Consider the following 57,671-nt stretch of genomic DNA (forward strand, 5'->3'; position numbering starts at 1 on the left):
TGGACGCCCGGCGCAGCCGCGCTCGACTTCCATCCCTGTCCCGATGCGGCCCTCCCCGGCCTGCGCGGCAGCCTGTGCGCCCGCGTGGCCGTCCCCGCCCGCCATGACGCCGGTGCGGCCGGCGCGGCCGGCGTGGCGGAGGACATGCTGACGCTGTTCGTCCGCAAGTTCCCCGCCGCCGGGCCGCGCCGGGGCAGCGTCTGGGCCATCGCCGGCGGTCCCGGCGAATCGGGCGCCTCGCTGTATCCCTTCGTCGACGTGCTGCGGCGCGCCTTCCCCGGCGTCGACGTGATCGTTCCCGACCACCGCGGCACCGGGCTGTCGAGCCGGCTCTGCCCGGCCGAAGAGGCGCCGGACAGCCCCGGCGGCACGGCGCTGGCCGGCGCCGAATGGGGCAGCTGCCTGGGCGCGCTGGCCGCGCATCCCGAGCGCGCGCTGCCCTTTACGGTCACGAACGCGGCGCACGACCTGGCGGCGCTGCTGGCGCAGGACGACGACGGCGGTCCGGTCTACCTGTACGGCGTGTCGTATGGCACCCAGCTGGTGCTGCGCACGCTGCGGGTCGGCCGGCCCCGCGTCGCCGGCGTCGTGCTGGACTCGCTGGTGCCGCCCGAGACCGATGCGCGCTGGGACCTGAGCCGGCGCTCGCACGTCGTCGACGACGTCGGCCGCCAGGTGCTGGCGCGCTGCGATGCGGCGCCGGACTGCGCCGCCATGCTGGGCGCGCCGGGCGCCGCCGTCCTGCGCCGCGTGCTGGACGGCATCGACCCCGCCCTGCTCGCCCGCGTGCCGGGCAAGGACCTGCGCCAGTTCCTCGGCGCCCTGCTCGACGTGCCGCCGCTGCGCGCGCGCATTCCCGCCCTGCTGGCCGACCTGGCACGCGGCGGCGACGCGCAACTGCAAGCCGTGCTGGCCGCCCTGCCCGGCATCCAGGCGCAGCTGGGCGACTATCCGCAGACGCCGCCGTCGATCCCGCTGACCGGGATCGTCAGCCTCTCCGAGAACGACCTGCGGCCCGGACGCACCCCGGCCCAGGTGCGCGCGGACGAGGCGCCGCTGCTGCTGCGCAGCCCGCTGCCGGCGCTGCTGGCCGGGTCGACGCTGCCGCGCTATCCCCGCGACGGCGACGTCGGCGCCCTGCCGGACCGGCTGCCGCCCACGCTGGTGCTGCACGGCACGCTCGACCCGAAGACCCACCACGACGGCGCCCTGGCCCACCTGGCGCTGCTGCGCGAACGCGGGCCGGCCGCGCTGGTGGACGTGGTCGACGCCCCGCATTTCATCCTGTGGACCGCCCCCGACTGCTTCGTGCGCCACGTGCGGCCCTTCGTGGACGGCGCCGCGCCGGCCGCCGGCCGCTGCGCGCCCGCCGCGCAGGAGATTGCAATTATTGCAAAATAAACAGTTTTATCTCGACGTCCGCCCGCGCCCGGCATATCGTAGCGGCGCGGCGGACATTTTTTTTCATGGCCGGTGTCGAAACCGGGGAAGGCCGCTCGTCGTCGTGATAGCAGCACCCACTTCCATCACCACAACAGGAGATCCGCCATGACCGATGCCGTCAACCCCATTCCCGAAGGATTCCGCACCGTCACCCCGCACCTCGTGTGCGAGGGCGCGGCCGAGGCGCTGGCGTTCTATGCCCGCGCCTTCGGCGCCGTCGAGCTCGGCCGCATGCCGGGCCCGGACGGCAAGATCATGCACGCCGAAATGCGCATCGGCGACTCGCGCATCATGCTGGCCGACGATTTCCCCGAGTACGGCAGCCGCGGCCCCAAGGCCCTCGGCGGCTCGACGGTCGCCATCCACCTCTACGTGCCCGACGCCGACGCCGCCTGGGCGCAGGCGCTGGCAGCCGGCGCCACCCCGGTGATGCCGCTCGAGGACGCCTTCTGGGGCGACCGCTACGGCCAGGTCGTCGACCCGTTCGGCCACCGCTGGTCGATCGCGACGCACCGGCGCGACCTGACGATGGAACAGATCCAGCAAGGCATGCAGGACATGATGCAGGGAGGCCAGCCATGAAATTCATCGTCTTCGTCAAGGCCAGCGCGGCCACCGAGGCGGGCAGGATGCCCAGCGACACGCTGATGGCCGACATGGGCCGGTTCAACGAAGAACTCGCGCTGGCCGGCGTGCTGCTGGCCGCCGACGGCCTGCATCCCAGCGCCAGGGGCGCGCGCATCGTCTACGACGGCGCCGAGCGCACCGTCGTCGACGGCCCGTTCACCGCAACCACGGAACTGGTGGCCGGCTACTGGATCATCGAGGTCGGCTCGCTGCAGGAAGCCATCGAATGGATGAAGAAGGCGCCGTCGCCGCAGGAAGACGGCCCCGGCGAAGTCGAGATCCGCCAGGTCTTCGGCGCGGAAGACTTCGGCGCCGCCATGACGCAGCAGTTGCGCGCGCAGGAAGAGCGCGTGCGCGCCACACTGGCCGCACGTTGAGGAGACGCCGATGCAATTCATGATCATCCGCCGCGCCGATGCGGCGACCGAGGCCGACATCCCCCCGTCCGCCCCCCTGATCGCGGAAATGGAGGCCTACTTCCGGAGCCTGGCGGACGCCGGCGCCCTGGTCATGGTCCAGGGCCTGGCGCCGAGCCGCGAGGCGCTGCGCCTGCACCTGGGTCCGGGCGGCAGCGACGTCGCCGCCGGCCCCTTCGACCTGCGCGAACTGGCGGCCGGCTTCCTCGTCGTGGAGGCCGACGCGAAGGAGGATGCCGTCGCCTGGGCGCGCCGCTGGCCGGCCGCCGAGGCCGCCGCCAATGGCGGCCTGACGCTCGAAGTGCGCGAGGCCGGCTGCGTGGGCGGCTGCGTCGAGGTGCCGCTGGCGGACGGCGCAGGAGGAAAGCGCTACGTCATCCTGCTGCGCTCGGACGCCGACTGCGAACGCGACGCGGTGCCGGAACAGGCCCGCCTGGACGCGCTGGACGCCTTCAATGCCGCGCAGGCGGCGGCCGGCGTCCTGCTGGCCGGGGACGGGCTGATGTCCAGCAGCCGCGGCGCGCGCGTGCACATCGACGCGCGCGGCGCCAGCACCGTCGTCGACGGGCCGTTCGCGGAAGCCAAGGAGCTGATCGCCGGCTTCTGGATGATCCGCGCCGACTCGATGGCGGCGGCGCTGGCCTGGGCGCGCACCGTGCCCTACCCGACCGGTCCCGGGGTCGTGGTCGAGATCCGCGCGCAGCACGCCGACGGCGAACCCGCCACGGCAGCGGCGCTGTCGCCCGAGGAGGCACGCGCGGACGCCAGCCTGCGCGCGGGACTGCTCGACGATGCCCTGCGCGACGAGCTGGCGCCGCGGCTGGCGTGAGCGGGCATCCGGGCGCCGAGGTGGCCGCGACCGACGTCGGCCGGACCGTGGAGGCGGTCTGGCGCATGGAGGCGGCGCGCATCGTCGGCGCGCTCGCGCGCATGCTGCGCGGCGACGTCGGCCTGGCCGAGGAACTGGCCCAGGACGCCATGCTGCAGGCGCTGGAATCGTGGCCGGCGGACGGCATCCCGGACCGTCCCGGCGCCTGGCTGATGCAGGTGGCCAAGCACCGCGCGCTCGACCGGCTGCGCCATGCCGCCATGCATGCGGGCAAGGAAGGCCAGCTGTCGTGGGAGTACGACGAGCAACTGCGCGACAGCCAGCCCGGCCCCGAGCACCTGGCCGAACTGGCCCAGGAAGACCTCGGCGACGACGTGCTGCGCCTCATGTTCGCGTGCTGCCATCCGCTGCTGCCGCCCGAGGGCCGTACCGCGCTGGCCCTCAAGCTGCTCGGCGGCCTGTCCACCGCCGAGATCGCGCGCGCCTTCCTGGTGCCCGACGCCACCATGGCCCAGCGCATCGTGCGCGCCAAGCGCACGCTGGCCGCGGCCCGGGTGCCGTTCGAGGTGCCGCGCGGCGCCGCGCTCGGGCCGCGCCTCGCCTCGGTGCTGCAGGTGATCTACCTGGTCTTCAACGAGGGCTATGCGGCCAGCGCCGGCACCGACTGGCTGCGTCCCGCGCTGTGCCGCGAGGCGCTGCGCCTGGGCCGCGTGCTGGCCGGCCTGATGCCGGACGAGGGCGAGGTGCACGGCCTGGTGGCGCTGATGGAGATCCAGTCCTCGCGCGAACGCGCACGCACGGGGCCGGACGGCGCCCCGGTGCTGCTGCTGGACCAGGACCGCAGCCGCTGGGACTGGCTCCTGATCGGGCGCGGGCTGGCGGCGCTGGAACAGGCCGCGCGTTGCGGCGCCTACGGTCCCTACGCCCTGCAGGCCGCGATCGCCGCCTGCCACGCGCGCGCGCCGCGCCCCGAGGCCACCGACTGGGTACGCATCGCCGCCCTCTACGACGCGCTGGCCGCGCTGCACCCCTCCCCGGTGGTGGAACTGAACCGCGCGGTGGCGCTGGCGATGGCCTACGGCCCGGCCGAGGGGCTGGCGCTGGTCGACGCGCTGGCCGACGTGCCGGCGCTGCGCGGCTACCACCTGCTGCCCAGCGTGCGCGGCGACCTGCTGGCCAGGCTGGGGCGCCATGCCGAGGCGCGCGTGGAGTTCGAGCGGGCGGCGGCGCTGACGCGCAACGCGCGCGAGCGGACGCTGTTGCTGGCGCGCGGCCGGGCTTGCGGCGTCTGACGGGGGCGGCAAACGGCTGGTGGGCACGGGGTGCCCACCCTACCGCTTTCGGCATCCGCATTCGGAAAATCGTCGGGTGGGCATGTGAGGCCGGGGGCCTCGAATGAGACGTGCCCACCATGCGCCGCTACACACGCTGACGGCGGAAAATCGCACAAAACGTTCCGGGTTTCCGCATTCGACATGATGCAGAAATTTTTGATGCATCGCAATAACTGAATCGAATCAGCAACTTGCGTAGTAATACCCGGTTGGCACGGAAGCTGCTAACTACCGGGTAACGATAACCCACACGGAGACAACGCATGAAACGCTTCCCGCACATCCTCTCGATCACCCTGGCCATCGGCGCCGCCTTCGCCGGCACCCATGCCAACGCCCAGGAAGTGGTCCGCCTCGGCAACCTGAAATTCGCCCACTACGGCGCCGTCTCGTACATCAAGGAAATCGCACCGAAGTGCGGCATCAAGGTCGAGGAACACGTGTTCGCCAAGGGCCCGGACGTGATGCAGGCAATCCTGGCGGGCGAGCTGGACGTCGGCGCCACCGCGTCGGAGGCGGCGATCCAGGGCCGCGCCAACGGCGCCCCGATCTACGTCGTCGCCGGCTTCGCCAAGGGCGGCGCGCGCCTGGTCGCGCGGCCGGACGCGAACATCAAGTCGGTCAAGGACCTCAAGGGCAAGAAGGTCGGCGTGACCCGCGGCGGCATCCACGAGGTGCTGCTGGCCGCCGAGCTGTCCAAGGCCGGCCTGACCTGGTCCGAGCAGCCGGGCAAGGACGTGCAGCTGGTGCTGCTGGCCTTCGCCGACCTGAACCAGGCGCTGCTGGGCAAGAACCTGGACGCGATCATGCAGTCGGAACCGCAATCCTCGCAGGCCATCAACAAGGGCTACGGCGTCGAGGTCATCAAGCCGTACGACACCCCGATCGGCGAGCCGGTGCGCACCATGGTCATGAGCGAGAAGTTCTACAAGGAGAAGCGCGCCACCGCGGCCAAGTTCATGAACTGCTTCGTGCAGGCGACCAAGACCTTCATCGACAACAAGCCGGTGGCCGAGAAGTACGTGCGCGAGTCGGTCTTCAAGAACCAGATCACGGCGGACGACTTCAACGACGCGATCAGCAACTCGCCGTACACCTACGACGTCACCGCCGAGCACATCCAGATCACGACCGACGTGATGAACAAGACCGGCATCGGCAAGATGCGCAAGCCGCCGGTGGCGACCGAGTGGGTCAAGACCGACCTGCTGGACGAAGCCAAGAAGAACCTGGGCATCAAGTAAGCCGGCAACCGAGCGAGACCCGATATGAGTAAAACCAACTGGCGGGAAACCGCCGTGGGCGCCATCGTGCCCATCGTCGTGATCGCGCTGTGGCAGGCTTCGGCCACGCTCGGCTGGATCAATCCGCAGGTGCTGCCCTCGCCGCTGGCGGTGGCGGAGAAGTTCGTCGAGTACGCGCTGCCGCTGCAGGAGCGCGCGCCCGGCGAATCCTGGCTGGCCTGGGCCGTGTCGGGCGAGCTGTGGCTCGACACCCTGGGCAGCATGTACCGCGTGCTGGTCGGCTTCGCCGTCGGCGCCGGCCTGGCGCTGCCGCTGGGCCTCCTGATGGGCGCCAGCCGCCGCGCCTATGCCTGGTTCAACCCGCTGATGCAGGTGCTGCGCCCGATCCCGCCGATCGCCTACATCCCGCTGTCGATCCTGTGGTTCGGCCTGGGCAACGCGCCGGCCGTGTTCCTGATCGCGCTGGGCGCCTTCTTCCCGGTGCTGATGAACACCATCGCCGGCGTGCGCCAGGTCGACGGCATCTACATCCGCGCCGCCCGCAACCTGGGCGTGTCGCAGACGACGATGTTCGTGCGCGTGATGCTGCCGGCCGCGGTCCCGTATATCCTGTCGGGCGTGCGCATCGGCATCGGTACCGCCTTCATCGTGGTCATCGTGTCCGAGATGATCGCCGTGAACAACGGCCTGGGCTTCCGCATCCTCGAGGCGCGCGAGTACTTCTGGTCCGACAAGATCATCGCCGGCATGATCAGCATCGGCATCCTGGGCCTCCTGATCGACATCGGCATGAACCGCCTGAACAACCACCTGCTGCGCTGGCACCGCGGCCTGGAGAACTGACATGACCACGCACATCGCCACGCACATCGACATCAAGGGCGTGAACAAGGTGTTCAAGACCGACGAGCGCGAAGTCGTCGCCCTGAAGGACATCAACCTGGAGATCCCGCAAGGCCAGTTCGTCTGCCTGCTGGGCCCTTCGGGTTGCGGCAAGTCGACGCTGCTCAACGCCATCGCCGGCTTCTCGCTGCCCTCGTCCGGCACGCTGGTCGCCGACGGCAAGCCGGTCACCGGCCCCGGCCCGGAGCGCGGCATGGTATTCCAGGAATACGCGCTGTTCCCGTGGATGACGGTCGAGAAGAACGTCGCCTTCGGCCTGGAGATCAAGGGGCAGTCCCGCGCGCAGATCGACGCCACGGTGGACAAGCTGCTGCACATGCTGTCGCTGCACGACTTCCGCACGCGCTATCCGAAGGACCTGTCGGGCGGCATGCGCCAGCGCGTGGCGATCGCCCGGGTGCTGGCGCTGGACTCGCCGATCATGCTGATGGACGAGCCGTTCGGCGCGCTCGACGCCCTCACCCGGCGCAACCTGCAGGACGAGCTGCTGCGCATCTGGGCCGAGCTGAAGAAGACCATCATCTTCGTCACCCACAGCATCGAGGAAGCGATCTACCTGGCCGACCGCATCGTCGTGATGACTTACCGCCCGGGCACGGTCAAGCGCGACATCCTGGTCGACCTGCCGCGCCTGCGCGACCCGTCGGCGCCCGAGTTCAACGCCCTCAAGCGCGAGCTCGGCATGCTGGTGATGGAAGAGCAGCAGCGCCATCACGATGCGGAAATGAAGATGGCGGCGGTGGACTGAGCCGCCCCTCGACGACGGCGCCCCGGCGCAGGCCCCACCGTCGCCCCGGCGCAGGCCGGGGCCCAATTTCTTGGCCACGCCCGCCACATTGGATCCCGGCCTGCGCCGGGATGACGTTGTCTTGCTCCGTCGTTCTTTCCATATCGCGCCACAGTACAATCCCGCATGCGCGCCAAAAAGCTCCTGACCCTGTTCCTCTACGCCGCCGCCTGCGCGCTCGTGGTGGCCGGCGCGTTCTTCCTCGGCGCGCGCCGCGCCCACGACGACCTGATGGAACAGGGCCACCGCCAGCTGCAGCTGATGGCGCCCGACCTGCAGTCGCTGCTGGAGCGCTTCGAGACGCTGCCCTTCGTGCTGGGCCAGCAGCGCGAGCTGGCCAACGCCCTCGCCCACGCCGACGACCCGGATACCGTCGCGCGCATGAACGCGACGCTGCAGGCGATCCAGCGCCAGGCCCAGGTCGGCGCGCTGTACCTGATGGACCGCGACGGCCTGACCATCGCCGCCAGCAACTGGGACCAGCCGCTCGGCTTCGTCGGCAAGAATTTTTCCTACCGCCCGTACTTCAGCGAAGCGCTGGCGGGACGCGCCGGCCGCTTCTACGGCATCGGCACCAATACCGGCGAGGCCGGCTACTTCATCGCCCAGCCGGTGTACCGCAACGGCAGCGCCGGCGGGCCGGTCGACGGGGTCATCGCCGTCAAGATCACGCTGGACGAATTCGAACGCACCTGGGCCAGCAGCGAGGACCCGATCCTGCTGGCCGACCGCCACGGCGTGATCTTCCGCACCAACCGTCCGGCCTGGCGCTACCACAGCCTGCATCCCCTGAGCGCCGCCACGCGCGCCGAGCTGGCGCGCACGCAGCAGTACATGGGCCAGGCGCTCGCACCGGTCGGCGAGCCGGCCGGCCCCTACGTCACGCGCGCCGTCGGGCGCCTGGGCTGGCAGCTGATGCTGTTCCCGGGCCGCGGCCGCGAACTGCGCGCCGGCGCCCAGTGGGCGCTGGCCGCCGCCCTGCTGCTGGCCTGCGCCGGTGTGTCCGGCTGGGCGCTGCACCAGCGCCGCCGGCGCCTGCAGGAACGCACGGAGTCGCGCGCCGCGCTGCAGCGCGCCGCCCACGACCTCGAACGGCGCATCCTCGACCGCACCGAGGAACTGTCTCAGACCAACCGCCACCTGGAACAGAAGTACGCCAAGCTGCAGGAAGCCGAGCGCCTGCTGCGCAGCACCCGCGACGAATTCGTCCAGGCCGGCAAGCTGGCCATGCTGGGCCAGATGGCGGCCGGCATGACGCACGAGCTGAACCAGCCGCTGGCGGCGATCCGCGCCTTCGCCGACAATGGCCGCACCTTCCTGGCGCGCGGCATGGTCGAGCAGGCCGCCGGCAACCTGGGCCACATCGGCGACGCCGCCGCGCGCATGGGCGCCATCATCGCCCAGCTGAAGGGCTTCGCGCGCAAGGACGAGGCGATCGCCAGCGTCGACCTGGCGCGCTCCGTGCAGGCCTCGGCCTTCCTGCTCGAGAGCGACTTCCGGCGCCACGGCGCGGCGCTCTCGATCGATACCGGCGCGGCGCCGCTGCACGTGACCGGCAACGCCGTGCGCATCGAGCAGGTGCTGATCAACCTGCTGCGCAACGCCCTCGACGCCGTCGGCGACGCGCCGCGCAAGCAGGTAGACGTAACGATGGCGCGCGAGGACGGCTGGGCCGTCGTGCGCATCCGCGACACCGGCCCCGGCATCAGCGCGGAAGTCGCGGCCCACCTGTTCGAACCCTTCTTCACGACCAAGCCGTCCGGCCAGGGACTCGGCCTGGGCCTGGCGATCTCGTCCTCGATCGTGCAGGCCATGAACGGCCGCCTGGCCGCCCACAACCACGACGGCGGCGGCGCCCAGTTCGAACTGCGCCTGCCGCTGCCAAGCAACGAAGAGAGCACCCCATGAACACGCTGCAGGCCATCCTCGTGGAAGACGAGGCCGTACTGCGCCTGGCCACCGCCCAGACGCTGGAACTCGAAGGCTTCCAGGTGGCCGCCTGCGCCAGCGCCGAGGAAGCGCAGGCGCTGCTGCGCGCCGATCATCCGGGCGTGATCGTCACCGACGTGCGCCTGCCCGGGCGCTCCGGCCTGGAGCTGCTGGCGCAGGTGAAAGCCATGGATGCCGAGCTGCCGGTGATCGTCGTCACCGGCCACGGCGACGTGGCGATGGCGGTGGAAGCCATGCGCAGCGGCGCCTACGACTTCATCGAAAAGCCCTTTGCGGCGGAACGCCTGGCCGACGCCGTGCGCCGCGCCCAGGAGCGCCGCCGGCTGGTGCTGGAAAACCGCGAACTGCGCGCGGCGCGCGTGCTGCATCCGGACACGCCCGACCTGGTGGGCCAGTCGAGCGCCATCGAACACCTGCGCATGGTGGTGCGCAACGTCGCGCCGACCGGCGTCGACATCCTGGTCAACGGCCAGACCGGCACCGGCAAGGAAGTGGTGGCGCGCCTGATCCATGCCGCCAGCGGCCGCAAGGGCAATTTCGTCGCCATCAATTGCGGCGCCCTGCCCGAGTCGGTGTTCGAAAGCGAGATCTTCGGCCACGAGGCGGGCGCCTTCACCGGCGCGCAGAAGCGGCGCATCGGAAAGCTCGAGTATGCCAACGGCGGCACCGTGTTCCTCGACGAGATCGAGAGCATGCCGCTGAACCTGCAGGTCAAGCTGCTGCGCGTGCTGCAGGAGCGCCAGCTGGAGCGCCTGGGCGCCAACGACGCGGTGGCGCTGGATTGCCGCGTGATCGCCGCCAGCAAGGCCGACCTGCTGCAGCTGGCCGCCGAGGGGCGGTTCCGCGAAGACCTGGTGTACCGGCTGAACGTCGTCACGGTCGACCTGCCGCGCCTGCGCGAGCGGCGCGAGGACATTCCGCTGCTGCTGGCGCACTTCGTCAAGGAGGCGGCGCTGCGCCACCAGCGCCCGCTGCCCGCCTGGACCGCGCAACAGATGGAAGCCTGGCAGGCGCTCGACTGGCCGGGGAACGTGCGCGAACTGCGCAATTTCGCCGAGCGCCTGGTGCTGGGCCTGGCGCCGGCCGTGCCCGCGCCGGCCGCGGTGCCGGTGGCCGCCGCCGTGCCGGTCCATCCCGCGGACGCCGGCGCCTCGCTGCCGCAGCAGGTCGATGCGTTCGAGCGCGACCTGATCGTGCGCGCGCTGGCCGCGGCCGACCACAACGTGGCGCTGGCGGCGGACGAGTTGTCGATTCCGCGCAAGACGCTGTACGACAAGCTCAAGAAGTACCAGATCGGCACAGGCAAGAGGTAAATACTTGTCGAGATGATTGACAGCAGATTGGCGGCGATACGACCGTCGCGGTGGGATCGCGGGGAAACCGGCGCCATCCGCTGTCGGTTTTTTTACAGTGACATTCCGCAAACATTGATACCAAAAAATAACTAATTGTTTGCGAAGAATATTTTCTCTATGGCATGGAAAGTGCTTATTGGAAAGCGTCCATAACAAGGGAGAAAAACAATGAATGTCGCAAAGACCATCGCCGCCGTCGCGCTCGCCACCGCCTCGCTGGCTGCCCAGGCAACGCCGCTGACTTCCCAGTCCGTCGTTGACCCGAACCCGAACCTGACGCTGACGAGCTGGAACGTCAAGGCCAACTCGACCAGCTTCACCTTCGATCTCGGCACGGGATACGACAAGACCAAGTACGACATCGCGAGCGCCAAGATCGTCTTCGACTTCGGCGACGTCGCATGGGGCGAGAGCTTCCGGCTGTCGGTGAGTACGTGGTCGGACATCATCGCGTCGTCCGACCTCACGGCGTCGAGCCTCACGCTCAACCTGGTCAATACCTTGCCCGACCTGCAGGCCGACGGCAAGATCAACGGCGGCATCAACATGGTCTACGGCGACATCGTCTTCAAGAAGGCGACGCTGACCGCCACCTATTCGCTGAAGCCGCAAGACCCGACCCCGCCGGCCAATCCGGTACCGGAACCGGCATCGCTGGCCCTGATGGGCCTGGGCCTGGGCGCGCTGGCCCTGCGTCGCCGCAAGGGCTGAGCGCCGCTCGCGCAGGACAGGACGGTCCGCACGGACCGTCTTTTTTTTGTCCGCACGCATCTGCTATATTGCCCCCATCCCGACCCGCCCCGACCGCACCGATGCAAGCCGCCCCCCGCCCCGCCGACGACGCCGCGCGCCTGGCCGCGCTGTACAACCTGCTGATCCTCGACACCCCGCCCGAGGAAAGGTTCGACCGCATCGTCGCCTTCGCCGCCCAGGAATTCGACGTGCCCATTGCCCTGGTGACCCTGCTCGACAGCGACCGCCAATGGTTCAAGGCGAAGGTCGGCGTCGACGTCTGCGAGACCGGCCGCGACGTCTCGTTCTGCGGCCACGCCATCCTGCGTCCCGACGTCATGGTGGTGCCCGATGCGCTGGCCGATGCGCGCTTCGCCGACAATCCGCTCGTCACCGGCGCGCCGTTCATCCGCTTCTATGCCGGCGCCCCGCTGGAACTGCCGTCCGGCGAGCGCCTGGGCACGCTGTGCCTGATCGACCGCAGGCCGCGCACGCTGGACGCGCTCGACCTGGGCATCCTCGGTACGCTGCGCGACCTGGTCGTGATGGAACTGTCGCGGCGGGAGCAAGCGCCGGCCGGGGAAGAGGCGGCGCATGGCTGACGGCAAGCACTTCCTGCTGGTCGAACCCGAGGACCTGCTGCGCCGTACCGTGGCGATGACGGCGCGCAGCCTGAACCTGGGCCAGATCCACGAGGCCGCCGGCAGCGACGTCGCGCTGCGCATGCTGCGCGTGCGCGCCTTCCACGGCGCCGTGATCGCCGTCGACTGCGTCGGCAAGGGCGGCGAGCGACGCTACGACCTGAGCCTGGTCGACCGCGTGCGCGCGGGCGATCCGCCCGACGGCCCGCCGATGCCGATCGCGATCATGGCCGCCGAAGCCTCGCCGGCGCTGCTGGACGCGCTGCGCGAGCGCCGCATCCGCCGCGTGATCCTGAAGCCGTTCCGCGCCAGGGTGCTGCTCGACACCATCGCCGACTTCGGCGCCGCGCCGGCGCCACCGCGCGGCTGACCTCAGCCGCCGAACTCGCGCGCCAGGAAGCGCCACAGCGCCGGGTCCGCCATCGCGGCCACGTTCACCCGCATCATCGTCGACGGCAGCTGGCTGGGCGAGAACAGGCTGCCCGGCGCCAGCAGCAGGCCGGCGTCCAGCGCGCGCGCGGCCAGCACGTTGGTGTCGCGCCCGCAGTCGACCCAGGCGAACATGCCGGCCGCCGGCGCCGGCCGCGGCGCCAGGCCCAGCGCCTCGATCCGGCGCAGCACGCCCGGGCGCACCGCGTCCAGGCGCGCGCGGATGCGCTCGACGTGCTTGCGGTACAACCCCTCGGACAAGATCTTGTACACGACCCGCTCGCCGACCTCGCTGGTGGTGAGCGAGGCCAGCATCTTGCGGTCGGCGATGCGCTGGGCCAGCTCGCCCGAGGCCGCGACGAAGCCCACGCGCAGGTTGGCCGCCAGCGACTTCGAAAAGCCGCCCAGGTAGATCGTGCGGCGCAGCTGGTCGAGCGCGGCCAGGCGCGTCACCGGCTGCACGGCGGCGCCCGGGTGCAGGTCGCAGTACACGTCGTCCTCCACCACCACGATGTCGTGGCGCTCGGCGATGCGCAGCACCTGGAAGGCCTTGGCCGCCGACAGCGTGGTCGAACTGGGGTTGTGCAGCACCGAGTTGATGACGTACAGGCGCGGCGCGTGCGCGGCGGCCAGCGCCTCGAGCCGCGCGAGGTCGGGACCGTCGGCCAGGCGCGGCACGCCGACCACGCGCAGGCCCAGCGCGGCGAAGGAGCCGAACATCAGGAACCAGGCCGGATCGTCGACGAAGACGGTGTCGCCGGGACGGCAGAATTCGCGTGCCACCAGGTCCAGTCCCTGGGTCGCGCCCAGCGTGGTGACGATCTGCTCCGGGCCGGCCTCGATGTCCAGCTCGGCCAGCCGGCGCTGCAGCTGCTGGCGCAGCGGCGCATAGCCTTGCGGCGCGCCGTAGTTGAGCAGCAGGTTGCCGGACTGGCGGCCGACGGCGCGCAGGGCCGCGGCGATGCCGGCGCCGTCCAGCCAGTCGGCCGGCAGCACGCCGGCGGCGCTGGACGGCTGGCCGGGCGACTGGCGGAACATGTTGCGGATCAGCCAGACCACGTCCAGCACCGGCGGCGCCGCCGCGCCGTCGTCCGCCGGGCGGCGCAGGCTGGCGTTCAGCGCCGAGCGCTCGCGCACGAAGAAGCCGGCGCCGCGGCGCGATTCCAGGTACCCCTGCGCGACCAGCTTGTCGTAGCCGGCCACCACGGTGAACGGCGACACGCCGTGGTCGGCGGCGAAGCTGCGGATCGAGGGCATGCGCGCGCCGGCGCGCAGCTGGCGGTCGTCGATGCGCGCGGCGATCGAGCGCACGATCTGGTCGGGCAGCGATTCGCCGGATTCGCGCGACAGCAGGTGCAGCGGGGGTGTGTTGGTCATATCGCCAGTACAGTACGCGGGTTGTCGAAAAAAGTGTAGCGGGACTGTATCGCCCATCGGGTCTAGCATAATCCTCGTCGCCCTTGACCGCAACGCTACCGGAGATGCCATGCGCACCGCTTCGACCACCGCCCCGGCCGCCGTACACCCTGCCGTACACCCTGCCGTACACCCTGCCATGCCCCCCGCCGCAGCGGCCGCCGGCCGCATGGCGGACGCCACCCGCGGCCTGCTGCTGGGCCTGGCCGGGGTCGCGCTGTTCAGCCTGACGCTGCCGATGACCCGCATGGCGGTGGCCGGGCTCGATCCGCTGTTCGTCACCTTCGGCCGCGCGCTCGGCGCCGCCGTGCTGGCGGCGGCGTGGCTGGCCTGGCGCCGCGCGCCGCTGCCGGGGCGCGCCGCGCTGCGGCCGCTGGCGCTGGTCGCGCTGGGCTGCGTGGTCGGTTTCCCGCTGCTGACTTCGCTGGCGCTGCGTTCGCTGCCGGCCGCGCACGGCGCCGTGCTGACCGGCCTGCTGCCGCTGTGCACGGCGCTGTATGCGGCGCTGCGCGGCCACGAACGGCCCTCGGCCGGGTTCTGGCTGCTGTCCGCCGCCGGCGCCGGGCTGGTGGCCGCCTTCGCGCTGGTCCAGGGCGGCGGCAGCCTGCACCGGGCCGACCTGCTGGTGTTCGGCGCGCTGGCGCTGGCCGCCATGGGTTACGCCGAGGGCGGGCGCCTGGCGCGCACGCTGGGCGGCGAAGCCGTGATCTGCTGGGCGCTGGTGCTGGCCGCGGCGCCGTCGGCGGCCCTGCTGGCCGTGCTGGGTCCCGGGCACCTGGCCGGGCTGGCGCAGGCCGGCGCGGGCGCGTGGCTCGCGTTCGGCTACGTGACGGCGTTCTCGATGTTCATCGGCTTCTTTTTCTGGTACCGCGGCATGGCGCTGGGCGGCGTGGCCCGCGTCGGCCAGGTGCAACTGCTGCAGCCCTTCCTGTCGCTGGGCGGCGCCGCCCTGCTGCTGGGCGAGCCGCTGACCCCGGTCCACTGCGCGTTCGCGCTGGCCGTGGTCGCCGTGGTGGCGCTGGGGCGCCGCGCCCGGGTGCGCCAATGACCCCGTTACCCTTCCCGTTCCCACCCACTGGAGAGCCCGCATGTCCCTGCCCGACCTTGCCGATATCGAAGACGCCGCCCACCTGGTCTACGGCGCCATGGCGCCGACCCCGCAATACCGCTGGCCCCTGCTGGACGAGGCCCTGGGCGTGGAAGCCTGGGTCAAGCACGAGAACCACGCGCCGACCGGCGCCTTCAAGGTGCGCGGCGGCCTCGTCTACCTGGACCGCCTGCTGCGGCGCGAGCGCGGCGGCCTGGCGGGCGTGATCGCCGCCACCCGCGGCAACCACGGCCAGTCGGTCGCGTTCGCGGCGCGCCGCCACGGCATCGCGGCCACCATTGTGGTCCCGCATGGCAACAGCAGCGAGAAGAACGCGGCGATGCGCGCGTTCGGCGCCCGGCTGGTCGAGTACGGGGCCGAGTTCCAGGAAAGCCGCGAGCATGCCATCGCGCTGGCCCGGCGCGACGGCCTGCACATGGTGCCCTCGTACCACCCGGACCTGGTGGCGGGCGTCGCCACCGGCTGGCTGGAATTCTTCCGCGCGCAGCCCGGCCTGGACGTGGTCCTGGTGCCGGTCGGCCAGGGCTCCGGCTTCTGCGCCGCGGCGGCCGCGCGCGCCGCGCTGGGGCTGACGGTGCGGCTGGTCGGCGTGGTGTCGGCGCAGGCGCCCGGCTACCTGCTGTCGTTCCGCGCCGGCCGCGCGGTGGCGGCGCCGGTATCGACCGTGCTGGCCGACGGCCTGGCCTGCCGCGTGCCCGAACCGCAGTCGCTGCAGGTGGTGCTGGACCAGGCGGACGACGTGGTCGCGGTGGACGACGACGAGGTGGCGCACGCGATGCGCCTGTACTACCGCTGCACCCACAACCTGGCCGAGGGCGCCGGCGCGGCCGCGCTGGCCGCCGCGCTGCAGTTGCGCGCGAACGGACGGCTGGACGGCGCCAGGATCGGCCTGCCGCTCAGCGGCGGCAACGTCGATGCCGCCCTGTTCGCACCGGTGCTGGCCGCGGGGACGTACAATACCGGCTCTTTCAAGCCATGAACCACATTGGGGAAACCATGTCCGTCTACGACAAACTCAAGGAAAAGAACATCACCCTGGCCGCACCGGCCACCCCGGCCGCCGCCTACGTCATGTACGTGCAGACCGGCAACCTGGTCTTCGTGTCCGGCCACATCGCCAAGAATGCGGACGGTTCCGTCAACACCGGCATCCTGGGCCGCGACAAGACCACCGAGCAGGGCCAGGACGCCGCGCGCTCGGTCGCCATCGACCTGATCGGCACGCTGCAGGAAGCCTGCGGCGGCGACCTGCTGCGCGTCAAGCGCATCGTCAAGGTGATGAGCCTGGTCGCCTCGACCCCGGACTACAACGAGCAGCACCTGGTCACCAACGGCTGCTCGGAACTGATCGGCGAGATCTTCGGCGATGCCGGCAAGCACGCCCGCTCGGCCTTCGGCGTTGCGTCCTTGCCGCGCGGCACCTGCGTCGAGATCGAACTGATCGCGGAAATCGCTTAATCTGTCGGCAGTACCCGAACGGGGGCCTGCCCACCAGGCGGGCTCTTTATTGAAAGCCGCCTACCCAGCGTGCCTTATAATGACCGACACCCTAGCGGTCCTTCCTGTGAGACAAGTATGAAAATCGAAAATCCCAATCCCATCCAGTGGCAGTTCTCGGAGCGTGCCCAGCAGCTGCAAAGCTCGGCCATCCGCGAGATCCTGAAGATCACCCAGCGTCCGGAAATCATTTCCTTCGCCGGCGGCCTGCCCTCCCCGGCCACCTTCCCCGTCGACGTCATGAAAGCCGCCTACGACAAGGTGCTGACCGAGACCGGCAAGCAGGCCCTGCAGTACGGCCCGACCGACGGCTATGCCCCGCTGCGCGAGTGGATTGCGAATTCCCTGTCCACGGAAGGCACGACGATCCTGCCCGAGCAGATCCTGATGGTGTCCGGCTCGCAGCAGGCGCTGGACCTGCTGGGCAAGGTGCTGATCGACGAAGGCAGCCCGGTGCTGGTCGAGACCCCGTCCTACCTGGGCGCGCTGCAGGCCTTCTCGGTGTACCGCCCCGAATTCCGCTCGGTCCAGACCGACGAGCACGGCCTGGTACCCGCCTCGATCGCCGGCATGGCCGACGGCGCCCGCCTGCTGTACTCGCTGCCGAACTTCCAGAACCCGACCGGCCGCTCGCTGTCGCTGGAACGCCGCCAGGAACTGGTCGAGACCTGCGCCCGCCTGGGCCTTCCGCTGATCGAGGACGATCCGTACGGCGCGCTGTCGTACAAGGGCGAGCCGATGCCGCGCATGGTGTCGATGAACCCGGACGGCGTGATCTACATGGGCTCGTTCTCCAAGGTGCTGACCCCGGGCATCCGCCTGGGCTACGTCTGCGCCCCGCTGCCGCTGGTGCGCCGCCTCGAGCTGGCCAAGCAGGCCGCCGACCTGCACACCGCCCAGATCACCCAGATGGTCGTGCACGAAGTCGTCAAGGACGGCTTCCTGGACCGCCACATCCCGACCATCCGCACCCTGTACGCCAACCAGTGCCAGGTGATGCTGGACGCGATGGCCGAGCACTTCCCGGAAGGCGTCACCTGGACCCGTCCGGAAGGCGGCATGTTCATCTGGGTCGACCTGCCCAAGCAGATCGACGCCACCAAGCTGCTCGACCAGGCGATCGCCGCGCGCGTGGCCTTCGTGCCGGGCGCGCCGTTCTACGCCAACCAGCCGGAAACCAACACGCTGCGCCTGTCCTTCGTGACCGTGCCGCCGGAGCGCATCCGCGAGGGCATCGCCACCCTGGGCCAGCTGATCAAGTCGCAGCTCTGATCCGCCGGGCCGCCCTGCGCGCGCGCCGCCCTGGCCCGCGCGCGGGGCCCGGCCCCGCCTCGCCGAAGTGACACAGACAAATGTTTAAATGGATGAACATTTGTCGGTTGCGCGGAAGTCACAAATTTTGCTTATAGACAAGCAACTATTTGAACAAATTCATGCATCACAGGTGTATGATTTTGGTCGCCTCCCTATCCGGGCGGCTTCCATGAGGCAAAGTATGACCAATCCCGCAACCGCGCTGCCAGCCGAGCTGCGCAAGCCTGCCATCCTCATTGTCGACGACGCGCCCGACAACCTCGGAACGCTGCGCACGATCCTGCTGAACCAGGGCTACCAGACCTTCGTCGCCACCTCCGGGGAGCGGGCGCTGGACCTCGCCCGACGCATCCTGCCGGACCTGGTGCTGCTGGACGTCGTCATGCCCGGCATCGACGGCCTCGAGACCTGCCGCCGCCTGAAGGCCCATCCGGCCACCGCGCGCATCCCGGTGATCTTCATGAGCGCGCGCGGCGAGACCGACGACATCGTCGCCGGCTTCGACACCGGCGCCGCCGACTACATCCCCAAGCCGCTGCGCCTGGAAGAAGTGTGCGCGCGCGTGCGCGCCCAGTTGCGCCTGAGCCGCTCCAGCGACACGCACGAGCAGGCCGACCGCCTGCGCATGATCGTCGACAGCATGGACCAGGGCCTGCTGATCCTGGAACGCTGCGGGCGCATCCAGTACGCCAACCCGGCCTGCGACCGCTACCTGGGCCATGCGCCGGAAGCGCTGGTGGGCCGCTCGCTGGCCGACCTGCTGGTGCGCGCCGAGGGCGCGCCCGCCTGCGCCGCCATGGAGGCCATCGGCGGCCACGGCACGCGCGAAGTGAACATCCGCCACCGCGACGGCGGCGTGCGCGCGATGGACCTGACCATGACGCCGATGCACGCGCAGGACGGCCTGTTCGTCGCCCTGCTGCACGACATCAGCCACCACAAGCAGTTCGAGGACGCGCTGCAGCGCGCCGCCATGCTCGATCCGCTGACCAAGATCGCCAACCGGCGCCATTTCGACACGTTCATGGAAAAGGAGTGGCAGCGCGCGGCGCGCAACGGCGAGCCGCTGTCGCTGCTGGTGCTGGACGTCGACCATTTCAAGCAGTACAACGACACCCTCGGCCACGCCGCCGGCGACGCCTGCCTGCAGCAGGTGGCGCAGGCGCTGGAGGCGCACGCGCCGCGCGCGACCGACCTGGCGGCGCGCTACGGCGGCGAGGAATTCGTGGTGCTGCTCGCCGACACCCCGGCCGGCCCGGCCGCGCGCCTGGCCGAACGGATCCGCGCGGCGGTCGAGGCGCTCGACGTGCCGAACCCGCGCGGCGGCGCGGCGCCGGCGCTGACCGTGTCGATCGGCGTGGCCACCATCGTGCCGACCGCGCGCGACCAGATCGAGACCCTGTTCGTCTGCGCCGACCGGGCCATGTACGCGGCCAAGGCCGCCGGCCGCAACCGCGTCGAGACGGCGCTGCTGGGCCCGGCGTGGGACGTCGTGAAGGACACGGCGCTGTACTAGGGCTGGGGATACCCCGTGATGGCCGCGATCTCGTCGTACAAGGGCTTGAGGCGCGCGTACATGCGCAGGTAGACGCGCCGGTACAGCCGCTCGTACAGCGCGCTGTGCGCCGGCACCGGCTCGAACACCCTGGCCGCGCGCGTCATCTCCCCCACCGCCGCCGCCACGTCGCGGTGCAGGCCCAGCCCGACGGCCGCGGCGATCGCGGCGCCCAGGCCCGAGGTCTCGTGCACGTGCGGGCGCGCCGCCGGCAGGCCGAACACGTCGGCCGTGAGCTGCAGCGCGCAGTCGCTCTGCGCGCCGCCGCCCGCCACGCGCAGCCCCGTCACCCGGGCGCCGCCGCGCCGCTCGATGCGCTCCAGGCCCTCGCGCAGGGCGTACGCCACCCCTTCCAGGATCGCCCGGTAGACGTGCGCGCGCCCGTGCACGTCGCCGAAGCCGACCACGGCGCCCTTGGCCTCGCGTCCCGGCACGCGGATGCCCGGGGTCCAGTAGGGCTGCAGCACCAGGCCCATGGAACCCGGCGGCACCGTGTCCGCCAGCGCGTCGAACAGGTGCTCCGGGGCGAGGTCCTCGCGCAGCGCGCGCTGCTGTTCGGGATGGCCGAACTCGCGCTTGAACCACTCGACCATCCAGTAGCCGCGGAACACCTGCGCCTCGCAGTTCCAGGCGCCCGGCACGGCGGCCGGGAACGCCGGCACGAAGCGCGCGGCTTCGACGTAGCGCGGGCCGGTGACGTTGACGGTGGCGGTGGTGCCGTAGCTCAGGCAGGCGAGGTGCGGCGCGCTGCAGCCGGCGCCGAGCGCCTCGCAGGCCTTGTCGGCGGCGGCCGCCAGCAGCGGCGTGCCGGCCGGGATGCCGGTGGCGGCGGCGGCCTGCGCGGAAATCGCGCCCAGCAGCCCGCCCGGCGCCACCAGTTCCGGCAGCATCCGGGGTTCGAGCGCCAGCGCCTGCCATTTCCAGTCGCGCGGCCCGGCCCAGCACTGGCGCCGGTAGTCGAACGGGACATAGCCCACCTGGGACGCGCTGGAATCGGCGAAGCGCCCGCACAGGCGCCAGTTCAGGTAGCCGGACAGCAGCAGGAACTTGTCGGTGGCGCGCCATACCTCGGGCTGGTGCGCATGGATCCAGTTGATCTCGGCGGCGCTGCGGAAGGCGTCGACGGTGTCCTGCACGCCGGCGGCGCGAAACGCCGCCCGCCACCACCAGCGCAGCGGCGGGACGCTGGCGGCGCGGCGCTGGTCGAGCCAGGTGATGGCGGGGCGCAGCGCCCGCCCGGCGCGGTCCAGGTTGACGACCGTGCCGCGCTGCGTCGTCAGCGCCACGCCCTGGACGGCGTCGCGGCGCGCGCCGTCCTGCGCCCACAGCGCCCGGCAGGCGCGGCACAGCGCGTGCCAGTATGCCTCGGGGTCGTGCTCGGACCAGCCGGGCCGGGCGGCCACGTAGCCGTCGAGCGCCACGCGGGCCCCGGCCACCAGCCGCCCGCGCGGGTCGAACAGCAGCGCGCGCACGCTCTGCGTGCCGTTGTCGATGGCGAGGATCAGCGGCTCGGGCGTCATGCAGCCCGCGCGCCTGGCGCTTCCCGGTCCGGGGCCTTGCGCCCTCTCATCGTGTTCTCATCCTCGATTCCGCGTCCGCGCGCTGGTTTGCCGTTATACTTCGGTGTGCTTTGCTGCCGAGCCCGCCTTCCGGACGGACGATGCGGCGGCACAGCATAAGCACCCCGGTCTTTCTCGTATTGCGGATTCATGCCAACTGTTTGTTCGAACCTGCCAGCCGCGACGCCCCGCGTCACCGGCGCCTACCTGCTCCCCCTGCTCGAAACCGCGGCCGCGCACGGCATCGAGGCGTCGTCGCTGGCGCTCGCCGCCGGCCTGGCCCCGGACGCCCTGCCGCCGCTGCCGCTGCAGAACCCGTCCGACCTGCCCGAATCGCTGCCCGCGCCCGCCTACATCGCCCTGCTCGACGCCGGCGCGCGCCTGGCCGGCGACCCGCACTTCGGCCTGCACGTGGGCGAGCGCGTGCGTCCCGGCACCTACAGCGTGCACGGCGTCGTGCTGCTGGCCTGCCAGCACCTGGGCCAGGCGTTCGAACTGACCCAGCGCTACGAACAGCTGGCGCACGACCTGGGCCGCTCGCAGCTGGCGCTGGACGGCGGCCTGGCGCGCTACGGCTGGACCTCCCAGTATCCGCGCGCCAGCCGCCACCTGGCCGAAAGCGTGTTCGCCGGCATCCGCGTGTTCGGCTGCTGGCTGGCCGGGCGCCCGCTGGCCCCGCTGGACGTCTGCTTCGCCCACGACCGCGACGACGAGGCCGACCCGGCCGAGTACGAACGGGTGCTGGGCGTGGCGCCGCGCTTCGGCACCGGCGCCAACACGGCCGCCTTCGACGCCGCGATCCTGGCGATTCCCGTGCCGAACGCCGATGCCGGCCTATTCCCGGTGCTGCGCGAACACGCCGAGCGCCTGCTGCGCGAACGCGAGCGCAACGGCGTGGTCGGCGACGTGCACGACGCCGTGGTGCGCCACCTGGTGCCCGACCTGGCGCGCGCGCTGGCGCCGGAACCGGTGCGCCTGGCCGGCATCGCCGCCGAGATCGGGATGTCGGCGCGCACGCTGCAGCGCAAGCTGGCCGACGCCGGCTCCAGCTTCCAGCAGGTGCTGGACGGCGCGCGCCACGCGCTGGCGCTGGACTACCTGCGCCAGGACGGCCTGTCGCTGGTCGACATCGCCTTCCTGCTGGGCTACCAGGAGCAGAGCGCGTTCACCCACGCCTTCCGCGAATGGTCGGGCATGAATCCGGGCGCCTGGCGCGAGCGCCAGCGCACGCTGGCGGCGGCGGGGTGAGAACGGATCAGCGCCGCGCCAGCGCCCCGAGGTCGTCCAGCGCCGGCACGATCGCCAGCACGCACAGCAGCAGCGCCAGCGGCACCGTCGACAGGTAGCCCACGTGGGCGAAGCCCAGCGCCCCCAGCACGCCGCCGCCGAAGAAGCACAGCAGCAGCGTGCAGAGCAGGCGCAGGCGCGCGCCGTTGGCCGTGCGGTAGGGCAGCTTGCCCAGCTCGATGCCGATGTCGGTGACGATGCCGGTCATGTGGGTGGTGCGGATCTCGGCGTGCGACAGCTTGGTCATCAGGGCGTTCTGCAGGCCCATCATGAAGCACAGCAGCATCACGGTGACGGGCACGAACAGGCCCTCGACGCCCGCCAGGCGCGCGCCCAGCACGCCGAAGGCCAGCAGCAGCAGGGCCTCCAGCAGCAGCGGCAGCGCGTATTCGCTGGCCAGGCCGCGGCGGCGCGCGTGGTTGACCATCACGGCCGTGCAGGCCGCGCCCAGCAGGAAGGACAGCAGCGCCCCCAGCGCATCCAGCACCAGAGCGGCGGCGCCCAGCGCGAGCCGGTCGGCGGCGGCGGAGATGATGCCGGTCATGTGCGAGGTGTACTGCCGTACCGCCAGGAAGCCGCCGGCATTGATCGCCCCGGCCGTGAAGGCGAGCGCGAAGCCCAGGTGGCGGTTGGCGCGCGGACTGCGCGCCTGGCTGGTGAGCGTACGGATGTAATGGATGGGCACGGCGCGGCTCCTTTCTTCTTGTTATCGATACTACGACAAGGCCGGGGCGGCGGCGAGAACAACGTCGCGCCGGCATCGCCGGGCGTGGCTATAATTGATGATCCACCAAGAACAACGCCACCATCACGCCGTGAACCCACATCTCGACAGATTGCACCCCTACCCGTTCGAAAAACTGCGCCAGCTGTTCGCCGGCGTCGTGCCGAACCCGGACCACGCCCACATCAGCCTGGGCATCGGCGAACCGAAGCATGCGACGCCCACCTTCATCGAGAAGGCGCTGACGCACGGCATCGCCGGCCTGGCCAGCTATCCGAGCACCCACGGCGGCGAGCCGCTGCGCGCCGCCGTCGCCGGCTGGCTCGAACGCCGCTATGGCGTGCCGCCGATCGATCCGGCCACGATGGTGCTGCCGGTGAACGGCTCGCGCGAGGCGCTGTTCGGGATCGCCCAGTGCACGATCGACGCGTCGCGCCCCGGCGCGCTGGTGATGTGCCCGAACCCGTTCTACCAGATCTACGAGGGCGCGGCCTACCTGGCCGGCGCCGAGCCGTACTTCGTAAACGCCGAGCCGGGCCGCAACTTCGCGCCCGACTACGCCAGCGTGCCTGACGCGGTGTGGGCGCGCGTGCAACTGCTGTACGTGTGCTCGCCGGGCAATCCGACCGGCGCCGTGCTGGCGCTGGACGACTGGCGCACGCTGTTCGACCTGGCCGACCGCCACGGCTTCGTGGTCGCGGCCGACGAGTGCTATTCCGAGATCTATTTCGGCGCGACGCCGCCGCTGGGCGCCCTCGAGGCCGCGCACCAGCTCGGCAGGAGCGGCGGCGCGCGTCCGTATGCGAACCTGATCGTGTTCTCGAGCCTGTCGAAGCGCTCGAACGTGCCGGGCATGCGCTCGGGCTTCGTGGCCGGCGACCCGGAACTGATGAAGAAATTCCTGCTGTACCGCACCTACTGCGGCGGCGCGATGCCGCCGCCGGTGCAGGCGGCGTCGTGCGCGGCCTGGAACGACGAGGCCCACGTGCAGGACAACCGCAACCTGTACAAGGAAAAGTTCAGCCTGATCACCCCGCTGCTCAGGCAGGTGATGGACGTCGAACTGCCCGACGCCGGCTTCTACCTGTGGGCCGACGTGCGCCGGACCGGCCTGTCCGACACCGAGTTCGCACGCGCGCTGTACGCCGAATATAATGTGACGGTTTTGCCCGGCAGTTACCTGGCGCGCGACGCGCACGGCAGCAACCCGGGCCGCGACCGCATCCGCATGGCCCTCGTCGCCGGCGTGGACGAGGGACTGGAAGCGGCGAACCGCATCGTCCAGTTCTGCAAGGACCGCCGGTCCGCCGGCAACGCCTGAAGATTTCAACCCTGATAGAGCAACAACCATGACCCAACAACTCCAGAACATCATCGACACGGCCTGGGAACAGCGCGCCGAGATCAGCCCCAGCAGCGCCAGCGCCGAGGTGCGCGACGCCGTCGCCCACGTCCTCCAGGGCCTCGACGACGGCACCCTGCGCGTCGCCCAGAAGGACAGCGGCAGCTGGGTCGTCAACCAGTGGATCAAGAAGGCCGTGCTGCTGTCGTTCCGCCTCGAGAACAACGTGCCCGTCGAAGGCGGCGGCATGCAGTTCTACGACAAGGTCCCGACCAAGTTCGCCAACTACAGCGCCGAGGACTTCGCCCGGGGCGGCTTCCGCGTCGTGCCGCCGGCCGTCGCGCGCCGTGGCGCCTTCATCGGCAAGAACGTCGTGCTGATGCCGTCCTACGTGAACATCGGCGCCTACGTCGACGAAGGCGCGATGGTCGACACCTGGGCCACCGTCGGCTCCTGCGCCCAGATCGGCAAGAACGTGCACCTGTCGGGCGGCGTCGGCATCGGCGGCGTGCTGGAACCGATGCAGGCCAACCCGACCATCATCGAGGACAACTGCTTCATCGGCGCCCGCTCGGAAATCGTCGAAGGCGTGATCGTCGAGGAGAACTCGGTGATCTCGATGGGCGTGTACATCGGCCAGTCGACCAAGATCTACAACCGCGAGACCGGCGAAGTGACCTACGGCCGCGTGCCGTCGGGGTCGGTGGTCGTGTCGGGCAGCCTGCCGTCCAGCGACGGCAAGTACAGCCTGTACTGCGCGGTGATCGTCAAGCGCGTCGACGCGCAGACGCGCGCCAAGACCGGCATCAACGAGCTGCTGCGCGGCGCGTGATTTTCGCGGCGTGCATCGCGAACGCCGTTTCGCAGCGCGAATGAAAACCGGGGTCAGAGCCCCTTGACAAGCAACACCGGGTTCTGACCCCTCTGGAGAACGCCCATGGCCATGGAACGCCTGTTCCAACTGATGAAGGAAAAGAACGCGTCCGACATGTTCTTCGCGGTCAATTCCCCAGTCCACATCAAGATCAACGGCAACCTCATTCCGATCAACCAGAACAAGCTGGAACCGGACAACATCGACTCGCTGCTGTCCGAGATCGCCACGCCCGAGCAGATGGCCGAACTCCGGCGCGAGAACGAACTGAACATGGGCATCTCGGTGCCCAACCTGGGCCGCTTCCGCTTGTCGGCCTTCCGCCAGCGCGGCACCATTTCCGCCGTGTTCCGCTTCGTGCCCGCCAACATCCCGCCGCTGGACGAGCTGGGCCTGCCGCCCGTGCTGTCCGACCTGATCATGGAAAAGCGCGGCCTGCTGCTGCTGGTCGGCGCCACCGGTTCGGGCAAGTCGACCACGATCGCCTCGATGCTCGACCACCGCAACGAGCAGCGCTCCGGCCACATCCTGACGCTGGAAGACCCGATCGAATACCTGTTCAAGAACAAGAAGTGCATCGTCAACCAGCGCGAGATCGGCAGCGACGCCAGCAGCTACGAGGTCGCCCTGCGCAATTCCCTGCGCCAGGCGCCCGACTGCATTCTGATCGGCGAGATCCGCGACAAGGAGACGATGGCCGCCGCCCTCGCCTACGCCCAGTCCGGCCACCTGGTGCTGGCGACGCTGCACGCGAACAACAGCTACAACGCGCTGAACCGCATCATCAGCTTCTACCCGATCGAAAACCGCCCCGCGCTGCTGCAGGACCTGTCCTCGACGATCAAGGCGATCGTCTCGCAGCGCCTGGTGCGCGCGCGCGCCGGCGGCCGGCGCCACGCGGCCGTCGAGATCATGGTCAACACGCGCTACGTCGCCGACCTGATCGAGAAGGGCGAGATCGGCCAGATCAAGGACGCGATCGACCGCAGCCTGTCGCCCGGCTCGCAATCGTTCGAGCGGGCGCTGCTGGACCTGGTGGTGGCCGAGGCGATCACCCAGGAAGAGGCGCTGGCCAACGCGGATTCGGCCACCAACCTGCTATGGCTGATCAACAATGGCGCGGACAGCCTGACGCGCCGGGAAACCGACGCGCCGCCAGCGCGCACGCCCGAGATGCCGGCCGGGCCGTCGTTCACGGAATTCACGCTCGACCGCTAGGAACCTGCGCGGCAGGAGGGCGCACCAACACGGTCGCACACCGCGGAGCGTCTGGCGCTACCGGTTTCCCGGCAGCCCGGGCCGAACGTCCTTCGGCCGCGCCGACGCCCGGGCTGTCACGGGAACATCGACGCCGTGCGCGCGGCGGCTCAGCCGCATAACAAGCCCAGCAACTGTTCCGCCTGCGGCACCGAGGTCCTGGCCATGCCCAGCTGGATCGCCAGGTCGCGGCCGATGTCGCGCACCCGCCAGCTCAGCTCGCGCAACGCGAGTTCGCTCTCGAACATCTCGAACGGATCCGGCGGCGCGCCCTCCCCCTCCAGCACGGCAATGTGCATGTCGAGCCCGGTCGCGGCGAAGGCGCGCTGCACCAGCATCAGGCGTTCGCGCGTGCGCAGCAACAGGTCGGCGTGGCGCGGCGCGACCTTGCCGCCGTGCGCCAGCGCCCCGGCCAGCTCGGTGGCGCCGGACAGGCGCGCGGCCAGTTCGGCGATCTCGTCCTCGTGCATCGACGCCGCGCCGACGTCGAGCGTGCGCGCGCCGAGGCCATGGCCGGCCTCCGACACCAGCGCCGCCACCTGGCGCGGATGCTCGCCGGCGACGATCTTCAGGGCCAGCTCGATGCGCTGCAGGGCGTTCGGCTTGTGCAGCAGGCCGGCGATCAGCTCGGCGCTGGCCAGCAACTGGCCGGCCGGGCTGCTCTGCCCCACGATCATGGCGCGCGGATAGCCCGAACCGTTCAGGCGTTCGTGGTGCTCCGCCACCGCGATGCCGACCGCCGGCGGGCAGGTTTCCAGGTCCTGGATCAGCAGGCGGCCGATGTGCGGGTGGACGATCAGGTGCGCCCACTCGTCCGGCGCCAGCACGCGCGTCGCATTGACCAGCGCCGGGTCGATGTACAGCTCGCCGATATCGTGCAGCACGCCCGCCATGCAGGCGACGCGCCGCTCGTCCGGTCCCAGGCCCGCATGCGTGGCGAACGCGAACGCCAGCGTCGCCACCTCGGCCAGGTGGCGCAGCGCGTCCTTGCCGCCCCGTTCGGTCATCGTCAGCATCATCGTCATCGCCGGGCCGAACGCGAGCGCGTCGAACTCGCGCCGCAGCGCGCCGGCCGTGGCGCCCGAGGCGGCCACGATGGCCGCCAGCGTCGGCGACGCCTCGCAGGCCTGGACGGCGCACTCGGCCAGCATGCAGGCGTCGGTGCCGCCGTCGACGGCGATGCTCGACTCCAGGGGCTTGCGCAGGCGGTGCACGATCAGGCGTTCCTGCAGGCGGCGCGACACCGTGGCGCCCTTCGCCAGCAGCTTGGTGCCGTGGGTATCGTAGATGTCTTCGCTGGCCACCACGCCCATTTCCTCGGACAGGGCCATGACCTTGTTCAGGTAGTGTTCATTGACGATGGAGCCGGCAGGCGTAGTGGTCATGGAATCCTTTCCAGCGGCGGGGTCGCGGTCGTTGGAACGAGGGATGAAATGAAATGGACAAGTGCTAATGTACCATTAAAAAAATTCTTTATGGAAACGATTGGTAATGCCCTGATATGAAAGATGTTTTTTTGAAATCAGGCGGCCGTGGTCGGCCCTGGCCGTGCCGGCAGGCTGTGCTATCCTTCGCCCCTTCCCCACCCTGCAACATCGCCGGCCCGCCCGGCACTGCACTTCGGCCATGAAAAAGACCCTCTACGGTATTCCCAACTGCGACACCGTCAAGAAAGCGCGCACCTGGCTGGCCGACAACGGCCACGCCTTCGACTTCCACGACTTCAAGAAGCAGGGCCTCGAGCGCACCACCGTGGCCGCCTGGCTCGACCAGGTCGACTGGGAACTCCTGGTGAACCGCAAGGGCACCACCTGGCGCAAGCTGTCCGACGAACGCCGCGCGCAGGTCGTCGACAAGGCCAGCGCCCTCGAGGTGATGCTGGAAAACCCGTCCGTGATCAAGCGGCCGGTGCTGGAAGGCGCGGGGCCGCTGGCGGTCGGGTTCTCGAGCGCGCAGTACGCGGCCATCTTCGGGACCGGCGCCGCATGAAGCCGTCGCGCACCCAGTCGCTCACCGAAGCGTTGATCGCGCTCGATTCCGTCACGCCGCACGACCGGGGCTGCCAGCAGCGCCTCGTCGAACTGCTGGCGCCGCTGGGCTTTTCCTGCGAGACCGTCGTCTCGAACGGCGTCACCAACCTGTGGGCGCGGCGCGGCACGACGGCGCCGCTGTTCGTGTTCGCCGGCCATACCGACGTGGTGCCGAGCGGTCCCGTCGACCAGTGGTCGTCGCAACCGTTCGCGCCCACGGTGCGCGACGGCCGGCTGTACGGCCGCGGCGCCTCCGACATGAAGACCTCGATCGCTGCCATGGTCGTCGCCGTCGAGGAATTCACGCGCGCCCATCCGGACCATGCCGGCTCGATCGCCTTCCTGGTCACCAGCGACGAGGAAGGCCCGGCCACGGACGGCACCGTGGTCGTCTGCGAACTGCTGGAAGAACGCGGCGAACGGCCCGACTACTGCCTGGTCGGCGAACCGACCTCCAGCCACGTGCTGGGCGACACCATCAAGAACGGGCGCCGCGGGTCGCTGTCCGGCTGCCTCGTCGTCAAGGGCGTGCAGGGCCACATCGCCTATCCGCACCTGGCGCGCAACCCGATCCACCAGGCCGCGCCGGCGCTGGCCGAGCTGGCCGCCGAGCGCTGGGACGAGGGCAACGCCTACTTCCCGCCGACCAGCTGGCAGGTGTCGAACATCGCCGCCGGCACCGGCGCGACCAACGTCATCCCGGGCCAGTTGCGGATCGACTTCAACTTCCGCTTCTCGACCGCCAGCACGGCCGAGAGCCTGCAGGCGCGCGTGCACGCGATCCTCGACCGCCACGGCCTGGACTACGACCTGCAGTGGACGCTGTCGGGCGAGCCGTTCCTGACGCCGAAGGGCCTGCTGTCGGACGCCGTCTGCGGCGCCATCGCGGACGAACTGGGCGTGGCGACCGAACTGTCGACCACGGGCGGCACCTCGGACGGGCGCTTCATCGCCCGCATCTGCCCCCAGGTGGTAGAATTCGGACCGCCCAACGCCAGCATCCACAAGATCGACGAGCACATCGAAGTGCGCTGGATCGATCCGCTCAAGAACATCTACCGCCGCACGCTGGAACGCCTGCTGGCGGCTTAATCGACATCCGAACATGGCCATGACCACCACCACCTTCCGCACGCCGCGCGACCTGCTGCGCTACGCCGTCACCCGCTTCAACGGCGCCAAGCTGTTCTTCGGCCACGGCAGCGCCGAAGCCCTCGACGAAGCCGCCTACCTGATCCTGCACACGCTCAAGCTCCCGCTCGACAAGCTGGACCCGTTCCTCGACGCGCGCCTGCTGCCCGAGGAAGTGCTGCAGGTGCTGGCCGTGATCGAGCGCCGCGTCGGCGAGCGCGTGCCGGCCGCCTACATCACCAACGAGGCCTGGCTGGGCAGCTACAACTTCTACGTCGACGAACGCGTGCTGGTGCCGCGCTCCTTCATCGCCGAACTGATCCCGAACGCCTTCGCGCCCTGGATCGCCGATCCGGACGGCGTCGAGAACGTGCTCGAGCTGTGCACGGGGTCGGGCTGCCTGGCGATCATGATGGCCGACGCCTTCCCGAACGCCGTCGTCGATGCCGTCGACATCTCGCAGGACGCGCTGGCCGTGGCCGAGCGCAACATCCGCGACTACAAGCTGGAAGGCCGCGTCAACCCGATCGAGTCGGACCTGTACCAGAACGTGCCGTTCAAGAAGTACGACCTGATCGTCACCAACCCGCCCTACGTGAACAGCGACTCGATGGCCAAGCTGCCGCCGGAATACCTGCGCGAGCCGCAGATCGCCCTGGCCGGCGGCGAGGACGGCATGGACCTGGTGCGCAAGATCGTCGACGGCGCGGCCGAGCGCCTGACCCCGGAAGGTATCCTGGTGGTCGAGATCGGCAACGAGCGCGAATTCGCCGAAGCCGCCTTCGGCCACCTGGGCCTGACCTGGCTGACCACCAGCATCGGCGACGATGCGGTGTTCCTCCTGACGGCCGAGCAGCTGGTCAAATAAACACCCCACCGTCGCCCCGGCGCGGGCCGGGGTCCAGGTGCGTGGCATGTCCTCGACACTGGGCCCCGGCCGGCGCCGGGGCGACGTTCATACGATAACGCCCATGATCCGATTTACCAACGTCAGCCTGATGCGCGGCACCAAGCCGCTGCTGGAAGACGCCGACCTCACCCTCAATCCAGGCGACAAGATCGGCCTGATCGGCGCCAACGGCGCCGGCAAGTCCAGCCTGTTCGCCATGCTGCGCGGCGAACTGCACCCGGACCAGGGCGAGATCGACTTGCCGGCGCGCTGGCGCATGGCCTACGTGGCCCAGGAAACCCCGGCGCTGGAGCGTCCCGCGATCGAGTACGCGATCGACGGCGACGTCAACCTGCGCACGCTCCAGGCCGAACTGGAGCGCCTGGAAGCGCTGCCGCACACGACGGAGAACGGGATCGCGATCGGCGAGGTCCACGCGGGCCTGGCCGACGCCGACGCCTACACGGTGCGCCCGCGCGCCGAGCAGCTGCTGCTGGGCCTGGGCTTCACGCTGGAACAGATGGCGCGTCCGGTGTCGAGCTTCTCGGGTGGCTGGCGCATGCGCCTGAACCTGGCGCAGGCGCTGATGTGCCCGTCCGACCTGCTGCTGCTGGACGAACCGACCAACCACCTGGACCTGGACGCCATCATCTGGCTGGAGGACTGGCTCAAGCGCTACCCGGGCACGCTGGTCGTGATCTCGCACGACCGCGACTTCCTCGACGAGATCGTGGGCGTGGTCGTGCACATCGACGAGCGCAAGCTGAAACGCTACTCGGGCAACTATTCCGCGTTCGAGCGCCAGCGCGCGGCAGGCCTGGTGCTGGCCGCGGCCGCCTACGAGAAGCAGCAGCGCACGCGCGCCCACCTGCAATCCTTCGTCGACCGCTTCAAGGCCAAGGCCACCAAGGCACGCCAGGCCCAGAGCCGCATGAAGGCGCTGGCCAAGATGGAAGAACTGGCGCCGCTGCGCGCCGCCGCCGAATTCGCGTTCGAGTTCCGCGAGCCGCTGTCCGCCCCGAACCCGCTGCTGGTGATGGAAGACGTGGACGCCGGCTACCCGATCCTGGACGCCCACGGCGACAAGGTCGACGGCAAGGTGATCGTGCACCGCGTGAACTTCTCGCTGCAGACGGGCCAGCGCATCGGCCTGCTGGGCGTGAACGGCGCCGGCAAGTCGACCCTGATCAAGACCATCGCGGCGGAGCTGCAGCCGCTGGGCGGCACGGCCACGCTGGGCAAGGGCCTGGTGATCGGCTACTTCGCCCAGCACCAGGTCGAGATGCTGCGCCACGACGAGTCGCCGCTGTGGCACCTGCAAAAGATCGCGCCGACGGTGCGCGAGCAGGAGCTGCGCAACTTCCTGGGCGGCTTCAACTTCCCGGGTGACATGGTGACGAGTCCGATCAAGCCCTTCTCGGGCGGCGAGAAGGCGCGCCTGGCGCTGGCGCTGATCGTGTGGCAGCGCCCGAACCTGCTGCTGCTGGACGAACCGACCAACCACCTGGACCTGGAGACGCGCGAGGCGCTGACGCTGGCGCTGGCGCAGTTCGAGGGCACGCTGGTCGTGGTCTCGCACGACCGCCACCTGCTGCGCGCCACCACCGACCAGTTCATCATCGTGGCCGACGGCCGCCTGCAGCCCTTCGACGGCGACCTGGACGACTACAAGGACTGGCTGTTCCAGACCAAGCTGGGCAAGGGCACCGAGGCGCCCGCCCTGCCGGCCAGGACCGACGCCGCCGCCGGCGCCGCCGCGCCGGCGCCCATGGTCGACCGCAAGGAGCAGAAGCGCCTCGAAGCCGGCGAGCGCCAGCGCCTGGCCGCCCTGCGCAAGCCGATCGACAACCGCATCAAGCGGCTCGAGGAACAGATGGCCAAGCTGAACGCGAAGAAGGCCGAGGTCGACGCGCGCCTGCTCGAACCGGGCATCTACGAGGCCGACAAGAAGGAAGAACTGAAGCACCTGGTGGCCGACCAGGCCTTCCTGACGCGCGACCTGGGCAACCTGGAAAACGAGTGGCTGGGGTTGCAGGAACAGCTGGAGGCGCTGACGGCTTGAGCGGTGCCGGTGGCGGCGCAAAGGTGTCCGCCACGCGCACCCTAGGCGAACTGGCGCCGGGCGCCGGCGACTGGTCCCTTCACCGACATCAGGCGCTCGATGTCGAGCAGGATCAGGCGCCGTCCGCCCGCCTGCCACAGCCCGACCAGGTAATCGGCCTGCACGCCCTGCGCCCCCGGCAGCGGCGCCATCTGGTCCGGCGCCAGCGTCACCACGCCGGTGACGCCGTCCACCACCATTCCCATCGTGCAGCGCGACAGCTTCAGGATGATCACGTCGGTCATCGGATCGGGCGCGCCGGGGCTGGTGCCGAAGGCCGCGCGCATGTCCACCAGCGGCATGATCACGCCGCGCGAGACGGCCACCCCGCCGACGATCGCGCCGGCCGCCGCGAAGCGCTCGAGCGCCTTCAGCACCCGCAATTCCTGCACCCTGGCGAAATCGATGCCGTATTCGAGGCCGCCGAGCGCGAAACTCAGGTATTGCGTCGGCGCTGCGGGCGTGATGGTGTCATGCATGGCGAATCCTTTCGTGGGGATTGCCATCCTAAGCCAGGGCGGGTCGGCGAAAGTTGATTGCAGTCAACTTTCCCAGATACATTTCGCACCTTGCATTCAGCGCCTGCCTCCGTACAATATCCGCTACCTGCACCCGACGAGGACGATCCGATGTACCGCTGGCTACGACGCCTGTTTGCCGGCCCGGCGGTCGCGCCAGCCTCCGCGCCGGCCTCGGCGCCAGCGTCCGCCGACGCACCCGCGCCCGCCGCCGGACCCGACCCGGCGCCTGCCCCTGCACCTGCCCCAGCCTCCGTCGCGTTCGACCAGCTCGACCGCATCGAGCGCGCCTGGAACGACTGGTTGTTCGAATGCGGCGACGCGGACGGCCTGGCGCTGAACGAGGCGCAGACCCGCGTGCTCGACGCGCTGGCCCCGATCCGCGCGGCGCAGCAGTCGGGCGCCGCGCTGGTGCGGCGCATGCCGGGGCTGGTCCCGCAACTGCTGCAGACCCTGCGCAGCGACACGTTTTCCGGCAGCGCGCTGGCGCGCACGATCTCGTCCGACCCGGTGCTGGTGGCCGCCGTCGTCCGCCTGGCCAACAGCTGCCAGCAGGGTACCGGCAGCACGGTTTCCAGCATCGAGCACGCGGTGATCCTGATCGGCCAGGAAGGGTTGCGCCAGCTGATCACGACGGTGGCGTTCCGTCCCATCGTCGACGTCCATTCGGGTTTCTACACGCGCCGCCTGGTGCCGCGCCTGTGGGAGCACGCCGAGCGCTGCGCGAGCAGCGCGCGCCGGGTCGCGCCCGACGCCGGGGTCGAGCCGTTCGACGCCTTCCTCGCCGGCCTGCTGCAGCACGTGGGCCTCGCCTGCGCCCTGCGCATGATGGACCAGGCGGCCAGGGGCGAGCGGCGCCTGGCCTCGGAGGTCTTCCTGGCGCGCCTGCTGCACGACACGCGCCTGCTGGCCGCCGACATCGCGCGCGAATGGCATTTCCCCGACACGGTGGTGCAGGCCCTGCGCGAGCAGGGCGAGATGCGCAAGGGCGCGCCGATGTCGCCGCTGGGCCGCCTGCTCAGGCTGACCGGCTACCTGGGCAAGGTGCGCATGCTGGTCGAGAACGGCCTGCTGGACGAGGCCGACCCGGAACTGTTCAGCGGCCTGCCGGCGCACGCCGCGCCCTGCTATGCGGCGCTGGTCGCGAGCCGCCAGCAACCCGCGCCCGCCTGATCAGGCGCCCTTGCGCACCAGGTAGCGCAGCGCGTCGGCATGGGCGGCCACCGCCCGCCAGAACGCGGCGAACTTGCCGTCCTCGCCGTCCTGGAGGACGGGCGCGTCCGTGTCCGCGTCCCGGTGCCAGCGCAGCAGCAGCCGGTACAGCCTGAGCGTGCCGGACTGTCCCGCCAGAAAGCGTTCGAGATGCTCCGGGTCCGGCTCCAGGCACAGGTCGGGCCGCCCGTTGTCGGGCCCCAGCAGCAGGCGCACCAGGCCGGCCTGCAGCGCATGCTCGGCCACGTCCGGCAGCACCAGCTTGATCTCGACGTCCTGCTGCGCCGGGCGCAGCGCCAGCCGGTAGAACATCAGGCCGTGCAGCGGCAGCGCGCGCTCGCGGGTGTCGATGCGCCAGTCGGCCCAGGCGCGCGGCACGAAGCGCAGCGCCAGGCCGCGGCCCTGCTGCTCGCCGCCGAGCAGGACCACGCCGCCGGCGCCGCCGCCGTCCGGCCGCGCCGCGACCAGGCGGCGCAGCACCGCGTCGGCGAACTGCGCCTCGGCGGAGCGCGTACGCGCCAGCAGCGCGTCGACCGTGTCGCGCCGTTCCCAGTAGGCCGGCGCCCACGCGGGGACCGGCGTCCACGGCGCCACCGGCGCGCCCGCGGCCGCGCGCCGCGCCAGGGCATCCTTCAGGGCCAGCAGCGCGGCGTGGTGGCGGTTCGCCAGCGCCTGCTCGGCATCCTCGGCGCCGTCCAGCGCGTCGGCCAGCCGCCGCAGGGCGGCGCGGTAGCCCAGCAGGTAGGCCTGCAGCGCGGCATCGCTCATCTGCGCGTGCAACTGCGCGTGCAACTGCGCGTGCAACTGCGCGTGCGCCGCCGGCGCTTCCAGCGCCGCATCCAGCGCGGCAAGGACCTCGCGCCCCCACTGGATCGCGCTCCAGCCGGGGTTCTCGGCCAGCACCTCCGGCTCGTCGCGCACCGTCAGGTACAGCAGGCGCAGGCGCGACGGCGGCCGCCCCGCGAAGCGGGCCAGCAGGCGCTCGCGCTGCGGCTTCAGGCGGCGCAGGTCGTCCCTGCCGCCGCTTCCCGCCACGATGGCGACGGCCCAGTCCGCGCCTTCGACCAGCACGTCGGCCGCGCCGGACTTGCGCTCCTGCGGACCGGCGACCGCGACCGGGCCGCCGGCGGCGCCATCGGCGACGCGGCGCAGGAAATGGCCCAGGAAGGCGTCGCCCAGGCCGTGGTTGCCGCGCGGGTCGAGCAGCCAGGCCAGCACCGCCATGTGGCGCGCGTCGTCGGCCGCGGCGCCCGGCGCCGCGAACGGATCGAAGCGCGCGCGCCGCGCGTCCAGCGCCAGGAAATCCGGATCGGCGCACAGGGCCGCCAGGCCGGTCGTGATGTGTTCGTCGTCCACTGCGTCTATCTCGGGAGGATGGCTGCCGGCCGGCCCGCGGCGGGGCCGGCCGGCATGCGCCCATGGGTTTACTGCTTGACCTGGGCGTCGGTCAGCGCCAGCTGGCGGTTCTGCTCGTCGAGCCAGGCCTTCAGCGGGGCGAAGTACTCCAGCATCGCGGTCGCGTCCAGGCGGTCCTCGCCGGTCACGGCCTTCAGGGCTTCCGGCCACGGCTTGCTGGTGCCCATCTCCAGCATCTGCTGGAACTTGGCGCCGGCCCGCTTGTTGCCGTAGATCGAGCAGCGGTTCAGCGGCCCGGTGTCGCCGGCCTCGCGGCACAGCGCGCGGTGGAACTGGAACTGCAGCACGTGGGCCAGGAAGTAGCGCGCGTACGGGGTGTCGCTGGCGACGTGGAACTTGGCGCCGGCGTCGAAGCCGTCGGGACCCAGGGGCGCCGGGCGCGCCACGCCCTGGTACTGTTCCTTCAGGGCCCACCAGGCCTTGTCGTAGTCGGCCGGCTTGACCTGGCCGCCGTAGACCTGCCAGCGCCACTTGTCGACCATGTAGGCGAACGGCAGGAAGGCGACCTTCTGCAGCGCCGTGTACAGCAGCGGGCCGATGTCCTGCGACGGATCCGGTTCGCGCTCCATCAGGCCGACCTTCTTGAGGTAGGCCGGCGTGATCGACAACGCGACGGTGTCGCCGATGGCTTCGTGGAAGCCGTCGTTGGCGCCGTTCTTGAACAGCGCCGGCTGCTTGCTGTAGGCCAGGTCGTAGTACAGGTGGCCCAGCTCATGGTGGATGACGCGGAAGTCCTCGGCGGTCGGGTTGATGCACATCTTCACGCGCACGTCGTCCTTGCCGTCCAGGTCCCAGGCCGAGGCGTGGCAGACCACGTCGCGGTCGCGCGGCTTGGTCAGCAGCGAGCGCTCCCAGAAGGTCTCGGGCAGCTTGCGCATGCCCAGCGAGGTGTAGAAGCCCTCGGCATAGCGGGTCATCTCGACGGCCGTGGTCTTGCGCGCTTCCAGCAGCGTGGTCAGGTCTTCCCCCCTGGCGTCGTCGGCCGGCTTGAGCAGCGGGTACAGGTTGTCCCAGCTCTGCGCCCACATATTGCCCAGCAGGTGGGCCGGGATCGGGCCGCTGGCCGGGACCGCCGCGGCGCCGTAGGCCTGGCGCAGCTTGAAGCGGGTATAGGTGTGCAGCGACGCATACAGCGGGCGCACCTGCTGCCACAGGCGCTCCATGTCGGCGGCGAAGGCATCCGGGGCCATGTCGTAGCGGGCGCGCCACAGGGCGCCGGTGTCGGCATAGCCCATCGCGCGCGCGCCCTTGTTGGACAATTCGACGTACTTCGCGTAGTCCTGCTTGTAGGCCGGCGACTGCGCGTGCCAGCCCAGCCACGCTTCCTTCAAACGCGCCGGATCGCGGCTGGTGGCCAGGATCTTTTCCAGCTCGCCCAGCGGCAGGCAGGCGTCCCTGGCGGCGCCCGGCGGGCAGTATTTCGCCTTGCCGTAGGCGCCCGTCATGCTGGCGGCCAGGCGCGCATAGGCGGCGCGGTCGGCGTCGTCGGACAGCACCAGGTTCTGGCGCAGCAGCATCAGCTTGCGGCCGCTGGCCGCCGGCAGCGCCAGGTCCTTGTAGCGGCCGGCGGCCAGCGCGACCTCGCCCGCCAGGCCGAGGTACTGCTCGTTGGCCTGGGCCGTCATGGTCTCGGTGTCGAGCGTGATGAAGTTCTCGGCCACCCATTCGGCGCGGCCGGCGTCGAGGCCGAGTTTTTCCAGGCGCGCTTCGGCGTCGGCGATGAAGCGCTCGGCTTCGGCGACGGTCGGCTTGCCCTTGCTGGCGGCGGCGGCCGGCAGCGCCAGCATGGCGTTGGCGCACAGCGCGGCGGCCAGCACGGCGCCCAGGCGCGGCTGGCGGATCGGATGCATCGTTTTCAAGTGGTCGGTCCCCTCGGTTATGTCATGTCGCCGGCGCGTGGCCGGCGCCCGAGTATACGCCGACCCTCAGTCTTCGGAAAGCGCCGCCTCGCTGGTCCACGCGACCTGGCCGGCCGCGCCGGAGAACAGCAGCTCGCCGCGCTGCGGCCCGCGCAGGCGCGTGCGGATCTCGCGCGGCGAAAGGCGGTAGGGCGCGCTGTTGGCGGCCGGGTCGTAGCCGAGCACGCGCACGTGCGTCTCGCCCTGCACCATGCGCACCGCCACCGCGGCCACGCTGGCCGCGTCGCGCTTCTGCGCCTCCAGCCGCGCCAGCATCTGCAGGCCGGCCGCGCGCTCGGCCTCGGCCGCCTTGATCCTGGCCGAGACGTCGGAGATCGCCTTCAGCGCCGGCGCCACGTCCTGGCCCATGCGCTGGAACTGGCGCGCCTGCTCGGGCGACAGCGCGATCTCGTTCTTGCGCACCTTGGACGCCACCATCAGGTAGCGCCGCACGTCCGGCTTGCCCGTCATGGCCTCCATCTCGGCCTTGTGGCGCGCGGCCAGTTCGCCGAACTGGGCCACGCGCTGGCCGACCGCGGCCAGCGCTTCGTCGATGCGGCCGTCGTCGGGGCGCAGCACGGCCACCAGCATTTCGCTCTGCTTGCGCGGCAGCGTGCATTCGATGGTCACGCGGCGGCCGGCGATGGCGCAGCCCTCGGCCGTCCCGACCTCGACCTCGTCGCCGATCATCTCGCAGTTGACGGCGTGCGCGATGCGGATGCGCGTGCCCGAGATCACGCAGTTGTCGGCGCGCTCGATCAGCACCGCGCCGTCCTCGGCCTGCAGCACGGCGCCGGAGGCCAGGCCGACCACGCGGATGTCGCCGCGCCGGTTGTGGGCGCTGCCGCCCATCAGGTTGGCATGCAGCAGGATCGTGCCGCCGCGCGAGACCAGGCGCCCGAACACGTCGCCGTGCACGGTAATGCTCTCCCCTTCGAGCACGCGCAGTTCCTGGACTTCGCCGAACTCCTCGTAGTCGGCGCTGAGCTGCAGGTTGCCGGTGGTGCGGGCGCTGACGCCGTCGTGGCTGACGATCTTGGCGCCGACGGAGATGCTGCTGCTCTTGGCGTCCACGGCCAGGAAGCCGGCCTGCGTCGCCACCAGGAATTCGCCGTCGCGCGCGCGCTCGACGGACGTGCCGGGGCCGGCGTAGGGCGCCAGCGCGGTATCGCGTCCCGGCGTCGACGGTAGCGCCGCGCCCGACATCTCGAAGCCCGGTTCGCCGGTGGTGGCGGGAATCTTCTGCAGCAGGCGCTTGCCGGCCTGGACTTGCGGGAAGCGGTTCTGGAAACTGGTCAGGTCGAGGCGGCCGTTGGCCAGCTGGCGCGGGGCATCGTTGCGGCGGATGTCGTCCGTGACCTCGACGATGCGGGCATCGACGCCCGCCACCGGCTCGATGCGGCGCGCGACGACGATGCGGTCGGGCCGGCCGGCGTGGGCCGCGGCCATGGCGGCGCGCACGGCGGCCACGTCGACGCCGCAGCGGATGCCCTTGAGCCACATGTCGGCGACGAATTCGTCGACATCGAGCGCGACCAGCTGCTCCGGGGCGGACGGGTCGAGCGCATCGGCCAGCCAGGCCGGCTCGAAATAGTATTCCGCGCGGCCGGCGCCCAGCTTGACGGCGCGGTACAGCGCGCGCCGGGCCGGGTCGAACGGCACGATGTCGGCGGCGAGGCGCACGCACGGCGCGCCATCGGCGTCGCGCGGCAGCTCGGGGCCGTGGCCGAACAGCGCCTTGAGGAAGACCGGATAGTCGAGGCCGGTGAAATACCGGCCGGAGCGGAATACGCTGTCGACGGCGGCGACCAGCGTCGTGCCGAGCACGGCCGGGTCGGCGTACACGCCGTCATCGCGCCTGGCGATGCAATGTTCGGGGCCGCTGGCGGCGCCTGCGAAGCGCGCGGCCGGGACGACGGATTCTATGGACACGATGTGGCTCCCGCCCAGGTTGATGTCCCGGCAAGGTTTGGGCCGGGGGCTAGGCTGGCAAGCGTATCATGTTGCCGCAATTAAATAAATATACTGCAACTAGATTGTTGCAAGGAAATTTAAGTTTACGAAATGAAATTTCGTAACGCAACGCCGCGCCGGTCAGCGGCGGCGCTGGTACAGGTCCATGCCGGCTTCGTTGATCTGGCGCCGCAGATCGCGCCGCTCGTCCGGCGTCATGCGCCCGCCGCGGCCTTCGCGGCGCTCGTTCTGTTCCTGCTGGCGTCGCTCTTCCATGGCGCGCTGTTCCATCTGGCGCTGGTCGCGGTCCTGCGGCGGCAGGTAGAAGCGGCCCGGCCGCGGACCTTCCTGCATGCCCTGCGGCGGCATGTTGCCGTTGTCGCGGCGGTCGCCGCCCTGCTGGGCGAACGCGGCGCCGGCGCCAAGCACCAGGACGCACGCCAACGCAGCGCGGCGCGCGGCGTTGGCCAGCCGGCCTGCCTTCGTTCCTGCTCGATGGTTGGTGAACGCACTGTTCATGGTGTTCCTCTTCCGCGATGCCATGTAAGGGGATAAGCTGTCAAGACTGGGGCGTGAATCCCGGGTCGATGCCCGTATCAAGCGATTGGTGATCCGATGGAAAGCAGTGTATGTGGAAACCACAGGAGGCATAAGGCGAATTGGGTAAAGTTTGTAACACAATGTAATGCCTCAGCAGTTACACCTGTCCACCAATCGATATGAAGTTACCATAGCGACATTAATCTGACAAATGCCGACCGAAATATGAATGCAAGCACTCAGACTGCCGGCAGTGCCGGCGCCACTGGCGGCCATGCCGCCAAGATCATGGTGGTCGACGACGACATGCGCCTGCGCGACCTGCTGCGCCGCTACCTGACCGAACAGGGATTCCAGGTCGTGACGGCGGAAAGCGCGCCGGCCATGAACAAGCTGTGGCTGCGCGAGCGCTACGACCTGCTCGTGCTCGACCTGATGCTGCCGGGCGAGGACGGCCTGTCGATCTGCCGCCGCCTGCGCGGCGCCGGCGACCAGACCCCGATCATCATGCTGACCGCCAAGGGCGAGGACGTCGACCGCATCGTCGGCCTCGAAATGGGCGCGGACGATTACCTGCCCAAGCCGTTCAACCCGCGCGAGCTAGTGGCGCGCATCAACGCGGTCCTGCGCCGCAAGGGTCCGGACGAGATCCCCGGCGCGCCCAGCGAGACCCCGCAGACCTTCGAGTTCGGCGACTTCGTGCTCGACCTGGGCACGCGCACGCTGAAGAAGAACGGCGAGACCGTGCCCCTGACCACCGGCGAATTCTCGGTGCTGAAGGTGTTCGCGCGCCACGCGCGCCAGCCGCTGTCGCGCGAGAAGCTGATGGAACTGGCGCGCGGCCGCGAATACGAGGTGTTCGACCGTTCGCTCGACGTGCAAATCTCGCGCCTGCGCAAGCTGATCGAACCCGATCCTTCCAGCCCGCTGTACATCCAGACGGTGTGGGGCCTGGGCTACGTGTTCATCCCTGAAGGCCAGCCGCGCTAGTGTCCACGATGTCCCCGGCGCACCCGGAACCACGCGCGCAGCCCCGCCCGGTGCCGCGCCTGCTCGGCTGGATCCGCAGCGGCCTGTTCTGGCGCACGTTCTTCCTGCTGTCCCTGCTGACGACGCTGTCGATGGCCTCGTGGATCGGCATGATCAACGTGTTCCAGCGCGGCCCGCAGGCCGAGCAGACGGCCGAACTGCTGGTGTCCGTCGTCACCATCACCAAGGCGGCGCTGACCCACTCGGCGCCGGACCTGCGCACGGAACTGCTGTTCGAACTGGTTTCCAACGAGGGCATCCGCATCCTGACGCTGGAGCCGACCGACAAGGTCGAGCCGCCGGCGAAGTTCCTCACGCCGGAGATCGCCGCCATCGTGCGCGCCAAGCTGGGGCCGGACACGCGCTTCTCGCGCCGCGTCAACGACCTGCCCGGCTTCTGGGTCAGCTTCGACATCGACGGCGACAAGTACTGGCTGATGCTCGAGCGCGACCGCCTGGACAACCTGACGCGCGTGCAATGGCTCGGCTGGGCCACCGTGGTCGGCGCCCTGTCCCTGCTGGGCGCGGCGCTGATCTCCAGCCTGGTCAACCTGCCGCTGTCGCGCCTGGCCGGCGCGGCGCGCGCGATTGCCCAGGGCAAGCGCCCCGCCCCGCTGCCCGAGAAAGGCTCGCAGGAGATCATCGAGGCCAACCGCAGCTTCAACCAGATGGTCGACGACCTGCAGCAGCTCGAGAAGGACCGCGCGATCATCCTGGCCGGCATCTCGCACGACCTGCGCACGCCGCTGGCGCGCATGCAGCTCGAGGTGGAAATGGCCAGCCTGTCGCCGGAGGCGCGCGAGGGCATGCAGTCCGACATCGCCCAGATGGACGCCATCATCGGCCAGTTCCTCGACTTCGCCCGCCCCACCGAGAGCGCGACCTTCACCACGGTGGACCTGTCCGAGCTGCTCGAGGACTGCGCGCGCGAGGCCGCACGCCTGCCGGACGTGCGGGTCACCGCCGACGTGGAGCCGGACATCCACGTGCTGGGCAATCCGACCGACCTGCGCCGCGTGATCAACAACGTGATCGAGAACGCGCGCCGCTACGGCAAGACCCCGGGCGAGGACGTGACCGAGATCGACATCGCCTGCCACGCCAGGCTGACGGGCCACGGCCGCCGCGCCATGGTCGAGATCAACGACCACGGCAGCGGCGTGCCCGAGGACCAGATCGCGCAGCTGCTGCGTCCGTTCACGCGGCTGGACAGCGCGCGCGGCCAGGCCAACGGCGCCGGCCTGGGCCTGGCCATCGTCGAGCGCGTGATCACCCGCCACAACGCCGAACTCACGGTGCGCAACCGCGACGGCGGCGGCCTGCTGCTGCAGTTCGCGCTGCCGCTGGCGCCCTGATTCCTCCCTTCCTGCTGCCGCACGAGAAAAAGCCGCCCGCGCATCGCTGCGCCGGGCGGCAAATCCGGACGGGCGTCCGGAGAGACAGAGACAGTGCGATCAACACTGAGGAAACTACACCGCACAGATAAGGCCGCGCGCGGCGGGCGCAAGCCCCGTCGTGGGTGATCGATGGCGCGCCTGCGTGTAAGCCTGGTCGGACAGCCTCGCCGCAGCCCCGCAGCGCGCCCTGCAGGCGGCTTGCGCACGGGCGGCAGGGTGCGGCAACGTACGGAGCGCCTGGCGGACGCGGCGCAGGATGGACGCATCTACGGGAGGACACCATGAAGCGTTCAATGAGCCTGCTGATCGCCGCCCTGCTGGCGGCACCGGCCGCAATGGCCGCCAGCGACATCGTCAAGTGCGTGGATGCGGCGGGCCACGTGACGTTCACCGACCAGCCCTGCCCCGCCGGCGCCACCGCGACGCGGCTGGCGCAGGACGGCGCCGCGGCCTACGGCGGTTCGGGCACGGGCGGGGACACCGGTGCGTCCGGCCCGGACGGCCCGTCCGCCACCGCCACCGCCGCCGCCCCCGCGCCGGCGCTGCAGCGTTACGTGCTCCCGCCGGCCGACATGCGCCACGCCGCCTGGAAGCAGAGGGCCGCCGAGCGCCCCGCCTCGCTGGCGCGCGACATCGCCACGCTCAAGGAAGCGCGGCGCATGCAGCTGCTGCAGGACGGACCGCGCCAGCACCTGGCCGGCATCGCCAACTGAGCCGCGCCCGGCACGGGTCCGGCCCGCGCCATGCGCCGCTGCCGGCGCGTGGCCGCGTGCGTGTTCAGGCCAGGAAGCGCGCCGTCCCCGCCACGCGGATCGAGCTGCCCGGGACCGGGCCGATGCCGGCATGCAGGCGCGAGCGCATGCCCATGTCCTCGCCCTGCACCACGTCGATGGCCCCGCCGTGCGGCCAGCCGAGGTCGCGCAGGTAGCCGGCCAGCGCGGCGGTGCCGGCGCCGGTGGCCGGGTCCTCGTAGACGCCGCCGATGGCGAACGGATTACGGGTATGGAACAGGCGCGCCGACGCGGCCCAGGCCAGCACGATCGTGGTCAGGCCATGTTCGGCCATCAGCGCCCTGCCCGCTTCCAGTGCATAGCGCATGGCACCCAGCCGCGCGCGGCTGGACAGGGCCAGCACCAGATGGTCGGCGCCCGCGTGCGCCACGGCGGGCGGGATGCGCGGATCGAGGTCGGCGCCGGCATAGCCGAACAGGGCCAGCGCCGCCGCGACCAGCCCGGGGTCGGCAGGACCGCTGCGCGTGGGCGGCGACTGCAGCGCGGCGGCCACGCGCGCGCCGTCGCGCCGGCCCTCGACGGTGATGGCGGCGGCGTTCAGCGCCAGCGCGAAGGTGCCGTCGCCATGCGCGCGCGCCAGCGCCGCGCCCAGCGCGATGGTCGCGTGTCCGCAGAACGGCACCTCGGCCGCGGGCGAGAAATAGCGCACGCGCCAGCCCGTGCCGGCGGGCGCGGCGAAGGCCGTCTCGGAAAAACCGACGGCGCGCGCCACGCGCTGCATCTCGGCCGCGGGCGGCAGCGCGGCGCCGATCCAGACGCCGGCCGGATTGCCGCCCGTATCGCCGTCGGAGAACGCGGCGATGCGCAGGATGGCGGCAGGGTCGACGGAGGTGGCGTGCTGGGCGGTCATGGGCGGGTCCTGGCGGGCTGGAACGACGATGATAATGCCTTGCAGGAAAACCTGCCGGCGCCGCCCGCGCCAGGCCGTGCGTGCGTGCCGCCGACCGGCCCCGTCACGGCGCGGACGGGTCGGCGCGGTCCAGTTCCGGATAGTGGCGGAAGATGCCCTCCTCGTTGAACGGCAGGCGCCGCGTCGACGCCAGGTAGGCGGCGATGCGCGGCCGCGCCGCCACCCGGGCGCGGTGCGCCGCGAGCAGCGGATGGCTGGCGTCGATGCGCGCCAGCGCATGCGGGAAGGCATAGCGCAGGCCTTCCACCAGCTGGAACAGCGACAGGTCGGCGTACGTCACCGCCTCGCCCAGCAGGTACGGCTTCGGCCCCGCGCGTCCCAGGATGCCCTCGAACCACTCGAAGAACTTCGGGATGCGCGTTTCGAGGAAGTCGGCGCTGCGGCGCTTCGCTTCCGGGCGCTGGTCCTCGTAGTACAGCGAGGTCGCCACCGGGTGGTGGCTGTCGTGCGCCTCGGCCACCATGTCGGCGATCGTGAGCTGGATCTGGTTGACCCACAGGCGCCCCTGCTCGTCCGCGGGCGCCAGCCCATGGCGCTGGCCCAGGAACAGCAGGATGTTGGCGGTCTGGCCGACCGTCACGCCGTCGCCTTTGAGGAACGGCGGCGCATACGACGGGTAATCCGCGCCGTCCATCGCCGCGAGCATGCGCGCCATGCCCCCCGGCTGGCGCGCCACGTCCACGTAGTCCACGCCCGCTTCTTCCAGCGCCAGCCGCACGAACTCGCCGCGTCCTTGTATCGTGGGCCAATAAAAAAGTTCATACATCGTTGTGCCCTCCTCATCTTGTTCGGTCTGACTCAATTATTCATGAGGATTTCGATCTTCGTCGCGGCAATCGTGCTAGTCTTGCATCTGGTAACTTACCTAACAAAAGATTAACAACAAGAGACATGTTCACAACAAAACCGCAACTGGGGAAACGTTACCGATGACGTCGATCTCGTGCGTGCCGGCGCAGCACCCGGCACACCTTTTTTGTTGAGCAAGTCCTCCGCCCCTGGCGGAGCGAGATAGACCGATCGATAACGTATTCCGGAGCGCCTCATGATTTTCGCTCACCTGACCCGCCACTGGATGGCACGCCGCACCCAGTACAGCTTTCCGTCCTGGCTCCTGAGCATCCTGCGCAGCCTGCGCGTCCTGGCCTGGTACCGCGACCACCGCAGCCTGTGCGAACTCGGCGTCTACCGCGAGCACCTCGCCTCGCCGGCCAACGACGACCCCTTCCACCACCTGAGCCACCGCGACTACCTGGTCAAGGGCATGAGCGCGCGCCGGCGCGTGCAGGCGGTGCTGAGCCACTACCGCTTCGAGCAGGCCACGTTCGACGCCGCCTACCTGCAGGCCGTCTACGGCGAGCGCCGGCTGGCGCTGTGGGAGCACGAGGCCGAGGGCAGCCGCTTCGCGATCCAGCTCGAGATGGCGTCGCGCAGCAATGCGGAGGGCGACCTCACCGTGGCCCTGGTCGCGGACGGCAAGTGCCTGCACCGCCTGTCCTACAGCTGGCTGCCCGGCGCCATGCTGGGCGCCGAGGTCCCGGTCGTGCCCTTCATCGCCCGCAACCAGGGCCGCTGGGTCGATTCCGGCGCCGCCTTCGACGCCTTCGAACGCGCCTTCCCCAACAACTCGCCGAGCTTCTTCTGCTTCGCCGCCATGCAGGGCATCGCCCAGGCCGTCGGCATCGACCGCGTGGTGGCGATCCGCAGCGAGTGCCACATCGCCTACGACCCGGCGCCCGACAAGCACTTCGCGAACGCCTACGACGGCTTCTGGAAGATCCTCGGCGGCACCGGGATGCCGGGCCGCGAAGGCTACCTGATCACGCTGCCCTTCTACGTCAAGCCGCTGTCCGAGATGCCGTCCAAGCACCGCAAGCGCGCGGCCCAGCGCCGCGAGCACTGGCGCGTGATCGGCGAATCGGCCCGCACGGTCCTGCAGCGGCACCTGCTGCTGCAGCGCACGCAGGTCGAACGCGCCGCCACGCAGCTCGAACCGGCATGAGGGACCATATCGTCCATTAACAAACGCACCACATCGGCGCGCATCGTGCTACACTCGCGCCTTCGCTAGGGGTCCTGGAGTCGCTTCCGGGTGAGAAATACCCTTCGTACCTGATCTGGATAATGCCAGCGAAGGAAAGCGCAAAGCAGTTCCCTCCTTGTTTGCCCTTCCCCAGTTGGCTCCGGCTTTTGAATGAAAGCAGCGCGTCCCATACTGGCGCGCGAAGACGAGCAAACCATGAACCCGAGACTCAAGCATTCCCTCCTCGCCTGCGCGATCGTGCAGGCCTTCCCATCCGTCGTCCTCGCGCAGGAGCAGGCGCAGGCGAGCGCGCCGGTGGCCGAAGTGGTCGTCACCGGCAACCGCTTCATCGCCACGGACCGCGCCAGCGTCGGCGGCTTCGGCGAGGCGTCGCTGTTCGACACCCCGGCCTCGATCACGGCCATCGGCCGCACGCAGATGCAGGACCTGTCGATCCGGTCGAGCACCGAGGCCGTGCGCTTCGACGCCTCGGTGAGCGACGCCTACAATGCCGTCGGCTATGCCGAGCAATTCTCGATCCGCGGCTTTGCCCTGGACAACAACTACAGCTACCGCAAGGATGGTTTCGCGATTCCCGGCGATAGCCAGATTCCGCTGGAGAACAAGGAGCGCCTCGAGATCCTCAAGGGTCTCGCCGGCCTGACGGCCGGCATCGCCGCGCCGGGCGGCATCGTCAACTACGTGACCAAGCGTCCGACCAGCACGCCGCTGCGCTCGGCCACCGTCGAGGTCAGCGAGCGCGGCACGCTGTACGGCGCGATCGACCTCGGCGGCCGCTTCGCCGACCGCCGCTTCGGCTACCGCATCAATGCCGCCGCGGCCGACCTCCATTCCTATGTGCGCGGCGCCAACGGCGACCGCCAGTTCGTCTCCGGCGCCTTCGACTGGCAGCTCACGCCGGACGCCCTGCTGCAGCTGGACATGGACTACCAGCGCAAGGCGCAGATCACGGCGCCGGGCTACCAGCTGATCCGCAACGAGACCCTGCCCACCGGCGTGTCGGCAAAGACGCTGCTCAACGACCAGCCCTGGACCCGCCCGGTGACGACCAGGGACGGCAACCTCGGCCTGCGCTTCACCTACCGGCTGGCGTCGGAATGGACGGCGACGGTGGCCGCCAACAAGCACTGGTTCGAGCGCGACGACTACACGGCCTTCCCCTACGGCTGCAGCAACGAGGGCGACGGCTACTATCCGGGCTATTGCGCGAACGGCGACTACGACGTCTACGATTACCAGAGCACCGGCGAGCGCAAGACGCCGTGGGGCGCGCAGGCGCAGCTGCAGGGCCGCTTCGCCACCGGCGCACTGCGCCACGACCTGACCGTCGGCACCTCGTACGCGGAGCGCCACGACCGCTTCGGCGACTACGTCTACGACTACGTGGGCTACAGCAATATCTGGCATCCGCTGGTCACGCCGTCGGTCGCCCCCGACCGCGTCACCGGCCCCGTGTTCGAGCGCCGCAGCGACGAGGAAAGCGCGCTGTTCGCGCAGGACATCGTGCGCCTGTCGCAGCAGTTCAGCCTGCACGCCGGCCTGCGCCACGTGAAGATCGACCGCCGCGAATACGTCGGCGACAGCGCCAGCTGGGTCGCCAGCCGCCACACGTTCACGCTGCCGCAGGTGGCGCTGGTGGCCAGCCCGTCGGACGCGTGGAACGTCTACGCCTCGTTCAGCCACGGCCTGCAGAACGGCGGCATCGCGCCGATGGAGACGGCGAACCAGAACCAGATGCTGGCACCGCAGCGCTCACGCCAGGTCGAGCTGGGCACCAAGGCCGCGCTGGGCGATACCCTGAACCTGTCGGCGGCGCTGTTCCAGATCCGCCAGGGCCTGGAGTACACGGATGCGGCCAACGTCTATGTGCGCAATGGCGAGCAGACGCACCGCGGCCTGGAACTGGCGGCCCAGGGCAAGGCGACGCGCGACCTCGACTGGAGCGTGTCGATGATGGCGCTGAACACGCGCCAGGAAGGCACCGGCCAGGCGAGCATCGACGGCAAGCGCGTCACCAACGTCCCCGCCTTCAAGTCGACGGCGTGGCTGGCCTACGCCGTGCCGCAAGTGCCGGGCCTGAAGCTGGACGGCACCTGGCAGTATGCCGGCAAGAAGGCGTTCGACGTCGAGAACCGCGTGTTCGTGCCGGACTACCACGTGTTCGGCCTGGGCGCGTCCTACGGCCTGAAGGTGGGCACGACCAGCGTCACGCTGCGGGCGCGCGCGGAAAACCTGTTCGACAAGTTCTACTGGCGCGACGTGACGCCGGCGCTGGGCGGTTACCTGCTGGCCGGAGCACCGCGCACCTTCCGCCTGTCGGCCACTGCCGACTTCTAAAAAAAAGGCGCTGTTCGCGTTAATTGCGTTTCCCGTCCAGCCGCTTGCCGAACTGGACCGCTGCCCGCAAGAGCAGCGCCGGCGTCGTCAACCGTTTGTCGTCCAGTATCCGCTGCCAGCCCGAGTAGTCGATCAGGTAGCGGCTGGCCACGCCGCGAAAGCGCAGCAGCCAGGTCTTGAAGCGGCTGTGCCAGCCATTCACGTTCTGCAGGTGGATCGCGCCGCGCGTCCGGATGCCCGCCCGCAGGTTGACCGCTTCGTGGGTGATGCCCGCCCTGGCCGCAAAGGTCTTGTAGGCTTGCGCCGCATCGCTGACCAGCAGGACATCCGGCGCCAGCACGGGCCGTAGGCACCGCTCCAGCTGCGCCGCCGTCACCGGCCCACGCCCGGTATGGAAATCGAGCGTTTGTCCGCTGCGGTCGCGCGCTACCAGCAGGCACGCATGGTCGCGGTTGATGCCGCGGCGCCTGGCGACCCCGCCGCGCTTGCGCGCCGGACGGTCCAGCGTGCGCGATCCCTTCTGCGATTCGAGCAGGTAAGTTTCGTCCGCCTCGACGATAGCCGACAGCGTCGGCGCGCGTTCGTGCATGGCGCCCGGAATGAAGCGGTGACGCCAGCGAAAACTGGTGGTGCGGTGCACGCCCGTCACGGCTGCGGCGTCGCGCACGGTGCGTGACGCGAGCACGCACTGCAGGTACGCCAGCCATTTCTCCTTGAGACGCAGGCGCGCGAGCGGTGTGCCACTCAAGGCGTTGTAGCTACGCCCGCAGCGGCAGCAACGATAACGCTGCAATCCGCTGGCGCTGCCGCAGCGGTGGACGCGCGTGGCGTGGCAACGGGGACAGGGTGGCCGGCCGGCGGCCTGTTCGATGAGGGCGATGCATTCGCCGGGATCCGCGATGGAGGCGAGCAAACTGCGCAGGCGTGCAAGATCCTGCATGCACAGCGGTAACGCTTCGAGCGCGGCAAGCACGTCGTCGAACGCCAGAGCCGGCATCGCTGTCTCCCCATGAGTTACCTCGACAATGGGTGAGACTGCCAGCGCAGCGGATGGTTCGCACAATTAACGCGAACAGCGCCAAAAAAAACGCCGCCGGCGCTGTCAAGCACCGGCGGCGTTCGCTGCACAGCCGTCGATCAGACGGTCGGGATGCTGGTGTTGATGGCGCCCACCAGCGTCAGCATCTCCTGCGAATCGGCAAAGCCCAGCAACACGTCGCCACGGTCCAGCTGGCCCGACGCCAGGCCGTCGAGCCAGAACTTCTGCTCGGCGGCGCTGCCGGCGCGGTCGAAGGCGCTGTGGTACAGCGCGTCGACGAACTGGGCGTCCGTCAATCCGCCGTACTGGGCCGTCGCTTCGTTCGAGCCGACGAACCAGTCCGCCACCTGCGTCAGGCTGGCGCCCGACTCGTGCAGGCCGATCCAGAAGTTCAGGCCGCCCTCGTCCGCGTGGCGCGCGAACAGCGTCTCGTACATGCGCACCAGCGTGGCCACGTCGCTGTGGTTGAAGTCCAGGTCGACCGACTGGCCCATGGCGATCTTCTCGGCCGAATCGGCGATCATCAGCGCCGCGCCCGCCTTGTCCACCTTGCCGGAATCCAGCGCCGCGACCCAGGCCGCCTTGCCGCCCGCATCCGCGTCGCGTCCCAGCACGTTGTGGTACAGGGCGTCGATGAACTCGGCATTGCCCAGCTTGTCCAGGCCATTGGCCGAGAGCAGGCCGCGCGCCACGTCGTCCTGGTGCGCGCCCTTGCCCAACGCATCGATCCACAGGTCGATCGCGGCGTCGGTCGCCTTGGCGCCGCTGGCGGCCTCGATCAGGCGCGCCACGGTGCCGCGCGCCGTCGTGTCGGCCGCGGCGCCGGTGAAGCGCAGCACCTCGACGTCGACGACGGTATCGGTGCCGTCGGTGCCGTGCAGGTCCTTGATCACCAGGTGGCCATCCTTCACGCGCAGGCTGTAGCCATCGCGGCCGGCGCCGCTGTAGCGGGCGATGTCGTGTCCGCTGCCGCCGTCCACGTAGTCGTCGCCCTCGCCGCCGAACACGATGTCGTCGCCGTCGTCGCCGTACACGTGGTCGTTGCCTCCCGCGCTGCCGACGATGTCGTCGCCGCCGCCACCATGCAGGGTGTCGTCACCTTCGCCCAGGAAGATGGTCTGGCTGGCACCGTCGCCCCAGACCTTCTGCGAGCCGGCGCCCCCGCTGACGTTGACGGCGCCGATCAGGGCCGCGAACTCGACGTTGTCGAGCTTGATCTGCGTGCCGGCCGGCAGGCCGGACGCGTCGAGCACGATCGCGGTAAACGGATTGCCCGGCGCGGACGGGATGCCCGTGATCGCCAGCGGCTGGCTCGGCGCGGTATTGATGTTGGCCGTCGGCACGATGGTCTGCACCAGCAGGTTGGTGCTGGAAGCGAGATCGCCCAGGAAGCCGGTGCCGCCGCCGGTGAGCTGGTTCTGGTCCGCCGAGCCCGCGGCCGTGTGGGCCTTGATCTCGCGGATCAGGTCGGTCAGCGAATCGCTGGCCAGCTTGATGCCCGAGCCGGAGGTCGTCATGCCGAAGCCGACCGGCAGCTGCGCCAGCAGGATGTTGCCGCCCGATGCGTTCTGGGCCAGCGGGATGTCCGCGAGCGTGTTATTGCCGACCTGCTCGTCGCGCGACGCGGTCACGGTCGGTATGGTCAACTTGGTCGACGTGCTGCCGTCGGGATTCGTCACCTGCTCGGACACGACCTTGACGCCGTCGACGGTGGTTTCGGTCGGCGGCGGCGTCACCGGCGGCGTCACAACGACCGGCGTGTTGTTCGCTACCGGTCGGTTGGCCACGCTGGCGGCATCGTTGCCGGCCGCATCCTGGATCGCGTTGGCATCGTTGCCGTTCGTCGGGTCGGTATAGGACACCGTCACCGACTGGCCGTTCTGCACGCTCGACGCCAGCGTCAGCGTGACGGTCTTGTTGACGGCATCGACGACCACGGCGCTGACGGCCACGGTGGCATTGCCGACGTGGACGGCGAACGCGGACGCCGCCGGCGCATGCGCGGCATCCAGCGCTTCGTCGTACGTCATCACCAGTGTGCGACCGTTGACGGCGGCCGACACGAAGGTCGGGGCCAGCGTGTCGCCCGAGTTGTTGGTCACGGTCGCATCGGTCACGGCCGCGGCATCGTTGCCGGCCGCATCCTGCACCACGCCACCGCTCGACGGCACCTGGTACGACACCTTCACGACGTCGTTAGGCTGCACGGCCGTGGCCAGCGTCAGGGTCACGGTCTTGTCGTTGTTGACGACGGCGCCCGTCACCGCCACGGTGGCGTTGCCCACCTTGACCGTGAACGCGCCGGCGGTCAGCTGCTGGCTGATGTCCAGCGCCTCGTTGTACGTCAGTACCAGCGAGGTGCCGTTGACGGCGGCCGAGGCCAGCGTCGGGGCCAGCGTGTCGCCGGAGTTGTTGGTCACGGTCGCGTCGGTCACGGGCGCGGCATCGTTGCCGGCCGCATCCTGCACCACGCCGCCGGTCGATGGCACCTGGTACGACACCTTCACGACGTCGTTAGGCTGCACGGCCGTGGCCAGCGTCAGCGTCACGGTCTTGTCGTTGTTGACGACGGCGCCCGTCACTGCCACGGTGGCGTTGCCCACCTTGACCGTGAACGCGCCGCCGGCCAGTTGCTGGCTGATGTCCAGCGCTTCGTTGTAGGTCAGCACCAGCGACGTGCCGTTGACGGCGGCCGAGGCCAGCGTCGGGGCCAGCGTGTCGAGCGAATTGTTGGTCACGACCTGGTTGGCCAGCGGGGCGGCATCGTTGCCGGCGCCGTCCTGGATCGTGTTCACGCCGCTGGTCGAGTCGGCGTACGACACCGTCACCGCCTGGTTCGGCTGCACGGCACTGGCCAGCACCAGCTTCACGGAATGCGTCACCGGATCGATGCTCAGGCTGTCGACCGTCACCGGCTGGCCGTCTACCTTGACGACGAAGTCGCCCTTCAGCGGTGCGTTCTGCGTGTCCAGCGCTTCGTTGTAGGTCAGCACCAGCGAGGTGCCGACGGCCGTGGCGGCCTGGAGCGTCGGGGCCAGCGTATCGCCCGAGTTGTTGGTCACGGCCGCATCGGTCACGGCCGCAGCATCGTTCCCGGCCGCATCCTGCACCACGCCACCGGTCGACGGCACCTGGTACGACACCTTCACGACGTCGTTCGGCTGCACGGCCGTGGCCAGCGTCAAGGTCACGGTCTTGTCGCTGTTGACGACGGCGCCCGTCACCGCCACGGTGGCGTTGCCCACCTTGACCGTGAACGCGCCGGCGGACAGCTGCTGGCTGATGTCCAGCGCCTCGTTGTAGGTCAGTACCAGCGACGTGCCGTTGACGGCAGCCGAGGCCAGCGTCGGGGCCAGCGTGTCGCCCGAATTGTTGGTCACGGTCGCATCGGTCACAGCCGCGGCGTCGTTACCGGCCGCGTCCTGCACCACGCCACCGGTCGACGGCACCTGGTACGACACCTTCACGACGTCGTCCGGCTGCACGGCCGTGGCCAGCGTCAGGGTCACGGTCTTGTCGTTGTTGACGACGGCGCCCGTCACCGCCACGGTGGCGTTGCCCACCTTGACCGTGAACGCGCCGGCGGACAGCTGCTGGTTGATGTCCAGCGCCTCGTTGTAAGTCAGTACCAGCGAGGTGCCGTTGACGGCAGCCGAGGCCAGGGTTGGCGCCAGCGTGTCGAGCGAATTGTTGGTTACCGCTTCGTCGGTCAGCGGGACAGCGTCGTTGCCGGCCGCATCCTGTAGCGGACCGACGCCGTTGGGATTGTCGGCATACGATACCGTCACGATCTGATTCGGCTGCACGGCATCCGCCAGCGTCAGCGTCACCGTGCCGTTCTGCGCATTGATCACCATATTGGTGACGCTCACCGCCTGGCCGCCGACCTTCACCGTGAACGCGCTCACGTCCGGTGCGCTTGCGGCGTCCAGCGCTTCGTCGTAGGTCAGCACCAGCGACGTGCCGACGACGATGGCCGATTGCAGCGTCGGTGCCACGGTATCGAGCGTATTGTTGGTCACTGCGTGGTTGGCCAGCGGGGCGGCATCGTTGCCGGCCGTGTCCTGGATCGGATCCTGGCCATTGACCGGCGCATACGACACCGTCACTGCCTGGCCCGGCTGCACGGCGCTGGCCAGCGTCAGCGTCACCTTGCCCGTGTTGGCATCGAGCGCCACGTTGGTCACGGCCACCGGCGTACCGCCGACGTCGACGGTGAACGCACCCGCGGTCGGCGCGTGGACGTCCAGCGCCTCGCTGTAGGTCAGCACCAGCGACGTGCCGGTCACCGTGGCCGAGGTCAGCGTCGGCGCCAGCGTGTCGCCAGAATTGTTGGACACCGTCTGGTTGTTCAGCGGGGCGGCGTCGTTACCGGCCGCATCCTGCAGCGGACCGGTGCCGTTCGGATTATCGGCATACGATACCGTCACCACCTGGTTCGGTTGTACGGCGTTCGCCAGCGTCAGCGTCACCGTGCCGTTCTGGGGATTGATCATCACGTTGGTGACGCTCACCGCCTGGCCGCCGACCTTCACCGTGAACGCGCTCACATCCGGTGCGTTCACGGCGTCCAGCGCTTCGTCATAGGTCAGCACCAGCGACGTGCCGACGACGATGGCCGATTGCAGCGTCGGCGCCGTCGTGTCGATCGCGACGATGTTGTCCATGACGATGTTGTCGATGATATATACCGACTGGTTCCCGGCCGTTCCAGAATCCGTATCCGTCAACGACGTGATCGTGAACGATGCGATGCCGCTGAACTTGGCGGGATCGAGCGCATACGCTGCCGTCAGGTAGGAATTCGGCGCCGCGGCGTCGAGCACGATGTCCTGGAATTGCCCATTGCTCGCCATGATGCGGAACGTCTGCGATCCCGGCTGGTCGTGATAGAGTCGCAGCGATTTCAGGTCGAAGGTGTAGTTGCCGCTATCCGCGCCGAAGTCGGACAGGCTGTATTGCACCGACGTTTCCGGTTCCCAGTAGCCGACATACAAACCGTTCCTGGACGCGAGCGAACTCGTATCCCCGTTCATGAAGTAGGCGAAGTCTTCCGCCTTGGAATCCGCCGTCACAATGTTCAAGCGTACCTGGCTGGCATTGTGGTCGTACGTCGCATGATGCGTCGTCATGTCCACCCCGGCCAGCGTTCCCGCGCCCGCGCCGGCAGCCGTGTCGAACGTGAACAGGGCGCCGACGCCCTGGAACGGCGGCGTCAGGTCGCCGACGCCGTTCACGGGCAGCGTGGCGGCATCGTTGCCGGCCACGTCCTGGATCGCATTGGCGTCGTTGCTTCCCGACGGATCGGTGTAGGCGACCGTGACCGCCTGGCCGGCCAGCGCCGGCGTGGCCAGCGTCAGCACGACGCTCTTGCCGTCGGCGCCGATGGCCACATCGGTCACGACCACCGCGGCGTTGTCGACCTTGACGGCGAAGGCATTGGCAGGCGGGAGGTGGGCGGCATCCAGCGCTTCGTCATACGACAGCGTCAGCGCGCCGCCGTCGATTGCGGCGAACAAGAAGGACGGCGCCGTGGTGTCGGACGGTGGCAAGCCCTGGAAATCCGTATCGTGACCGAACACATACGGCAGGTCCATGGACGCATCGCCATCGACGAGCATGAGGTTGCCGCTGGCGTCGACGGCGAACGTCGGCGACAGCATGTCGTTGAACTCGTCGATGTCCGCCTTGCCGTCGATCCACCCGCCATTCTCGAGCGTGAGGATCTTGTTGCCATAGAAACCGTTGGCTGCATCCACCTCCTGCACGGCCAGGTAGATCTTGCCATCCAGCCCGCGCACCAGGCCGGGGCGACCCGTGGCAAACGACGTATCGACCGTGTCGTAAGGCGCATACCAATGGCTGCCATCCTGCGGCGCGGGAACGGGCGTGCTGGTCCAGGTGCTGCCGTTGAACTGCCACAAGTGCATGGCATTGCCGCCATCCACGGTGACGACCATCAGCGCGCCGCCCGCATCGACGGCGGCGCCCACCAGGTCGTCGCCCGTCGGCAGGGAACTCGATACGGCGGCCTGTCCCGGCAGCAGGTCCTTGACGATCAGGCTGTTGCCGTCCGCGGCCGCCTGGATCAGGAAGCTGTGCTTGTCCAGCCCGGCGACCTGCTGCAGGGTCTTGCTGCCGGCGACACCGTCCGTCCCGACGGCCACGAAGCTGCCCGTAGCGTTCGTGGCGAAGAAGTTCTGCTCCTGGAATACAACGTTGTAGCCTGCCCCCGCGGCCCGGTGATAGGACACATTGACGACATTGTCGGATGTGACCACGACGCTGGCGCCGGTGAGGTTATAGATGCTCGCGTTCGGACTCGTTGCCTCCAGCGTCTCTAGCAGCGCCGACGTCCACTGCCCGCCGTCGTAGGTGAGCATCTCGATATTGACATTCGAGCCCATGCCGTGACTCAACGATACCAGCGCATGGATCTTGCCGTACTGGTCGACGGCGATCGGCACGGCGGCGCCCATCTTCGTGTAGCTGTCGACCATGTCCGCGGCGACATCCAGCGTGGCCGCGACGGACCAGGCCACGCCATTCCACTTGAAGACCGACAGCGTCGTGTCAGAACCCGACATCGCCATGTAGAGATTGCCGTCGGCGCCGGTCACTACGGAGGTGCGGTCACTGGTCTGTTGCTGCGTCCCGGCGACCGCGCCGCCGGAAATCGACGGTTCCGGCGACGTCGCCGCCAGGTACGACGTCGCCGTCACCGGGCTGCCGACCTTGCCGTCGGTAACGCTGATGCTGACCGACGCGGTGCCGTTGTTCGTCGCCGTGAAGGTCGCATCCGCCAGCGCCGCATTGATGACGGCGGCCGAGCCCTGCAGCTGGATGCCGTTGGCGGGGTTGCCGTCGGCATCGACCAGGCCGTCGATGGTGCCGTTCGTGGCCGTCAGCGTGACCGTGAGGTTGTCGCCGTCCACATCGGCGACCTTGTAGTCGGGCAGCGCCGACGCCGTGCCGGTGCGCACGCTGGTCGAGATGTAGTCGGCGATCGTGGGCGCGTGGTTCGAGGCAGGCGTGTTGTTGGTGACGGCGGTCGGCAACAGGACCTGCGCATCGTTGCCCACGGCATCCTGGATAGGCGCGCCGACGCCGCCGCTGTTCGGATCGTTGTACGCGACGGCGACCGACTGGCCGGGCAGCACGGCGGCGCCCAGCGTCAGCGTTACCTTCGTGCCGTCGACGACGACGCTGGAAACGCCAACCGAGCTATTGCCCACATTGACCATGAAATCGAGGAAGGACGGCACGCTCTGCGTATCCAGCGCCTCGCTGTAGGTCAGTACCAGCTGGTCGCCGTTCACGGCGGCCGACACGAAGGTCGGCGCGGTGTTGTCGAGGGCATAGCCCGGCTGGTTGGTGCCCGTCGGCGTGGTGGCGACGAGCGCATTGCCGGCGCCGTCGGCGATGTCCTGGCCGCCGGCGAAGCCCAGCGTGACGTTGCCGTCCAGGTAATCGAGGTCGCCGCCGGACACGGTCACCTGGTAGGTGGTGCCGGAACCGGTCACGTTCGTGACGGTCGCTGTGGTGCCGCTCACGCTGAAGTCGCTCGCGTCGAGATTGTCCACCGACTCGCTGAACGTGACGGTCCAGGTCAGGCTGTCGGCATTGGTGGCGGCGGCGGCGTTGCGCACGATCGACGCGACGGTCGGCGCATTGTTGTCGAGGGTGTAGGTGATCTGGTTGATCGCGGGGGGATTGGTCAGGTCGAGTGTGTTGCTGGCGCTGTCGGCAATGTCCTGGTTACCGGCGAACCCCAGCGTCACCGCGCCATTGTAGCCTGCCAGGTTGCCGCCGG

The 57,671-nt window shown here is 69.9% G+C and carries 45 protein-coding genes and 1 riboswitch (2 of these 46 running past the window's edge); of the genes, 32 read left to right on the plus strand and 13 right to left on the minus strand.

Translation table 11 applies throughout. From position 1 onward, the window contains the following. The 13 genes from QZ749_RS19385 to QZ749_RS19445 all read left to right on the plus strand — a co-directional run. A protein-coding gene (locus QZ749_RS19385; protein WP_296950015.1) for an alpha/beta fold hydrolase crosses the window boundary here: on the plus strand, positions 1-1,401 show its 3' portion. Its footprint begins 84 nt before the window's first position; 1,401 of the gene's 1,485 nt are visible here — the last part of the coding sequence; the start codon falls outside the window, past its left edge; its stop codon occupies positions 1,399-1,401. A 147-nt stretch (positions 1,402-1,548) separates the two neighbouring features. Continuing rightward, entirely contained in the window at positions 1,549-2,025 is a 477-nt protein-coding gene (locus QZ749_RS19390) for a VOC family protein (protein WP_296950017.1), read from the plus strand. Next, complete coding sequence (locus QZ749_RS19395; protein WP_296950019.1) at positions 2,022-2,447, plus strand: YciI family protein; 426 nt, start codon at positions 2,022-2,024, stop codon at positions 2,445-2,447. The genes QZ749_RS19390 and QZ749_RS19395 overlap by 4 nt, the downstream gene beginning before the upstream one ends. 10 nt (positions 2,448-2,457) lie before the next feature. Continuing rightward, positions 2,458-3,315, plus strand: coding sequence for a YciI family protein (locus tag QZ749_RS19400; RefSeq protein WP_296950020.1), 858 nt, complete (start codon positions 2,458-2,460; stop codon positions 3,313-3,315). Positions 3,316-3,380: 65 nt separating this feature from the next. Beyond that, entirely contained in the window at positions 3,381-4,607 is a 1,227-nt protein-coding gene (locus tag QZ749_RS19405) for an RNA polymerase sigma factor (RefSeq protein WP_296950317.1), read from the plus strand. A 305-nt stretch (positions 4,608-4,912) separates the two neighbouring features. Then, a complete protein-coding gene (locus QZ749_RS19410; protein WP_296950022.1) occupies positions 4,913-5,893 on the plus strand; it encodes an ABC transporter substrate-binding protein in 981 nt (326 codons plus the stop codon). Between the two features lie 24 nt (positions 5,894-5,917). Beyond that, complete coding sequence (locus QZ749_RS19415; protein WP_296950023.1) at positions 5,918-6,736, plus strand: ABC transporter permease; 819 nt, start codon at positions 5,918-5,920, stop codon at positions 6,734-6,736. Position 6,737: 1 nt separating this feature from the next. Beyond that, the gene (locus QZ749_RS19420) at positions 6,738-7,544 is read left to right on the plus strand and encodes an ABC transporter ATP-binding protein (RefSeq protein WP_296950025.1); all 807 of its coding nucleotides are present in this window, start codon (positions 6,738-6,740) and stop codon (positions 7,542-7,544) included. A gap of 165 nt (positions 7,545-7,709) precedes the next feature. Next, positions 7,710-9,491 carry an ATP-binding protein gene (locus QZ749_RS19425; RefSeq protein WP_296950027.1) on the plus strand — a complete coding sequence of 594 codons (1,782 nt, stop codon included), beginning with the start codon at positions 7,710-7,712 and terminating at the stop codon, positions 9,489-9,491. Then, positions 9,488-10,846, plus strand: coding sequence for a sigma-54 dependent transcriptional regulator (locus tag QZ749_RS19430; RefSeq protein ID WP_296950029.1), 1,359 nt, complete (start codon positions 9,488-9,490; stop codon positions 10,844-10,846). The genes QZ749_RS19425 and QZ749_RS19430 overlap by 4 nt, the downstream gene beginning before the upstream one ends. A 210-nt stretch (positions 10,847-11,056) precedes the next feature. Continuing rightward, entirely contained in the window at positions 11,057-11,599 is a 543-nt protein-coding gene (locus QZ749_RS19435) for a PEP-CTERM sorting domain-containing protein (RefSeq protein ID WP_296950032.1), read from the plus strand. 101 nt (positions 11,600-11,700) lie between these two features. Continuing rightward, positions 11,701-12,222 (plus strand): GAF domain-containing protein, encoded by a 522-nt coding sequence (locus tag QZ749_RS19440; protein WP_296950034.1) that lies wholly within the window; start codon positions 11,701-11,703, stop codon positions 12,220-12,222. Further along, the gene (locus tag QZ749_RS19445) at positions 12,215-12,631 is read left to right on the plus strand and encodes a response regulator (protein WP_296950036.1); all 417 of its coding nucleotides are present in this window, start codon (positions 12,215-12,217) and stop codon (positions 12,629-12,631) included. The genes QZ749_RS19440 and QZ749_RS19445 overlap by 8 nt, the downstream gene beginning before the upstream one ends. A 2-nt stretch (positions 12,632-12,633) precedes the next feature. Here the strand turns inward: QZ749_RS19445 and QZ749_RS19450 are convergent, their stop codons facing one another. Next, positions 12,634-14,067, minus strand: coding sequence for a PLP-dependent aminotransferase family protein (locus QZ749_RS19450; protein ID WP_296950038.1), 1,434 nt, complete (start codon positions 14,065-14,067; stop codon positions 12,634-12,636). 178 nt (positions 14,068-14,245) lie between these two features. On the opposite strand from QZ749_RS19450, the gene QZ749_RS19455 reads away from it, so the two are divergent. The 5 genes from QZ749_RS19455 to QZ749_RS19475 all read left to right on the plus strand — a co-directional run bounded on the left by QZ749_RS19455 (position 14,246) and on the right by QZ749_RS19475 (position 19,541). Then, positions 14,246-15,154, plus strand: coding sequence for a DMT family transporter (locus QZ749_RS19455; protein ID WP_296950042.1), 909 nt, complete (start codon positions 14,246-14,248; stop codon positions 15,152-15,154). A 40-nt stretch (positions 15,155-15,194) separates the two neighbouring features. Next, on the plus strand, positions 15,195-16,193 hold the full coding sequence (locus QZ749_RS19460) for a threonine dehydratase (protein WP_296950045.1): 999 nt from the start codon (positions 15,195-15,197) through the stop codon (positions 16,191-16,193). A 17-nt stretch (positions 16,194-16,210) separates the two neighbouring features. Next, positions 16,211-16,672 (plus strand): RidA family protein, encoded by a 462-nt coding sequence (locus QZ749_RS19465; protein ID WP_296950047.1) that lies wholly within the window; start codon positions 16,211-16,213, stop codon positions 16,670-16,672. Between the two features lie 117 nt (positions 16,673-16,789). Further along, positions 16,790-17,983, plus strand: coding sequence for a PLP-dependent aminotransferase family protein (locus tag QZ749_RS19470; RefSeq protein WP_296950049.1), 1,194 nt, complete (start codon positions 16,790-16,792; stop codon positions 17,981-17,983). Between the two features lie 223 nt (positions 17,984-18,206). Beyond that, on the plus strand, positions 18,207-19,541 hold the full coding sequence (locus tag QZ749_RS19475; protein WP_296950051.1) for a diguanylate cyclase: 1,335 nt from the start codon (positions 18,207-18,209) through the stop codon (positions 19,539-19,541). Here the strand turns inward: QZ749_RS19475 and QZ749_RS19480 are convergent. Further along, positions 19,538-21,100 (minus strand): FGGY-family carbohydrate kinase, encoded by a 1,563-nt coding sequence (locus tag QZ749_RS19480; RefSeq protein ID WP_296950055.1) that lies wholly within the window; start codon positions 21,098-21,100, stop codon positions 19,538-19,540. The two genes, QZ749_RS19475 and QZ749_RS19480, sit on opposite strands and share 4 nt — an antisense overlap. 189 nt (positions 21,101-21,289) lie before the next feature. Between QZ749_RS19480 and QZ749_RS19485 the strand changes: the two genes are divergently transcribed. Beyond that, a complete protein-coding gene (locus QZ749_RS19485; RefSeq protein WP_296950057.1) occupies positions 21,290-22,387 on the plus strand; it encodes an AraC family transcriptional regulator in 1,098 nt (365 codons plus the stop codon). Positions 22,388-22,394: 7 nt separating this feature from the next. On the opposite strand, the gene QZ749_RS19490 is transcribed toward QZ749_RS19485, so the two are convergent. Then, the gene (locus QZ749_RS19490; RefSeq protein WP_296950058.1) at positions 22,395-23,111 is read right to left on the minus strand and encodes a YoaK family protein; all 717 of its coding nucleotides are present in this window, start codon (positions 23,109-23,111) and stop codon (positions 22,395-22,397) included. 130 nt (positions 23,112-23,241) lie between these two features. On the opposite strand from QZ749_RS19490, the gene dapC reads away from it, so the two are divergent. The 3 genes from dapC (at position 23,242) to QZ749_RS19505 (ending at position 26,584) form a co-directional block, all read left to right on the plus strand. Further along, on the plus strand, positions 23,242-24,471 hold the full coding sequence (gene dapC / locus QZ749_RS19495) for a succinyldiaminopimelate transaminase (RefSeq protein WP_296950061.1): 1,230 nt from the start codon (positions 23,242-23,244) through the stop codon (positions 24,469-24,471). 28 nt (positions 24,472-24,499) lie between these two features. Further along, on the plus strand, positions 24,500-25,324 hold the full coding sequence (dapD, locus tag QZ749_RS19500; RefSeq protein WP_296950063.1) for a 2,3,4,5-tetrahydropyridine-2,6-dicarboxylate N-succinyltransferase: 825 nt from the start codon (positions 24,500-24,502) through the stop codon (positions 25,322-25,324). Between the two features lie 105 nt (positions 25,325-25,429). Further along, positions 25,430-26,584: a PilT/PilU family type 4a pilus ATPase gene (locus QZ749_RS19505; RefSeq protein ID WP_296950066.1), complete on the plus strand. Its 1,155-nt coding sequence runs from the start codon at positions 25,430-25,432 to the stop codon at positions 26,582-26,584. 149 nt (positions 26,585-26,733) lie between these two features. Here the strand turns inward: QZ749_RS19505 and QZ749_RS19510 are convergent, their stop codons facing one another. Further along, positions 26,734-28,008, minus strand: a complete 1,275-nt coding sequence (locus tag QZ749_RS19510; RefSeq protein WP_296950067.1) for an HD-GYP domain-containing protein — start codon at positions 28,006-28,008, stop codon at positions 26,734-26,736. Positions 28,009-28,249: 241 nt separating this feature from the next. Here QZ749_RS19510 and QZ749_RS19515 point away from each other — a divergent pair, with 241 nt between their 5' ends. The 4 genes from QZ749_RS19515 (at position 28,250) to QZ749_RS19530 (ending at position 32,735) form a co-directional block, all read left to right on the plus strand. Then, the gene (locus QZ749_RS19515) at positions 28,250-28,612 is read left to right on the plus strand and encodes an ArsC family reductase (RefSeq protein WP_296950069.1); all 363 of its coding nucleotides are present in this window, start codon (positions 28,250-28,252) and stop codon (positions 28,610-28,612) included. Further along, on the plus strand, positions 28,609-29,745 hold the full coding sequence (dapE, locus tag QZ749_RS19520) for a succinyl-diaminopimelate desuccinylase (RefSeq protein WP_296950071.1): 1,137 nt from the start codon (positions 28,609-28,611) through the stop codon (positions 29,743-29,745). The genes QZ749_RS19515 and dapE overlap by 4 nt, the downstream gene beginning before the upstream one ends. 19 nt (positions 29,746-29,764) lie before the next feature. Continuing rightward, positions 29,765-30,652 carry a 50S ribosomal protein L3 N(5)-glutamine methyltransferase gene (gene prmB, locus QZ749_RS19525; RefSeq protein WP_296950073.1) on the plus strand — a complete coding sequence of 296 codons (888 nt, stop codon included), beginning with the start codon at positions 29,765-29,767 and terminating at the stop codon, positions 30,650-30,652. 103 nt (positions 30,653-30,755) lie between these two features. Then, a complete protein-coding gene (locus QZ749_RS19530; RefSeq protein WP_296950075.1) occupies positions 30,756-32,735 on the plus strand; it encodes an ATP-binding cassette domain-containing protein in 1,980 nt (659 codons plus the stop codon). 41 nt (positions 32,736-32,776) lie between these two features. On the opposite strand, the gene QZ749_RS19535 is transcribed toward QZ749_RS19530, so the two are convergent. Then, the gene (locus tag QZ749_RS19535; RefSeq protein WP_296950077.1) at positions 32,777-33,253 is read right to left on the minus strand and encodes a chemotaxis protein CheW; all 477 of its coding nucleotides are present in this window, start codon (positions 33,251-33,253) and stop codon (positions 32,777-32,779) included. A 150-nt stretch (positions 33,254-33,403) separates the two neighbouring features. Between QZ749_RS19535 and QZ749_RS19540 the strand changes: the two genes are divergently transcribed. Further along, a complete protein-coding gene (locus QZ749_RS19540) occupies positions 33,404-34,465 on the plus strand; it encodes an HDOD domain-containing protein (RefSeq protein ID WP_296950079.1) in 1,062 nt (353 codons plus the stop codon). Here QZ749_RS19540 and QZ749_RS19545 read toward each other — a convergent pair whose 3' ends face one another. The 4 genes from QZ749_RS19545 to QZ749_RS19560 form a co-directional block, all read right to left on the minus strand. Beyond that, positions 34,466-35,860 carry a PD-(D/E)XK nuclease family protein gene (locus tag QZ749_RS19545; RefSeq protein WP_296950081.1) on the minus strand — a complete coding sequence of 465 codons (1,395 nt, stop codon included), beginning with the start codon at positions 35,858-35,860 and terminating at the stop codon, positions 34,466-34,468. A 68-nt stretch (positions 35,861-35,928) separates the two neighbouring features. Continuing rightward, positions 35,929-37,770: a M2 family metallopeptidase gene (locus QZ749_RS19550; RefSeq protein ID WP_296950320.1), complete on the minus strand. Its 1,842-nt coding sequence runs from the start codon at positions 37,768-37,770 to the stop codon at positions 35,929-35,931. 75 nt (positions 37,771-37,845) lie between these two features. Next, positions 37,846-39,750, minus strand: a complete 1,905-nt coding sequence (locus QZ749_RS19555; protein WP_296950083.1) for a flagellar assembly protein A — start codon at positions 39,748-39,750, stop codon at positions 37,846-37,848. A gap of 162 nt (positions 39,751-39,912) precedes the next feature. Continuing rightward, complete coding sequence (locus QZ749_RS19560; protein ID WP_296950084.1) at positions 39,913-40,290, minus strand: hypothetical protein; 378 nt, start codon at positions 40,288-40,290, stop codon at positions 39,913-39,915. A gap of 246 nt (positions 40,291-40,536) precedes the next feature. On the opposite strand from QZ749_RS19560, the gene ompR reads away from it, so the two are divergent. The 3 genes from ompR (at position 40,537) to QZ749_RS19575 (ending at position 43,450) form a co-directional block, all read left to right on the plus strand. Then, complete coding sequence (gene ompR, locus QZ749_RS19565; RefSeq protein ID WP_296950086.1) at positions 40,537-41,301, plus strand: two-component system response regulator OmpR; 765 nt, start codon at positions 40,537-40,539, stop codon at positions 41,299-41,301. A gap of 8 nt (positions 41,302-41,309) precedes the next feature. Beyond that, positions 41,310-42,695, plus strand: coding sequence for an ATP-binding protein (locus QZ749_RS19570; protein ID WP_296950323.1), 1,386 nt, complete (start codon positions 41,310-41,312; stop codon positions 42,693-42,695). Between the two features lie 323 nt (positions 42,696-43,018). Continuing rightward, positions 43,019-43,450 carry a DUF4124 domain-containing protein gene (locus tag QZ749_RS19575; protein ID WP_296950088.1) on the plus strand — a complete coding sequence of 144 codons (432 nt, stop codon included), beginning with the start codon at positions 43,019-43,021 and terminating at the stop codon, positions 43,448-43,450. A gap of 64 nt (positions 43,451-43,514) precedes the next feature. On the opposite strand, the gene QZ749_RS19580 is transcribed toward QZ749_RS19575, so the two are convergent. Together QZ749_RS19580 and QZ749_RS19585 are read right to left on the minus strand one after the other, a co-directional pair. Beyond that, complete coding sequence (locus QZ749_RS19580) at positions 43,515-44,378, minus strand: PhzF family phenazine biosynthesis protein (RefSeq protein WP_296950089.1); 864 nt, start codon at positions 44,376-44,378, stop codon at positions 43,515-43,517. Positions 44,379-44,481: 103 nt separating this feature from the next. After that, positions 44,482-45,204 carry a glutathione S-transferase gene (locus QZ749_RS19585; protein WP_296950090.1) on the minus strand — a complete coding sequence of 241 codons (723 nt, stop codon included), beginning with the start codon at positions 45,202-45,204 and terminating at the stop codon, positions 44,482-44,484. Positions 45,205-45,483: 279 nt separating this feature from the next. Between QZ749_RS19585 and QZ749_RS19590 the strand changes: the two genes are divergently transcribed. Both QZ749_RS19590 and QZ749_RS19595 read left to right on the plus strand, forming a co-directional pair. After that, positions 45,484-46,440, plus strand: coding sequence for a DUF535 family protein (locus QZ749_RS19590; protein WP_296950092.1), 957 nt, complete (start codon positions 45,484-45,486; stop codon positions 46,438-46,440). 57 nt (positions 46,441-46,497) lie between these two features. Then, positions 46,498-46,594, plus strand: a riboswitch (TPP riboswitch). An 83-nt stretch (positions 46,595-46,677) separates the two neighbouring features. Beyond that, entirely contained in the window at positions 46,678-48,819 is a 2,142-nt protein-coding gene (locus QZ749_RS19595; RefSeq protein ID WP_296950093.1) for a TonB-dependent siderophore receptor, read from the plus strand. A 19-nt stretch (positions 48,820-48,838) separates the two neighbouring features. Here QZ749_RS19595 and QZ749_RS19600 read toward each other — a convergent pair whose 3' ends face one another. Together QZ749_RS19600 and QZ749_RS19605 are read right to left on the minus strand one after the other, a co-directional pair. Then, entirely contained in the window at positions 48,839-49,816 is a 978-nt protein-coding gene (locus tag QZ749_RS19600; protein WP_296950094.1) for an IS1595 family transposase, read from the minus strand. Positions 49,817-49,956: 140 nt separating this feature from the next. Beyond that, on the minus strand, positions 49,957-57,671 hold the 3' portion of the coding sequence (locus QZ749_RS19605; RefSeq protein ID WP_296950096.1) for a SwmB domain-containing protein. The gene runs 1,312 nt beyond the window's last position; the window shows 7,715 of its 9,027 coding nt (coding positions 1,313-9,027); the start codon falls outside the window, past its right edge; the stop codon is at positions 49,957-49,959.

It is taken from the genome of uncultured Massilia sp., assembly GCF_913773735.1.
GTDB lineage: Bacteria > Pseudomonadota > Gammaproteobacteria > Burkholderiales > Burkholderiaceae_D > Telluria.

Excerpts from the sequence above, each read along its gene's own strand:
- QZ749_RS19390 (WP_296950017.1), top strand. The coding sequence starts at position 1,549 with ATGACCGATGCCGTCAACCCCATTCCCGAAGGATTCCGCACCGTCACC.
- QZ749_RS19395 (WP_296950019.1), top strand. The coding sequence starts at position 2,022 with ATGAAATTCATCGTCTTCGTCAAGGCCAGCGCGGCCACCGAGGCGGGC.
- QZ749_RS19400 (WP_296950020.1), top strand. The coding sequence starts at position 2,458 with ATGCAATTCATGATCATCCGCCGCGCCGATGCGGCGACCGAGGCCGAC.
- QZ749_RS19405 (WP_296950317.1), top strand. The coding sequence starts at position 3,381 with ATGGAGGCGGCGCGCATCGTCGGCGCGCTCGCGCGCATGCTGCGCGGC.
- QZ749_RS19410 (WP_296950022.1), top strand. The coding sequence starts at position 4,913 with ATGAAACGCTTCCCGCACATCCTCTCGATCACCCTGGCCATCGGCGCC.
- QZ749_RS19415 (WP_296950023.1), top strand. The coding sequence starts at position 5,918 with ATGAGTAAAACCAACTGGCGGGAAACCGCCGTGGGCGCCATCGTGCCC.
- QZ749_RS19420 (WP_296950025.1), top strand. The coding sequence starts at position 6,738 with ATGACCACGCACATCGCCACGCACATCGACATCAAGGGCGTGAACAAG.
- QZ749_RS19425 (WP_296950027.1), top strand. The coding sequence starts at position 7,710 with ATGCGCGCCAAAAAGCTCCTGACCCTGTTCCTCTACGCCGCCGCCTGC.
- QZ749_RS19430 (WP_296950029.1), top strand. The coding sequence starts at position 9,488 with ATGAACACGCTGCAGGCCATCCTCGTGGAAGACGAGGCCGTACTGCGC.
- QZ749_RS19435 (WP_296950032.1), top strand. The coding sequence starts at position 11,057 with ATGAATGTCGCAAAGACCATCGCCGCCGTCGCGCTCGCCACCGCCTCG.
- QZ749_RS19440 (WP_296950034.1), top strand. The coding sequence starts at position 11,701 with ATGCAAGCCGCCCCCCGCCCCGCCGACGACGCCGCGCGCCTGGCCGCG.
- QZ749_RS19445 (WP_296950036.1), top strand. The coding sequence starts at position 12,215 with ATGGCTGACGGCAAGCACTTCCTGCTGGTCGAACCCGAGGACCTGCTG.
- QZ749_RS19450 (WP_296950038.1), bottom strand. The coding sequence starts at position 14,067 with ATGACCAACACACCCCCGCTGCACCTGCTGTCGCGCGAATCCGGCGAA.
- QZ749_RS19455 (WP_296950042.1), top strand. The coding sequence starts at position 14,246 with ATGCCCCCCGCCGCAGCGGCCGCCGGCCGCATGGCGGACGCCACCCGC.
- QZ749_RS19460 (WP_296950045.1), top strand. The coding sequence starts at position 15,195 with ATGTCCCTGCCCGACCTTGCCGATATCGAAGACGCCGCCCACCTGGTC.
- QZ749_RS19465 (WP_296950047.1), top strand. The coding sequence starts at position 16,211 with ATGTCCGTCTACGACAAACTCAAGGAAAAGAACATCACCCTGGCCGCA.
- QZ749_RS19470 (WP_296950049.1), top strand. The coding sequence starts at position 16,790 with ATGAAAATCGAAAATCCCAATCCCATCCAGTGGCAGTTCTCGGAGCGT.
- QZ749_RS19475 (WP_296950051.1), top strand. The coding sequence starts at position 18,207 with ATGACCAATCCCGCAACCGCGCTGCCAGCCGAGCTGCGCAAGCCTGCC.
- QZ749_RS19480 (WP_296950055.1), bottom strand. The coding sequence starts at position 21,100 with ATGACGCCCGAGCCGCTGATCCTCGCCATCGACAACGGCACGCAGAGC.
- QZ749_RS19485 (WP_296950057.1), top strand. The coding sequence starts at position 21,290 with ATGCCAACTGTTTGTTCGAACCTGCCAGCCGCGACGCCCCGCGTCACC.
- dapD (WP_296950063.1), top strand. The coding sequence starts at position 24,500 with ATGACCCAACAACTCCAGAACATCATCGACACGGCCTGGGAACAGCGC.
- QZ749_RS19505 (WP_296950066.1), top strand. The coding sequence starts at position 25,430 with ATGGCCATGGAACGCCTGTTCCAACTGATGAAGGAAAAGAACGCGTCC.
- QZ749_RS19510 (WP_296950067.1), bottom strand. The coding sequence starts at position 28,008 with ATGACCACTACGCCTGCCGGCTCCATCGTCAATGAACACTACCTGAAC.
- QZ749_RS19515 (WP_296950069.1), top strand. The coding sequence starts at position 28,250 with ATGAAAAAGACCCTCTACGGTATTCCCAACTGCGACACCGTCAAGAAA.
- dapE (WP_296950071.1), top strand. The coding sequence starts at position 28,609 with ATGAAGCCGTCGCGCACCCAGTCGCTCACCGAAGCGTTGATCGCGCTC.
- prmB (WP_296950073.1), top strand. The coding sequence starts at position 29,765 with ATGACCACCACCACCTTCCGCACGCCGCGCGACCTGCTGCGCTACGCC.
- QZ749_RS19530 (WP_296950075.1), top strand. The coding sequence starts at position 30,756 with ATGATCCGATTTACCAACGTCAGCCTGATGCGCGGCACCAAGCCGCTG.
- QZ749_RS19535 (WP_296950077.1), bottom strand. The coding sequence starts at position 33,253 with ATGCATGACACCATCACGCCCGCAGCGCCGACGCAATACCTGAGTTTC.
- QZ749_RS19540 (WP_296950079.1), top strand. The coding sequence starts at position 33,404 with ATGTACCGCTGGCTACGACGCCTGTTTGCCGGCCCGGCGGTCGCGCCA.
- QZ749_RS19550 (WP_296950320.1), bottom strand. The coding sequence starts at position 37,770 with ATGCATCCGATCCGCCAGCCGCGCCTGGGCGCCGTGCTGGCCGCCGCG.
- QZ749_RS19560 (WP_296950084.1), bottom strand. The coding sequence starts at position 40,290 with ATGAACAGTGCGTTCACCAACCATCGAGCAGGAACGAAGGCAGGCCGG.
- ompR (WP_296950086.1), top strand. The coding sequence starts at position 40,537 with ATGAATGCAAGCACTCAGACTGCCGGCAGTGCCGGCGCCACTGGCGGC.
- QZ749_RS19570 (WP_296950323.1), top strand. The coding sequence starts at position 41,310 with ATGTCCCCGGCGCACCCGGAACCACGCGCGCAGCCCCGCCCGGTGCCG.
- QZ749_RS19575 (WP_296950088.1), top strand. The coding sequence starts at position 43,019 with ATGAAGCGTTCAATGAGCCTGCTGATCGCCGCCCTGCTGGCGGCACCG.
- QZ749_RS19580 (WP_296950089.1), bottom strand. The coding sequence starts at position 44,378 with ATGACCGCCCAGCACGCCACCTCCGTCGACCCTGCCGCCATCCTGCGC.
- QZ749_RS19585 (WP_296950090.1), bottom strand. The coding sequence starts at position 45,204 with ATGTATGAACTTTTTTATTGGCCCACGATACAAGGACGCGGCGAGTTC.
- QZ749_RS19590 (WP_296950092.1), top strand. The coding sequence starts at position 45,484 with ATGATTTTCGCTCACCTGACCCGCCACTGGATGGCACGCCGCACCCAG.
- QZ749_RS19595 (WP_296950093.1), top strand. The coding sequence starts at position 46,678 with ATGAACCCGAGACTCAAGCATTCCCTCCTCGCCTGCGCGATCGTGCAG.
- QZ749_RS19600 (WP_296950094.1), bottom strand. The coding sequence starts at position 49,816 with ATGCCGGCTCTGGCGTTCGACGACGTGCTTGCCGCGCTCGAAGCGTTA.